Below are 56233 nucleotides of genomic sequence, written 5' to 3'. Positions count from 1 at the left end.
TGATCGGCGCGCGTGCCTTCGACTTCGTGACCTTCACCGGCTCCGTGGGCGGCGGGCAGGCGATGGAGCGCGCGGCGGCGGGCACCTTCGTGCCCGTGGCGACGGAACTCGGGGGCAAGGATCCGGGCTATGTCGCGGCCGATGCCGATCTCGACGCGGCGGTGAACGGGCTCATGGACGGCGCGATGTTCAACGCGGGGCAATGCTGCTGCGGGATCGAGCGCGTCTACGTCCACCGCGACCATTACGACGCCTTCGTGGAGAAGGCCGTGGACTGGGCGCGCGCGCTCCGGCTCGGGAACCCGCTCGACTCCGAGACGACGCTCGGGCCCATGGCAAACGTGCGTTTCGCCAGGGTCGTGCGGGACCAGGTCGCGGCGGCTTTGGCGGACGGCGCCGTCGCCCACCTCGATCCCGCGCCCGCGGACGATGGCGGCGCCTACCTCTCGCCGCAGGTCCTGACCAACGTCACGCACGAGATGGAGGTCATGCGCGAGGAAAGCTTCGGTCCCGTCGTGGGGATCATGCCCGTGGCGGACGATGCGGAGGCGATCGCCCGGATGAACGACAGCCGGTTCGGGCTGACCGCCAGCGTCTGGACCTCGGACGTGGAGCGGGCCGCGCGGATCGGCGACGCGCTCGAGACGGGAACGGTGTTCATGAACCGCGCCGACTACCTCGACCCGGCGCTCTGCTGGACCGGCTGCAAGGACACCGGGCGGGGTGCGGGCCTCTCTGTCCTCGGCTATCACGCGCTCACGCGTCCCAAATCCTACCATCTGAAGAAGGTGACCACATGAGCCCGACCGCGACCTGGTCCTATCCCACCGCGATCCGCTTCGGCGCCGGCCGCATCGCCGAGCTGCCGGCGGCCTGCGCGCAGGCCGGCATCACCCGGCCGCTCCTCGTCACCGACCGCGGCCTGGCGGGGATGGAGATCACGGGCCGCGCCCTCGACATCCTCGAGGCGGCGGGGCTCGGCCGCGCCGTCTTCGCCGAGGTCGACCCGAATCCCAACGAGGTCAACCTCGCCGCCGGCGTCGAGGCCTACCGCGCGGGCGGTCATGACGGCGTCGTGGCCTTCGGCGGCGGCTCGGGACTCGACCTCGGCAAGATGGTCGCCTTCATGTGCGGCCAGACGCGGCCGGTCTGGGATTTCGAGGATATCGGCGATTGGTGGAGCCGCGCGGACGCCGCCGCCATCGCGCCCATCGTCGCGGTGCCGACGACCGCCGGCACCGGGTCCGAGGTGGGACGCGCCAGCGTCATCACCAACTCCGTGAGCCACGTGAAGAAGATCATCTTCCACCCGAAGGTGCTGCCCGCCGTGGTGATCGCCGATCCCGAGCTGACCGTGGGCATGCCGCCGCACATCACCGCCGGCACCGGGCTCGACGCGTTCGCGCATTGCGTCGAGGCGTTCTCGTCCCCGCACTACCACCCGATGAGCCAGGGCATTGCGCTCGAGGGGATGCGGCTCGTGATCGAGAACCTGCCGCGTGCCTACGCGGACGGCGCCGACCTCGAGGCGCGCGCGAACATGATGTCGGCCGCATCCATGGGCGCCGTCGCCTTCCAGAAGGGCCTGGGCGCCATCCACGCCATGAGCCACCCGGTAGGCGCGGTGTTCAACACCCACCATGGCACCACCAACGCGGTCTGCATGCCGGCGGTGCTCGACTTCAACGAGGGGGCGATCCGCGACCGGTTCGACCGCGCGGCGGGCTATCTCGGGATCGAGGGCGGCTACGACGGCTTCCGCGGCTTCGTGGAGCGGTTCAACGCGGAACTCGGCATGCCCCGGCGGCTGTCCGAACTGGGCGTGACCGCCGACCGGATCGACGACCTCGTCGCCATGGCGCTCGAGGACCCGTCCTGCGGCGGCAATCCGGTGACGCTCGACGCGCCCGGCCTCCGGGGGCTCTTCGAGGCGGCGATCTGACCTCGGGGCGGGCCGGCGCATGTGCTAGGCTCGCCCTGCCGCAAGGGCAGCAACGGAGCGCCACGCCGTGACACGACCGGACAAGCCGCGCGGCCTGCGCCGCCCGTACCGCGTCGCGGAGGAGATCAAGCGCTGGGTGGTCGAGGAGGGGCTCGTCGAGGGCGCCCGACTGCCCGGCGAGGCCGCGCTCATGGACCGCTTCGGGATGTCCAAGGGCACGATCCGCGAGGCCATGCGCGTGCTCGAGGCGCAGGGGCTCGTGACCACGCGCACCGGGCCCGGCGGCGGCACCTTCGTCGGCGCGGTGTCGGAGGAACGCGCGCGCGCGCTTCTCGGCAACTACTTCTACTTCAAGTCGCTGTCGATCGCCGACATCTACCAGCTGCGCCGCCAGCTCGAGCCCGAGCTCGCCGCCGACTTGGCCGGCCGGCTGAGCGAGGCGCAGCTGGGCGAGCTCGAGGCGCTCATCACCCGCTATGACCGGCCCGCGGGCACGGTCGCCGAGGAGCGCGACCAGCACGTGGCCTCGCTCGCCTTCCACGAACGGCTGGCGCAGTTCAGCGCCAACCCCCTGCTCGGGTTCCTGGTCGGCTTCACCTCGCGGATGCTGTCGGACCTGACGGTGTGGCGCAGGCTCTACGCGCCGCCGAACCACGAGCTGTGGCGCCGGGGCCGAGCACACCAGATCGAGCTCGTCGGCGCGCTGCGCGCGGGCGACGCGGAGGCGGCGCGCGCGATCATGGCCGCGCACATGGCCTCGGCCCAGGCGCTGATGGAGGAGCAGGAGGCGCAGGTCCTGCGCCGCTTCATCGGCGAGTGAGGCTCAGTCCGCCGGCGCGCGATGCGGCGCGTCGAGGGTCGGCACCACGTCCAGCATGGACATGTACCCCTGCGCGGTGGCGCGGGCGTGCAGCGCGCGCAGCGCCGCGAGCGGCGCCGCGTCGTGGTCGATGCGGAGGCTCATGGGCGGGGCGTCCCGCGCCACGACGAGCAGCGCCGCCGACATGAGGCCGCGGGCATCGCCGCCAGCCGCCGCTGCCGCGTCGAGCGCGGCGAGGAGCCGCGCGTCGAGCGGCCCGTCCGCGGCGAGGAACCCCTCGATGCAGGCATCGAGGACTGCCTCGCCCGAGAGCATGTTGCCCGCGACGACCACGCCCGGCGCCTCACGGGCGCCCGCGACCGCGATGCTCGATGCGCCGGTGAAGTGCCCCGTGCCGCCCGCGAGGTCGAGCGCGGTCAGCTGCCGGTGCGCCCGGCCGGGATCGGCTGCCGTCACCGCATCGACCGCGGCCACCGCATCCCGGCCCGCGCGCATGCCCGCGAGCACCTCCTCGCCCCAGATCGTGCTGGGTGCGGTGCCCTGCGACGCCGACATGCCCGATTCGGCCGATCCGCGCAGGACCCAGCCGCCGACGCAGAGGTTGCCGGTGGCCGCGGCGCCGCCCCACCTGCCCGTTTGCGCATCATGTGCGAGGATCGAGAAGGTCATGGGCAGTCTCCGTGCGGCGGGAACGGGAAAGTCGGTGACAAAACGGCTGTCGTGAATTTATCATGATAAATATAGAACCGCGACCGCAGGAGAGGAAGAATGTCGAAGACGAACCCCCCGATGCGCAGAGGATGGGGCCGCGGCGCGGCTTTGGCCGGCGCGCTTGCCGCCCTGACATGGGCCCTGCCGGCCACAGCGCCGGCGCAGACGCCGCCCGGTGTCCTGGTCGTGGGCCAGATCGCCGAGCCCAAGGCGCTCGACCCCGCCGCGGTCACCGCGGTGAACGATTTCCGCATCCTGATGAACGTCTACGACGGTCTCGTGCGCTATGCCGACGGCACGCTCGAGGTCGAGCCGGCGCTGGCGACCGACTGGGAGATCAGCGAGGACGGCACCGAGTACACCTTTTCCCTGCGCGAGGGCGTGAGCTTTCATGACGGCAGCCCGTTCGATGCCGAGGCGGTCGTCTTCAACTTCGAGCGCATGCTGAACGAGGACCATCCGTTCCACGACACCGGGCCGTTCCCGCTGGCCTTCTTCTTCTCGGCTGTCGAGACCGTCGAGGCGGTCGACGACATGACCGTGCGCTTCACCCTGTCCGAGCCCTACGCGCCGTTCCTGTCGAACCTCGCCTACCCGACCGGGCTCATCGTGTCGCCCGCGGCGGTCGAGGAACACGGCGCGGACTTCGCGCGCAACCCGTCGGGCACCGGGCCCTTCCGGTTCGTGGAGTGGCGGTCGAACGAGGCGGTCGTGGTCGAGGCCAACGCCGGGTACTGGGACGGCGCGCCGGCGCTGCAGGCGGTCGTGTTCCGGCCCATCACCGACGCCAACACGCGTACCGCCGAGATGCTCGCAGGCGGCATCGACCTCATGGTCGAGGTGCCGCCGGTCGCGCTGTCCGAGTTCGAGGGCGACAGCTACACGGTGCACGAGCAGGCAGGCCCGCACCTGTGGTTCCTGATCCTGAACACGAAGGAAGGGCCCTTCGCCGAGAAGGCGGTGCGCCAGGCCGCGAACTACGCCATCGACAAGACCGCGCTGGTCGAGGACGTGCTTGAAGGGACCGCCGAGGTCGCCGCGGGCCCGACACCGCCGGCCTTCGCCTGGGCGCACAACGAGGCGCTCGAGCCCTATCCGCACGACCCCGAGCGCGCGCGCGCGCTTCTCGCCGAGGCGGGCCTCGAGAACCCAGAGGTGACCTTCTTCGTGACCGAGGGCGGGTCGGGCATGCTCGATCCGGTCGCCATGGGCACAGCGATCCAGGCCGATCTCGAGGCGGTGGGCTTCGACGTCGCGATCGAGACCTACGAGTGGAACACCTTCCTCGGGGAGGTGAACCCGGGGCTCGAGGGCAAGGCCGACATGGCCGAGATGGCCTGGATGACGAACGACCCCGACACGCTGCCCTATCTCGCGCTGCGCACCGAGGCGATGCCCGACCAGGGCGGGTTCAATTCCGGCTACTACTCGAACGCGGAGGTGGACACGCTTCTCGAGGAGGCGCGCCGCGCCACCGACCAGGACACCCGCGCCGAGCTCTACAAGCGGATGCAGGAGATCGTGCACGAGGACGCGCCGTGGGTCTTCGTCGCGAACTGGAAGCAGAACGCTGTGACGAACGACCGGGTCGAGGGTTTCACGCTCCAGCCCTCGTTCTTCCTGCTGCTCGACGACGTGGCGAAGAACTGAAGATGGCGGCGTGCCGGGGCCCCGGGGTCCCGGCACCTGCCGGCGAGCGGAACGATGAGGGGGGCGCGCCGCCGGGCGACGCCCCCGCGGAACAGGGAGGCGGCGCATGGGACGCTACATCCTCGGGCGGCTCGTCTCGGCCGTGCCGGTGCTCTTCGGGATCACGGTCATCGTGTTCCTGATCATGGCGCTCATTCCGGGCGATCCCGCCACGGCCATCCTCGGTGCCTACGCGACGCCCGAGAACGTGGCCAAGATCAACCGCGACCTCGGGCTCGATGCGCCGCTGGTCCTGCGGTACTTCAACTGGCTCGGCAACATGCTGACCGGGGATTTCGGCACGTCGTTCTCGCTGAACCGGCCGGTGCTCGACGAGGTGCTGGAACGGTTCGGCGCGACGCTGATCCTGGCCGGCTCGGCCTTCGTGCTCTGCGCGGTCTTCGGCATCGCCGCGGGCGTCGTGTCGGCGGCGAACCAGTACGGCGCGGCGGACAAGGCGATCACCTTCGCGGTCCTGCTCGGCATCTCGATCCCGTCCTTCTTCCTCGGGATGATGATGATCCTCGGCTTCGCCGTGACCCTGCGCTGGTTCCCGGTCTCGGGCATGTGGCCGATCTACGGTGACCGTGACCTCTGGGCGCTGCTCGACCATCTCGCCATGCCGGCGGTGGCGCTTGCGGTCGTGGCGACGGGCGTGGTGGCGCGGCTGTCCCGGTCGGCCATGCTCGAGGTGCTGCGCCAGGACTTCATCCGCACCGCGCGGGCCAAAGGCGTGCACGAGCGCGGCGTGATCTGGCGCCACGCGCTGCGCGCGGCGATGGTGTCGATCATTCCGGTCCTCGGCATCCAGGCCGGCTTCGTCCTGTCGGGCGCGGTCTACATCGAGATCGTGTTCCAGTGGCCCGGCATCGGCCGGATGCTGGTGAACGCGATCCTGACCCGCGACATCCTGCTGGTGCAGGGCGGCGTGGTGTTCGTCGCGGCCTGCTACGTCCTGTTCAACATCGCCGTCGACGTGGCGCAGAGCCTGCTCGATCCGAGGATCCGCACATGACGTTCCTCAGGCTCCTCGCCCGCAACCGGCTGGCCCTCGCGGGCCTCGTGGTCATGGCGGCGGTGGTGGCGCTGGCGCTGGTGACGCCGCTCCTGCCGCTCGCCCCGCCCAACGTGACAGATACCGGCAACCGCTTCCTGCCGCCCTTCTCGGAGGGCGCGCCGCTCGGGACCGACCATCTTGGTCGCGACCTGCTGAGCCGGCTGCTCTGGGGCACCCGGCTGTCGCTGGCGGTGGGCTTTGCCGCAGCGCTGATCGCGGCGGTCCTCGGTGCGGCGATCGGCATCGTCGCGGGCTATTACCGCGGGCGGATCGACAACGTCGTGATGCGCGGCGTCGACATGCTGATGGCGTTTCCCTACATCCTGCTCGCGCTCGCCATCGTGGCGGCGCTGGGGCCCGGGCTGATGAACGCGCTGATCGCCGTGGCCGCGGTCAACGTGCCGTTCTTCGCCCGCAACATCCGCGGCATCACGGTCGGCATCGCCAACAAGGAATTCGTCGACGCGGCCCGGCTGTCGGGGCTCTCTGACGCCCGGATCATCCTGACCGAGGTGCTGCCGAACGTGGTGCCGGTCATCGTGATCGCCATGTCGACGACCGTGGGCTGGATGATCCTCGAGACGGCGGGGTTGTCGTTCCTCGGGCTCGGGTCGCAGCCGCCGGTCGCGGATCTGGGCTCGATGCTGGGCGAGGCGCGGTCGGCGCTCATCACGAACCCGCACACCTCGGTCGTGCCGGGCCTCATGATCCTGGTGATCGTGATGGCCATCAACCTCCTCGGCGACGGCGTGCGCGACGCGCTCGACCCGCGCCTGCGGTCGGGTGCGCTGTCGCGGCCCATGGCGGCCACGCGGGTCGACCGGGGCGACCGCGTCCCGCCGCCGGCCGATCCGGAGGCGGTGCTGGCACTCGAGGGCCTCGAGACGCAGTTCCACGTGGGCAAGCGGGTCTTTCGCGCCGTGGGGGGCGTCGATCTTTCGGTGAAGCCCGGCGAGTGCCTCGGCATCATCGGCGAAAGCGGGTCGGGCAAGTCCGTCACCGCGCTGTCGGTCATGGGCCTCGTGCCGTCGCCGCCAGGGGTCATCACCGCGGGCGCCGCGCGTTTCCGCGGCGAGGATCTCGTCGGCATGCCCTACGGGCGCCTGCGGGAAAAGCGCGGCCGCTCGGTCGCCTACATCTTCCAGGACCCGCTCGCGACGCTGCATCCGCTCTACCGGGTCGGCGACCAGCTGGTGGAGGCGATCCGCGCGCACCGGCCCATCGGTCGGGCCGAGGGCCGCGCGCGGGCGGTGGAGCTGCTTCGGGCGGTGCGCATCCCGAACCCCGAGGACCGGGTGTCGAACTACCCGCACGAGATGTCGGGCGGCATGCGCCAGCGGGTCGGCATCGCCATGGCGCTCGCCAACGATCCCGACGTCATCATCGCCGACGAGCCCACCACCGCGCTCGACGTCACGGTCCAGGCGCAGATCCTGTCGCTGCTCGACGACCTGCGGCGCTCGCGCGGGCTCGCCATCGTGTTCATCACCCACGATTTCGGGGTCGTCGGCCAGCTCTGCGACCGGGTCGCGGTCATGTATGCGGGCCGGATCGTCGAGGAGGGGCCGACCCGCGCCATCCTCGAGACCCCCCGCCATCCCTACACCGCGCGGCTGATCGACTGCGTGCCGGAACTGGGGCAGGGGCGACGGCGGCTCGAGGCGATCCCGGGATTGCCGCCCGCGGTCGACCGCCTGCCAGAGGGCTGCGCCTTTGCCGAGCGCTGCCGCAACGCGCGCCCCGACTGCCGTGCGGGGGACATCCCGCTCGAACGCGAGGGCACGCGCGCGGTGCGCTGCCTTCACCCCGAGACCCATCCCGAACGGGAGGCCGCGGAATGACCGTCGCGCTGAAGCTCACGAACCTGTCCAAGACCTTTCCCGTGCAGACCGGCCTCTTCGGGCGGGCCCGGGAGGGCGTGCGCGCGGTGCATCCGACCGATCTCAGTGTCGCGCAGGGCGAGACGCTGGGCATCGTCGGGGAATCGGGCTGCGGCAAGTCCACCCTCGCGCGGATGCTCGTGGGCCTCCTCGACCCGACCACCGGCAGCATCGAGATCGAGGGCGCGGCGCTCGACCGGGCGGATCCGGCGGAATTCGGGCGGCGCATCCAGTACGTCTTCCAGGACCCGATCTCGTCGCTCAACCCGCGCAAGACCATCCGGCAGATCATGGAGGCGCCGCTCAGGCGCCTGCACGGGATGAAGCGGGCCGAGCGCGAGGCCCGCATCGCGGAGATCTTCGCCTCCGTGAACCTGCGCGAGGAATTCCTCGACCGCTTCCCGCACGAATTCTCGGGCGGGCAGGCGCAGCGCATCGGCATCGCGCGCGCGCTCGCCGCCGAGGCGCGGATCCTCATCCTCGACGAGCCGGTGTCGGCGCTCGACGTGTCGGTGCAGGCGCAGGTGCTGAACCTGCTCGCGGACCTCAAGCGCACGTTCGGGCTCACGTACCTCTTCATCACGCACGACCTGTCGGTGGTCGAGGCGGTGAGCGACCGCATCGCGGTGCTCTATTTCGGCTCGGTGGTCGAGATCGGGCGCGCCGAGGACATCTTTCGCGCGCCCGCGCATCCCTACACGCGCCTTCTAGCCGACAGTGCGCCGGCGGTCGGCAGGCCCCTGACCGCGCCCGAGGGGCAGGACACGGAACTGCCCGACCCGCTGAACCCGCCCAAGGGCTGTGCCTTCGCCGCGCGCTGCCCCCGGGCGCAGGAGGATTGCCGCGCTGCACCGCCCCCGCTCCGGACGCTGCCCGACGGACGCGAGGCCGCCTGCCTGCATCCGCTCGACATCGCCGGCTGACGGGCCGGGGCATTGCGGGGGCGCGCGGCGCTTCTATATCGGTCGGGAGCGCCGCGACGGGCGCCCCTCACCGGAGGTCACGACATGGGATATGCCAGAACCGCGCTCCTGATGGCGGCGATGACGGCGCTCTTCCTCGGGCTCGGCTATCTGCTCGGGGGGACCGGCGGGATGGTGATCGCGCTCGTCTTCGCGGCGGGCATGAACGCCTTCAGCTGGTGGAATTCCGACAAGATGGTGCTGCGGATGCACAACGCGCGGCCCGTGGCGCGCGGCGATCGCACCGGCCTTCTCGAGCTGACGGAACAGCTGGCGCGGAACGCGGGCCTGCCGATGCCTGCCGTCTACCTGATCGACACCCCCCAGCCCAATGCCTTCGCTACCGGCCGAAACCCCAAGAATGCCGCGGTGGCGGTGACCTCGGGCCTCATGCGCACCCTCAGCCGCGAGGAGCTGGCGGGCGTCATCGCGCACGAACTCGCCCACATCCGCAACCGCGACACGGCGATCATGACGGTGACGGCGACCTTCGCCGGCGCGATCTCGATGCTCGCGAACTTCGCGCTGTTCTTCGGGGGGCGGCGCGAGGGCGGGCTCGGCATCGTCGGCGCCATCCTGATGATGATCCTCGCGCCGCTCGCCGCGGCGCTCGTTCAGATGGCGATCAGCCGGACGCGCGAATACGCCGCCGACCGCGCGGGAGCCGAAATCTGCGGCGATCCGCTCTGGCTCGCCTCGGCGCTCGAGCGGATCAGCGCGGGCGCCGCGCGGATCGACAACGACGCCGCTGAACGCAACCCGGCGACGGCGCACATGTTCATCGTGAACCCGCTGCACGCCCATCGGCACGACAACCTCTTCGCCACGCACCCGGCGACCGAGAACCGCGTCGCCGCGCTGCGCGAGATGGCACGCGGGGGCGGCCCGGCAGTCGCGCCGGCGCCGCGCCGGCCGGCGGCCCCGCGTCGCGGCACCGGCGCCGGCCCCTGGGGCTGAGGCGCGTGCCTCAGACGAAGTCGATCGCCTTGCGGAACGGCATCTCGCGCAGGCGCGTGCCGGTCGCGGCAAAGATCGCGGCGGCGAGGGCGGGCGCCGCAGGTGGCACCGGCGGCTCGCCGATCCCGCGGATGCGGCGGTTGGCCGTGAGCGCCGCCACGTGGACGCGCGGGGCCTGCGACAGGCGCAGGCCTTCGCCGTCGGGAAAGTTGCGCTGCTCGGCCATGCCATCCGAATAGGTGTGCTCGGCCGTGATCGCGTGGCCGAGGCCCCAGATCACCCCGCCCTGCACCTGGTTCTCGAAGTTCACGGGGTCGACCACGGGACCGGCATCGGCGGCGACCCAGACATCGTCGATGCGGATCCCGCGCTCCGTGGCGGTCACTTCGACGATCTCGGCCACCGGCACGCCGAAGCTCTCGACGAGGGCGACGCCCCGTCCGCGGCCCGGCCCCGACACGGGACCCTGCCAGTCCGCCATCTCGGCCACGCGTTCGAGCACGCCGCGCGCCACCGGGTCCGAGACGAGGCGCAGGCGTTCGGCGACCGGATCGGCGCCTGCGGCGTGGATGAGTTCGTCGAGGAGCCCCTCGAGGAAGAACCCGCCATAGGAGGCGCCGACCGACCGCCAGGACGACACCGGTGCCAGCCCCTCGGCGAGATAGCCGCGCACGCGGAAAGCCTGCGGCGCATACGGCGCGTTGAAGATGCCCGCCGCCGTCTGCGTGTCGGGACCGCCGAGCGGGATGCCGAGGCGCGTCGACTGCGACAGCGTGACGGGCGCCGCCGCCACGTCGATGTCGAGCGCGGTGACCCGGCCCTCCGCGACGCGGCCCGCGCAGCGCGCGAGCGCGATGTGGCGGGGGAAATCCTGCGCGAAATCCTCCTCGCGCGAGTAGGTCAGCTTGACCGGCGTGCCGCGCACGGCGTCGGCGATCTCGGCCGCGAGCCGCAGGTGCGCAACCTCGAGCCGGTGGCCGAAGCTGCCGCCGGCAAAGCGGTTGTGGAGCCGGACATCCTCGGGGGCGTGCCCCGTCGTCTCGGCCACGATGCGGGCCGCATCGGCGGGGACCTGCGTCCCCGTCCACACCTCGACCGCATCCTCGGTGACCCGCACGGTGGCGTTCAGCGGCTCGAGCGGCTGGTGCGCCACGTAGGGTGCGCGGTACGTCGCCTCGACGACCTCGCCCGGCGCGGCGTCCACGTCGCCGTCCTCGCGCCACGTGGCGTTCAGGGCGTCGGGACTGCCGAGGCTCTCGGCCAGCGCCTGCCAGTGCTGCTCCTGTTCGGGCCGGTAGGGCGCCTCGCCCCAGACGACATCGACCGCCTCCACCGCGGCGAAGGCGCGCCAGGTGTTGTCGGCGATGACCGCGACGCCGTTCGTCACCGGGACCACCTTCCGCACGCCGCGCATCGCCTCTGCCGGTGCCGCGTCGAAGCCGAGCATCGGACCGCGCCGGGGATTGGTCCGCACCGCCGCGTGCAGCATGCCCTCGAGCGCCATGTCGATGCCGAATTCCTGCCTGCCCGTGGATTTCGCGATCACGTCCGGCCGCGGCACCGCGCGGCCGATCAGCCGCCAGTCCGAGGCGGGGCGCAGCGGCACGTCCGTGACCGGATCGAGCGTCGCCGCCCGCCCCGCGAGCGCGGTGTAGGGCAGGGCGGTGCCGTCGGGCAGCAGCACTTGGCCGTCCGCGGTCCCGAGGTCGGAGACAGCGATGCCGGTCTCGGCCGCGGCGGCGGCCTTCAGCGTCTCGCGCGCCACCGCGCCGGCGCGGCGCAGCTTGTCGAAGCTGTCGGGCACGGAGGACGACCCGCCGGTCATCTGCAGCCCGATCACCTTCGTCGCGGCGCCGACCGCCGTCTCGAGGAACGCCGCCGGGATCGGCACGAGCGCGGCCAGGGCATCCGCCGCCTCGGCCGCCAGCGCAGTGTTGTAGTAGGCGGCGTCGGGCTCGGGGAAAACGGTGCGGTAGCCGCCGGGCGCGAGGTCCATCTCCTCGGCGATCAGCAGCGCCTGCATGTGGGCGGCGCCCTGCCCGATATCCGCATGGGGCGTCAGGAGGGTGACGCCTTCCGCATCCACCACGACCCACGGATTGAAGGTCGCCGCGCCCTCCGCCACCCGCCCCGCAAGCGGGTTGTCGTGCGGGCGGCGCACGGTCCAGATGCCGAAGGAGACGCCGCCGGCCAGCGCGGCCGAGCCCACGAGAAAGGTGCGCCGGGCAATCGTGCGGATCCGCGCCACGCTCTTCAGGCCCCCTGCGCCGCCCGGGCCGCGGCCCGGATCGCCGCGCGGATGCGCGGGTAGGTGCCGCAGCGGCAGAGATTGCCCGCCATGGCCGCGTCGATGTCGGCATCCGTCGGATCGGGTGTTCCGGCCAGCAGCGCCGCGGCCTGCATGATCTGGCCCGACTGGCAGTAGCCGCACTGCGCGACCTGACCCGCGATCCAGGCCGCCTGCACCGGGTGCGGAGCGTCGGGGGTGCCGAGGCCCTCGATGGTCCGGATGCGGGCCCCCGCGACATCGCCCGCCCGGACCTGGCACGAGCGCCGCGCGACGCCGTCCACGTGCACGGTGCAGGCGCCGCACTGCGCGACGCCGCAGCCATATTTCGTGCCGGTGAGCCCGATCACGTCGCGCAGCACCCAGAGGAGCGGCATCTCGGGCTCCACGTCGACCTCGTGGCCCACGTCGTTCACGATCAGGTACATGGTGCGTCGTGCCTTTCCGTCCGGTCCGGTCTCGTGGGCGCGAGGATACGCCCGCCCGGACGCACGGCAAGCGGGCATGGCGCCGCGCCGGCCCGCGACGTGGCGGCAGCGCGACCTCGCACCCCGGCCTTGATCCCGCCCTGCCGGATGGTGTTCTAAGGGGCCGAACGCGACACCGGCCACCATCGCGAGGCGCGGCCCATGCTCTTTCGAACGCTCGGACCCGTCGCGGCGCTGCTGCTGGGGTCGGCCTTCCTGCTGTTCGCGGGCGGCATGAACGGCCTGCTCCTGCCCATCCGCGGCGAGATCGAGGGTTTCACCGCCGCCTCGCTCGGGATGCTGGGCACGGGCTGGGCGATCGGCTACGTGGCGGGCTGCCTTGGCACGCCGGTGCTGGTGGCGCGGGTCGGCCACGTGCGCGCCTTCGGCGTGATGTGCGCGCTTGCGGCCATCACGGTGCTCGCCTCGCTCCTTTTCCTCACGCCCTGGGTCTGGACGCCCATGCGCGCGATCTCGGGCTTCTGCTTTGCGGGCGCGGCGATGATCGTGGAAAGCTGGCTCAGCGAACGGGCGGGCCGGGAATCGCGCGGCCGCATCTTCGGCATCTACACGATGGTGAACCTCGGGGCGACGACGCTCGGGCAACTCGCGCTGACGCTCGGCGATCCGTCGGGGCACGTCTTCTTCGTGGTGGCCGCCATGATCTACTGCCTCGCCCTCGTGCCGACGGCGGTCTCTGCCTCGCAGTTGCCCGCGCCGCTGACGAGCGTGGCGCTCGACCTGCCGGCGCTCTGGCGCAACTCGCCCATCGCGGTGTTCTCGGTGCTGATGGTCGGCATCTCGAACGGCGCGTTCGGGGCGCTTTCCGCGGTCTACGCGGCGCGGCAGGGGCTGACGCTGGCCGACGTCGCGCTCTTCGCCAGCGTGCCGCTCCTTGCGGGGGCGCTCGCGCAGGCGCCGGTCGGCATCCTGTCCGACCGCCTCGACCGGCGGCTCGTGCTGATCGGCACCGCGCTGCTCTGCGCCTGCGCCGACCTGCTCTTCGTGATCGGCCTCGTCGACGGGACGCTCGCGATCCTGCTTGCGGCGGGCGTCTTCGGCGCGACCGCTTTCTCGATGTATCCCCTCATCGCCGCGCATGCGAACGATCACGCCTCGGAAGGCACCGCGCTCCAGGTCAGCGGCGGGCTGCTGCTCGTCTTCGGGATCGGGTCGATCTTCGGGCCGTCCGCCGCGGGCTTCGCCATGACGGCCTACGGCGCGCAGAGCCTGTTCGTCGTGACCGGCGCCGCGCACGTGCTCCTCGTGCTCTTCGCGCTCTTCCGCCTCCGCGCCCGCGCCGCCGTCGCACATGACGACAAGACGGCGTTCCGCCCGATCCCGCTGCCGCGGGCCGCCACGCCGCAAACCGCGGCCTTTGCCGCGGGCGAGGCCGATGCCCCGCAAGGGCAGGGCGGCTGAGGCCCGTCCGTCCTCGGGCCGCCACCGGACCACGGTTATGAAGGATCACCATCATCCTTGATCGGAGCCGGCCGGCTCACTAGGCTCGCCCTCGCGGCACCGGGGGCGTCCGGTGCCGCACGTGCTATGCGTACCGCGCTTTTCCTGGCATCGCGATGAAGGTCGACCCGGGTCACGAGATCGAACGGCTGTACGGGCTCGAGTACAGCGAGAAACACGAACTGACCGTCCGCTTCACCGGGATCCTGCTCGGGAATCTCCTGCTCGTCGCGTATTTCGAGGAGCCCGGCCTCTGGGCCTGGTCGGTGGCCTACCTCACCGTGCACTTCTCGTATTTCATGTTCCTCAGGCGCGCGCGCCGGGCGGCGCGGACGGCGCACCTGCATGTCGGCACGGTGCTCTTCCTGTGCATCATGGTCGCCTATCTCTGGGTGCCGGTCTTCCTCGTGGCGCAGGCGACCATCGCGACCGTCGCCATGGGGCTGAGCCTCGTCGGCGCGCTGCTCGTCTACCTCGTGCGCCGGGCGGACACGATGCCGCTCATGGTCCTGGGGCAGGTCACCGTGGTGGGAATCATGGGTGCGGTCGCCATGTACGAGGTGCTGCGGGCGGTGGACCGCCCGCTCGAGAAGCTCGGGATCGTGGTCGCGGGCACCGCCTTCATGGGGTATTTCGCGCTCGCGCTCTACGTCTCGCGACAGCGGCGCTTCGAGGCGCACGAGGCGGCGGTCCGCGGCCTGCAGGCGCAGAAGCTGTCGGCCGTCGGGCAGCTTGCCGGCGGGGTCGCCCACGACTTCAACAACAACCTGACCGCCATCATGGGCAATATCGAACTCGCGCTCGTGGTCAGCGACGCGGCGGAGCGGGACAACTGCCTGCACGAGGCGCTCCTCGCCTCGCGGCAGGCCGCGCACACGGTGCGCCAGCTTCTGCTCTATGCCCGCAAGGAACATCCCGACCTGCAGGTGGTGGCGGTGACCGACCTCGTCGGCCAGCTCGGCGCCCTGACCCGGCGGCTCATTCCGGCTTCGGTCGACACGACCTTCTGCCCTGGAGCGCCGGGCGTGCGCGTGCGCTGCGACAAGTCGCAGGTGCTGACCGCGCTCATCAACCTGGTGACGAACTCCATCGACGCCATGGAAAGCGGCGGCCGCATCGCCGTCGGCACCGAGGTGATCGAGGTGACGAAGCCCGCGGGCCTCTGCGACGGGGGCCAGATCGGCACGGGCCCCTTCGTCGCGATCTCGGTCAGCGACACCGGCCCAGGCATCCCCCGCGACATCCTCGACCGTATCTTCGAGCCGTTCTTCACGACGAAGCCCGTGGGCAAGGGCACGGGCCTCGGCCTTTCCATGGTCTCGGGCGTCGCGCGCAGCCTCGGCGGCGGCGTCGACGTCACGACCTCGCCGGAGGGCACCAGCGTCGCGATCTTCCTCCCGGTGCACGTCCCCCCGCCGGGCCCCGCCGCACCCGAGACGCCCTCCGGCGACAGGCCGTGAGCCCGGCCGCGGCCGCGGCGTCGCCGTTCGGCGCGTGCGGGCCGGTCACTCTGACGCGGCTCTCTCGCCAGGGGTGCGCGCGCCGCCGTGGCGGCCCTGTCCGGCGAGGAAGGTCCCGTAGCCGTCCGCGATCCCTGGATGACCGACGAGCCGCGCGCATTTCCACGCGCCGGCCACGGCCGAGGAGATGACGGGCAGGCCGCCTCGGTCTTCGATCGGCGCAGTCACGTCGAGCGTCTGCAGGCCGCCGCACGAGATGAACAGCGCATCTGCGTCGGGGGCGTGCGCCGCCGTCCGCACGCCGAGTTCGACGATGTCCTGCGGCGTGACGCGCAGGACATCGTCCACGTCGGTGATGTCGAGGCAGTCGAGCGCGGCGATCTCGAGGCCGGACGCCCGCAGATAGGCCGACAGCCGCGCGTTCACCTCGGCGCCGTATGCCGTGGCAACCGCGATGCGTCGCGCGGACAGCTGTCCGAGAGCCTCGATCACCGCCGTCGTCATGGTGCTGGCCGGAAGCCCGGTCGCCGTTCCCATCGCCGCGACAAGCCGGTCGTTGAACTCGGACCCGCGGTAGAAGCTCAGCGACGTGCCCATGAGGACGACAGCGTCGGCCCCGCGCTCCGCGAGCGTGACCGCAGCGCTTTCGACACGTTCGATGACCCCGTCGTAGCCCTGCGGCGTCATGCGATCGAGCCCGAGACCGATCGCGTCGAACGCGATCTCCGGGTAGAGTTGCGGCGGCTCGGGCGGGACGTCGCCGCGCGCGGGGGGAACGATCAGGCCCACCTTCCTGGTGCCCTCTGTCGCCTTGGTCATCGCCGTCATCCCTTTCCCCGGCCGCGGGCCGATGGGCGCGCCGCGCAGTCCCGCACCGCGTCTTGATCGAGGTCGAACCCCAGACCGGGCGTGTCCGGCAATCGAAGGCGCCCCGCCTCCGGCTCGGGAAGGCCGCGGAACAGCGTCCGGCACAGCGCGACCGCAGGCAGGTGCCATTCCACGAGCGTTCCGTTGGTGACCCCGGCCTGCAGGTGCATGTTGTGGAACGGCCACGCACCGCCATTCGCGATCGGCACCCCGAAACCATGCGCGAGCCCGGCGATCTTGAGACATTGCGTGATCCCGCCGGTGATGGCCACGTTGGGCTGCACGAGATCCACCGCGCCGGCGCTCAGCAGGTCGCGGAAGCGGAACGCCTGACCCTCGTTCTGGCCGGCCGACAGGCTCAGGCCGGTGCGGCGGCGCAGGTCGGCCATGGCGGCCGCGTCGTTGCCCGCTATCGGCTCCTCGAAGAGGTCGACGCGGGCCTCGGCGACCATCTCGGCCAGCTTCGCGGCATGGAACGGGTCGAGATTGCAGTTCGCGTCGATGAACAGCATGACGTCCGGCCCCACCGCCTCGCGCACGGCGCGGACCCGCGCCGCGTCCTCGCGCAGGAGCGCCATGATGTCGCGCGGCGCATCCCGCCGTGCGAGCGCCTCGGCCGCGACCGTCATCTTCACCCGCTCGAAGCCCTGCGCGACGCAGGACCGCGCCGAGGCGACGAGCTGATCGCGGTCGAGGAACGGAAAGCCGCAGGTCGCGTAGAGCGGCACGCTGTCGCGCGCGCCGCCCAGGAGACGCCAGACCGGCAGCCCGAGCGCCCGCCCCCTGATGTCCCACAGCGCGAGGTCGACGGCGGCGATGGCGTGGCTGGCATAGCCCGATTGGCCGCGCGGGGTCAGCAGCCAGTAGAGCCTGTCCCAGATCGCCTCTGTCGCGAGCGCGTCCGCGCCGACGATGGCCGGCGCGATCAGTTCGGTCACGATCGGGGCGACCGCCTCCTCCTCGGTGATCGCGGTGAAGCCGTGTCCCACGAGCCCGTCCTCGGTCTCGACCTCGACGATCACGGCGGAGAGGCCCGTCTCGCGTACCGCGCCCGCGATCTCGAGCCGGACAGGGACGTTGACGGGCGTCGCGCTGACGCGGGCGATGGCAGTGGTCTTTGGCGAAAGGTCTCGGGGCATGGAATCTCCGGATCACATCATCGAATGCGGGATCAGCAGCGCGATCCCGGGAAACAGCACGAGCAGGAGCGAGGACAGGGCGAGGATGGCGATGAAGGGCACGGAGCCCTTCATGATCTGTCCCATCGGCACCTCCGGCGCGATGGACTTCACCACGAACAGGTTGATGCCAAGCGGCGGCGTGATGCAGCCGATCTCCATGTTGAGGGTGATGAAGACGCCGAACCAGACCGGGTCGAACCCCGCTTCCAGCGCGAAGGGCAGGAACATCGGCGCGGTGATGACGACGATGGCGAAGGGCGGCAGGAAGCAGCCGAGGATCAGCATCACCACCCAGAGGGCGAACAGCGTCACCCACTTGTTGCCGAAGGCGCCGAGCAGGGTTTCCGTCACGTCCGACACGACCCCGTGGAACGACAGGAACTGGGCGAAATAGTACGAGAAGGTCGCGATCAGCAGGATCATCGAGGTGTCGCGCACGGTCTTGAGCAGAAGCCGGGACCAGGTGCGGCGATCGGTGATGCGGTAGACGACGAGGACCAGCAGGATCGACGCGGTGGCGCCCACCGCCGCGATCTCGGACGGGGTGGCCCATCCGCCGTAGAGCGCGATCATGATCAGCGCCATCATCGCGAAGAACGGAAGAACCCTCCAGCGCGCGGCGCGATCGCTCATGATCTCCTCGGCGGTGGGGGCGATCGCGGGATTGTGCCGCACCTCTCGGGACATGCGCCAGATCGTGTAGGCGGCGAAGAGCCCCGCGACCATGAGCCCGGGCAGGAGCCCCGCCAGGAAGAGCTGCCCGATCGAGGTCTTGGTGACGATCCCGTAGAGCAGCAACACGATCGACGGTGGGATGAGGATGCCGAGCGTGCCGCCGCCGACGACGATGCCGCAGGCCAGCGCCGGCGGATAGCGCCGCGCGAGCATTTCCGGCACCCCGGAGGACCCGATGGCTGCCACCGTGGCGGGGGACGACCCCGACAGGGCCGAGAACAGGGCCGAGCCGCCGATCGTCGACACGCCGAGGCCGCCGGGCACCGGCAGGATGCGGTTCAGCGTGCGATAGATGTCCGCTCCCGCGGGGCTGACCGCGACGATCGCGCCCATGAAGATGAACATGGGCAGGGCCACGAGTTCGATGGAGTTGAGCGAGGAAAACGCCGCGTCGGCGATGTAGATCGCCTGGCCGAGCTCGCCCGTGAACGTCATCAGGATCAGGACCGTCGCGGCCAGCGCGTAGGCGATTGGCAGGCCGGCGAAGATCAGCAGCAGGAGCAGGCCGAAGGCCAGCAGGCCGAAGAGGGCGGGGGTCATGTCAATGCGCCTCCTGCAGCACGTGGTCCTGCGGAACCGGCACGCCGGCCAGCCGCAGCGCGATGTCGACCGCCAGGCAGAACGAGATCAGGACGCTGCCCAGCGGGACCGCGAGATAGGGAAGCCAGAGCGGCGGCCCCCACAGCGTCTCGGACCGCCAGCCGGTTTCCCACGCGCCGGCGGTCATGTGCCAGCCAGACACCGCCAGCAGGACGAAGAGCGCCAGCGCCACCGCGTCGAGCAGCCCGCGATGCACGATGCGGGCACGCCCCGTGAGCCGCTCGCGCAGCATGTCGACGGCGATCTGCCCGCCGTCGCGATGGGCAAAGCCTGCCGACAGGAAGGCCGCGTAGATCAGCAGGTAGACGCCTGCCTCGAGTTCCCAGATCGTGTTCATGCCGACGATCCCGCGGGCGAGGACTGCCCAGGAGATGGCGATGCAGGCGAAGAGGATCGCGCCTGCGGAGATCACGGCGCCGGTGCGGGCGGCGATGTCGGTCACGCGGCGAAGCGTCAGAAGAAGGCCGGTCATCCGGATAGGTCCGTCCTGTTCGGGAAGTTGGGCGTCCGGGCGGCGCGGATCAGGCACCGCCCGGTGCGCCTGTCGCTCAGTTCGACAGCGGTGTGGTCAACGCCTCGAGCGCCGCGTCGCCGTTCGGCACGTTCTCGCGGAAATAGCTCCAGGCGTTGTCCTCGGCGTCGGCCTGCCAGGCCGCGGCCTGGTCGTCGTCGAGCCGATGGACGGTCACGCCGGCCGCCTCGAACGCGGCGGCGATGTCGGCCTGCTCGGCCGCGGCGGCCTCGACGAACCAGGCCTCGGACTCCTCGACCGCCGACAGCACGGCCTCGTAGTGCTCCGTCCCGATCTTGTCCTCGAGGCCGGGCGCGGCCAGAAGTCCGTGCATCGCGCCGACGAAACCCTTGCCGATCAGCATGTGGTCGACGACTTCCTGAAGGTTGTAGCCCTCGAACGAGCTGTAGATGGTCAGCACGCCCGACAGGACGCCGGTCTGCAGCGCCTGATAGATTTCGGATGCCGGAAGCGACGTGATCGTGGCGCCGTTTGCCATCATCATCGCCTCTGTCGCCCGGCCGAGGCCGCGCATCTTGTGGCCGTCCATGTCCTCGGGCAGGAGGATCGGCTCTCCGGTATTCCCGATCGTGCCCATCGCGAAGCCGCCGCCCGCCAGCGTCACGCCGGTTTCCGCCACCGCCTCCTGCAGCATCGGCCAGATCTCGCGGCTGCGCCATTCGAGACCGTCGGCCGGTTCCGAGACGACGCCGGGCAAGGCGCCGATCTCGGCCAGCGGTGCGCGTCCCGACAGCCAGGGCAGCGGATAGATGGCCAGGTCGATGCGGTTCTGAACCAGGCCGTTGTACTGCTCGCGCGCCTTGAAGAGCTGCTGGTTGGGAAAGATCTCGACCGTCACCGCGCCGTCGGTCTTCTCGTCCACGAGCTCGGCGATCTTCTCGGCCCAGCGATGGCGGGTGTCGTCCTCGGTGTAGGAGTGGCTCAGCCGCAATGTCTCGGCGGAGACGGCGGTGCCGACGCAGAGCGCCGCCACGGTGATGAAGAATCGTCTCATGGTCATTCCCCGTTGGTCAGGAGCTTCGGATTTCTTGTTGTTGATGTACCGAGGCTAGGCTTTGGTATACCCAAGAGTCAATCTGGCATTTCCCGCTGGCGTGTCCTATTCTGGCGCGGGTGAACGAGCTGGCGAGTGACGATGACCGACACCAAGACGATGGCCGACCGCCTGCGCGCCGCGCTCGAGGAGGAAATCCTCGCGGGCCGGTTGCAGCCGGGGGATGAACTCGACGAGCGCAAGATCGCGGCACGGTTCGAGGTGTCGCGCACGCCGGTCCGCCAGGCGCTGACACAGCTTGCCTCGGTCGGGCTGGTCGCCATGCGGCCGCGGCAGACCTCGGTCGTCTCGGCACTCGACATCAAGCAGCTGGCACAGATGTTCGAGGTGCTTGCCAGCCTCGAGGCCATCGCTTGCGACCTCGCCGCGCGGCGCATGGGCGATGCCGACCTCTCCGCGTTGGAAGCCCTGCACGAGAAGATCGCCAGGACGGTCGAGGATGGCGATCCCGACGCCTATGCCGTGCTGAACCTGGAATTCCACCAGGCGATCTGGGCCGGGGCCCACAACACCTACCTCGAAGCCCAGCTTTCGACGCTGCGTCTGCGCCTCGCCCCCTACAGGCGCTGGCTCATCGAGAAGATGGACCGCCTGCGCCGATCCCATCGCGAACACGCGGACATCCTCGCGGCGCTCCGCGACGGCGATGGCGCCGCCGCGTCGGCGCTGATGGCGCGGCACGTCCAGGACGGCGACAGGTTCATCGATTTCCTGATGTCCGAAGGCGCCCGCACCTGAGTACCGCCAGCGGCGCGTCCCGACCCGGTAGCGGCACGTTCGCGCCCCTCAGACCCTCGACTGAAGAGGTGTTGGGCGGTGATGGCGCGCCACCGAATGGCGCAGGCGGTTCACGTGGCGTATCACGCGCCATTCGGCTTGGCCGATCCTGCGATGGGCCATCTTGAACAGCCGGCGTTCGTGCAGGAGACGGCCCATGGCCGTGCGGCCGATCCCGGGAAAGCCGGCAAAGCCGAGGTGGCGCGCCATCCGGTCCTGCACCTCGAGTCCGAGGGACAGTTTCCACCCGCCGGAGGTCGCGCGGATCCAGTCCCAGTCGAGGTCACCGGCCCCATCGCGGGCGAGGTCGATGAGCTCGAGCAGGTACCGCAGGTCGACGAAGCCGCTGACCAGGGCCTCGTCATGCGCCATCTCGTGGCCGAGATTGATGACGAATTGCAGGCTTGCATCCGGCACGGTCAGGACGCGCGATCCGGCGCGGATCGCTGTCGTCCGTCGCGCCATCTCCCCGGGCGGGACGAGCCGCGCGACGAGGGGCGGCAGGGACACGTGCATGTCGACCGCGCCGACATCAGACGGACGGAAATAGCACCCCATGGAATGCGGGCCCGGATCCTCGGCGAACCGGTCGTAGCCGCAGGCGCGCAGGACGCGCGCGGCATCCTCGCCCTGGTCTGCACGGATCAGGAGGTCGAGGTCCCGCATCATCCGCGACGGGAGCGTGTCGCGGCCAAGGCACCGCGCCAGGTGGGCACCGCCCTTGAGGATCGTCGGCACGATGCCGCGGGACTGCAGGGCATCCACCAGCTCGCCGAGCTGCGCCGACAGGCGGCGGTTGCGTGCGCCGTTCAGCGCGTCGAGGGTCTCGAGGTAGTCCAAAGCCTCGCGGTCCTGACCCTGCGCCTGTCCGCCCTGCGCGAGCGCACGATGGAGGCGGGGGCCGAGGAAATGCGCATCCGCAAGGGCGACGAGCCGGGGCCAGTCGATGCCCGGCAGCGGCGCGCCCCTGAGGCAGCCGCCAAGATGCCGGAGCGTCGTGTCGAGTCGTCGCCCCTCCATGCGCATGGCGGTCATCCCGTCGCGGCGAGCCGGTCGCGGGGCATCAGTGGCCAGGCCGTGTCGATCATGGCCATGGCGTCGTCGAGCGTGCGATAGGTCATCCGGTAGAACCGGGCCCCCGCGACGCAGGCCATGAGCGCATCAAAGGCGTGCGGCGACAGCTTGCGGTCGGTGGACCAGGCGCCGTTCAGCAGGGTCGCTATCGCGTCCGCGACCCCGAGCGGCGTCATCCGCGGGGGGCACCGGTCGGTCCTGTCGAGGCAGAGCACGGTCCGGACCCGCCGCGCCTCCGGCGTGCCACGGGTGAGCGCGAGATAGCGCACGCGCTGGCCGTCGGGCCGCGTGAACGCGGGACAGCCGGCCACGTCCGGACGGTGCGGTGCGAGAATGGCCCACGCGCCCTGCTTGACCGTGGCGGGAAAGGGCAGCGCCCTGACCCGTCCGTCCGTCTGCAGGGAACAGACGTCGTCTCCGTCCAGCCGGAAGCCGGCGGCGCCGAGGGCGACCGCAAGCGTGGACTTGCCCGCGCCCGGTGCGCCCGCCAGCAGCAAGGCCTCGTCCCGTCGTGACAGCGTCGCGGCATGCAGCGCGACGGTGTCGACCGCCGCGAGCGCCATGTCCGTCAGCGCCATCTTCAGCGCGGGCGCGGCCTCTTTCCAGGTGACCCAGTCGGTCTCGCCGCCATTGCGCGCGATCCCCACCCGATGCGGCGCGCCGATCACAAGGAGCTGCCTGCCCGGCCGGGGGTCGGGGGCTTCGAGGGGGGCGAGCATGTCCCGGAGCGGCCGGAAGTGGCCGGTGCCAAGGAAGTTGACGCAGACGCGGATGACGCCGAGGTCGACCTGCATGCGGAACGCCACGTCGCGGGGGCCGTCCCGCGGCGCGATGTACTCGACGATGCCTGCCCGCAGAAGGTCGTCGAGCATTTGTGACGCGTCCTCCCCGGACGCCCGCGCGGCCGCGGCGACGTCACCAAGCGGGATGCCGGCCTGCAGCCGATCCCAGAGGTCGGCCACGAGGGGCGAGGCCGCGAACAGGCTCTCGCGCCCCGGCACGAAAAGCAGCGCCGTGCCTCCGACGCATGCGAGACGCGTTCCCTCGCACGCGACCAGGACGTGGTTCCGGTCGCTTGGTTCAAATGTCATGTGCATCGCATCCGGCCGTCGCGGTCCGGCGTCGCTCTCGGGCCGGGGGCCCGTCAGGCGATGCCGAGCACTTTCTTCACGGCCGTGATGACCTTGCCCAGTGCGCGGCCGTTGGACTTCTTGCCGCCCCGGGTCGCGCCGCCGCCGGACCGCGCCACGGCCTCGGACGCGAGCGTGGTCGACAGGAGGAAGGCGACGGCGGGAGCGGCGGCAAAACGGCCGCTCTTCTTGATGAAATCGCGTCTCTCGAGTGAGGACGGCTCGTCGTCGTCAGGCTGTTTGTCAGTGGGAGTTGGTTCCATCTCGAAAACCCCAAAACAGCGCGACCTCTTCGCGCTGTCCCCAGTTGTCGACCGTTCCGCGCGCAAGGCAATCGGCAGTTCGGGCAGAGCGCATACGCCTTAAGATGATGGTGCGCGCGACCTGCCTCCTTGCGCCTGCGGTGCCGGGTGCGCGCCGTGTCCGGCCGAGGCCGCGCGGCGCGCCTTGCGCCCTTCCCGCGGCCCAGTTTCGGACCCCTCCGGCTTCAGGTTTCCCGGGCCGCGGCCAGGAGGTGCCGGAGCTGGTCGACGTGGCGTGCGGACATGTCTTGGCCGGACTTGTCCTCGATGAAGTCCCGGGCGGCCCTCAGGATCCCCGCCAGGCGTTCGTTCTCGGCCTCGGCCTGGTAGAGCTGCTCCCGGAAGAACTCGAGATCCTCGTCGCGTTCGCTCATGAACGGCTCCTTCTGTGTCCGTGTGCGTGGGGTGCGGCCGGCGGGGCAGCGTCGCGCTCAGTTCGCCCGGCAGAGCGTGTGGATCACCCTGATGTCGTCTCCGAACTCCGGGTTCTCGGGCAGGTAGGCCCTGGGCTCGGTGATCTCGATAACCGTCCAGGCGCCATCCCGCGCCATCCTCTCGATCACGGTGCCGAAGCCGAGCGCCTCCCAGCGATCCGTCCGCTGGGTGAAGCTCACCACGCCCTCCGGCCTCACGATCCGGCAGAGGTCGCGCAGGAGCGCCTCGGCATCCTCGATATAGGTCAGGACGCCGACGGAGGCCGCGGCATCCATGGCGTTGTCCGAAATCGGCAGCGGCAGCTTCTGGAGATCGACCGCCATGAGGCGGTCGTAGCTGCCGGTCTGCTCGGCGATCTTCAGGGATTCCTCCGAGATGTCGGCGCCGATGATCGTGAAGGTCCCGCGCCGCTGCAGGGCGGACCCGAAGAACCCCGTGCCGCAGCCGACGTCGAGGACCGCGCAGCCGTCCTCAAGGAGCGGGGCCAGCAGCGCGGCCGCGTCCGCCGGGGCCCTGTAGTTCCAGCTCCTGAGCGTCGTGTCGTAGGTCGGGGCCCAGTCGTCGTAGTAGCCGGACACGGCGTCCGACTCGGTCGTTCCGGTTTTCAGGTCGAACTGTTCCCTGTCGCCTCTCGAAGCCGATGACATCTGGCGCGTTCCTCGCTGATCCGTTCGGGGCAGGGTACCCTGAACAGGGCCGAGGGCAACCGCTGCGGGCCGCACGATGTTGCCTGGCGGGCGGAGGGGAGCCCTTGCCGACGTGCGACCGGGCGCCGAACGGCCGGTACCCGGTCGCGTCGCAGCCGGTTACTTGCCCTTGTCCACCATGGCGGACACGGTCTTTCCCTTGGCGGAGTCGGCCGCCGCGAGGACCTTCTCCTTCGCCTTCTTCGGTTTCTTGTCTTCTCGACCGCGTTTCGATTTACCTTTGGCCATCTCGAACTCCATTGTCAGGTCATGAAGCAGTGACGCCCGGTCCGGTCGTCTCCGGACCCCGGGCACGGCGTCCGGGTCCTCGATCAACGTCGGACCCAAGGTCGCCTCGGCAGTGCTTTTCAGCTCAGCTGCGGCATGAGATGCGTGCCGGCGGGTCCTCCTCACCCGCACGGAAGAAGTGGGAAGCCGCGCGCCGACCGGCAAGATGACCGCCGAAATATGGCCTGCCCGCGGCCTGGGACGGAGCCCATCCGTTACACGGGCGCTGTTTCGTTCGGGTTTCCGAAATGGCGCGCGAAATCCAGCAAGGCGGCATCGCGCCCGGGTTTCGCGATCATCTGGACGCCCATCGGAAGATGCGCCAACGCGCCTCCGTAGGTCCCGAGGGGGAGGCTGACCGCTGGCCAGCCGAGGAGCGTCCAGAGCCGTTGCGGGGCCCGTGACCCGGTCCCCCGCCCGAGGACCGGCGGGACATCGACGACGGACGGCACGATGATGACCGTGTCATCCGCGACGGCCGCGTACATGATGGTCTGGAGGTGGCGCTGCGCCCGCCTGAGGGCGCGGTGATCCGGCCCGGAAATGCGCGCGCCTGCCTTTGCCATCTCCACGAGGTCGCTCGGCAGGCGGGAGGCATGGGATTCGATGAGCGCGCGATGGTTGTCGACGATGCCCTTGCACAGCAGGCCCTGAAGGATGTCCGCCTCCTCGACCCGGATGTTTTCGGGCAACGGGTCGTCCCGCAGCGCCATGCCCTGCTGCCGGACCCTCGATGCCGCGTCCTCGAGCACGCGCCGGACCGACGGATGGACGTGGCCGGAAAACCAGATCGGAGGCATCCAGGCCGCCGCGAACGCGCCCCGGCGACCTGCCGATCCCGACAGGAGGTCGAACACGCGCGCGACCACGCCGGCGTCGCGCCCGATCAGGCCCACATGGTCGAGCTCGGCAGCCAGACGCATGACGCCGAGGGTCGGCAGGGCGTCGAATGTCGGCTTGAAGCCGACGACACCGCAATAGGACGCAGGCCGGATGATCGAGCCCACCGTCTGCGTTCCGAGGGCGAAGTCAATGAAGCCCGCGGCCACGGCCGCGGCCGACCCGGCGGACGAACCGCCCGGTGTCCTGCAGAGATCATGCGGGTTTCGTGTGCCGCTGTCGCCTGCGATGGCGAGCATCGTGGATCGCGTGGTCCCGACCCGTGCCGCGCCCGTCGACTGGACTCGATCGACGATGGCCGCATTCTTGCGACCGAGCCGGGCCCGCAGGAAAGGCATTCCCGGCGGCGTGGCCAGCCCTTCCTGCTCGATGACTTCCTTGACCCCGAACCTGAGGTACGAAAGGGCGCCCGACCGCAGGCGGGGGACCGAAAGCACCTCCACGAACGCGTTGATCTTGCCGTCCCGGGCCTTGAGGCGCTCGGTCGAGGGATCCTGCGGCTCAGCCGCGCCGCGCGACAGCTCAGTCCGCGTAGCCATCTGATGCCTCAAGGGTGAAGGTTTTCGCGAGCTCCTCGTCCAAGGCCTCGAAGATGCGGGCCTCGCTGCTTTCGCTGATCGCGCTCGGGGGTCACGTCATCGGGGGGACCGTCGACAGGGCTTCCCTGCAGCACGCGCTCTGCATGGTTCCGGGAACGCTTCTGGGCGACATTCTGGGGCAGCGTTTCAGGTGGTCTCAGAACAGGCTCCTGGTCGACCGTCTGAGCATGGGCATCGTGGCCCTCTCCAGCGCCATGTTGTTTGCAGGCGCCGTAGGCGGTTAAGGATCCCATCGTGCCGACTTGCGGAGGGAGGCCGATGAGCGGGCTAAGCGGAGGATGCCTCTGCGGCGACGTGAGGGTCACCGTCGCGGGGCATCCGCGTCGGGTGGGCATCTGTCACTGCATGGAGTGCCGGAAACACCACGGGGCCCCGTTCTTTGCCGCGGCCGTCTTTCCGGCGCATGCGGTGACCGTCACGGGCCACCCGAGCGCCTACCGGGGACGGTATTTCTGCCCGACATGCGGCTCATCGATCTTTGCCCGCAGCGACGACGAGATCGAGGTGCATCTGGGTGCGTTCGACGAACCGGACCGGTTCGTGCCGACCTACGAGCTGTGGACCTGTCGGCGAGAGGCGTGGCTGCCTCGTTTCGAGGGTATGGTGCAGTTCACGCAGGATCGGCCCGGTCCCGACGCGTGACCGGACCGGACAGGCGCGGCACCCGATGCCGTGCAACGAGGCGTGGCACCCGCGCCTGCGCCGGGCAGATGCCTCCGGTGCGTTCCGGATTTCTGCAATGACGCCAGCATTTTCGCTGACCTTCAAAATTTCCAGAACAGTTTCTTTTGAAACCAAGAATAGAATTCTGGCTCAGATCGCACCTAACATTTTAGATCGACAGGGACGAGACCCGGGACGGTCCGCGACCGGGCGCCGGCAGAGGGAGGACCACGCCATGACCGACCAGATTACCGACGTCGACGACGAGGCCGGGGGCGGCTTCCGCATGCCCCACATCTACGTCATTCTCTTCGTGTTCACGGCGATCGCGGCGGCGCTGACGCATGTGATCCCTGCGGGGGTCTACGACCGCGTGACGCTGCCGAACGGGCGCAGCGCCATCGATCCCGACAGCTACCGGAGCGTGGCGCCCACCCCGGTCGGTCTCGAGGAGTTCATGCTCGCGGTGCCGAGCGGGCTGGTCGATGCCGCGGTCGTGGTGTTCTTCACGTTCATCATCGGCGGCATGTTCACGGTGATCCGGCGCACCGGCCTGATCGACGTGGCGGTCGACAAGCTCAGCCGCAGGTTTGCCGCGCGCAGCCTGCTGATGCTGCCGGTGCTGATGACCACCTTCGCCGTCGTAGCCTCCCTGATCGGGACCCAGGAACTTGCTCTGGTCTACGTCCCGGTGATCCTGCCGTTGATGATCGCGCTCGGTTTCGACTCGATCACCGCCGCGGCGACGGCGCTGCTGGCGACGACGGCGGGGTTCACCGCCGGCGTGCTCAACCCGATCAATACCGGGCTCGCCCAGTCCATCGCCGAGCTGCCTCTCTATTCCGGGGCCGGGTTGCGGGCCGTGCTCCTCGTTGCGCTGCTCGCGGCCGCGATCCTGCACCTCACGCGCTACGCGCGCCGCGTCCGGACAAACCCGCACCTGAGCCTGATGGCGGGTGACGCGCGCGAGGAGGAGAAGCGCAGGTCGTACTGCCACGATCTGTCGGGCGCGCCGATGCGGTTCACCACGCGGCAGGCCTGGGCCGGGATCGTCGCGCTTGCCTTCTTCGCGGTCATGGTCTGGGGCGTGCTCAGCCGCGGGTGGTTCATGCTCGAGATGGCCGGCCTCTTCGTCCTGATGGGCGTCGGCGTGGGGCTCGTCGCGGGGATGAGCACGGCGCGGATCTGCGAGGCCTTCAACGAGGGCTTCCGTGATGTCCTCATGGGCGCGATCATCGTGGGACTCGCGCGCGCCGTGGCCGTGATGCTCGAGCAGGGCCAGGTGATGGACACGCTCGTCCACGGCCTCGGCGACCTCGTGGGAAGCTTTCCGGACACGCTTGCGGCGGTCGGCATGTTCCTGTCGCAGCTGGGCTTCAATTTCGTCATCCCCTCGGGCAGCGGGCAGGCCCTGGTCACGATGCCGATCATGGCGCCGCTGTCCGACCTGATCGGCGTGACCCGGCAGAACGCCGTGCTGGCCTACCAGCTGGGGGACGGTCTCTCGAACATCTTCTACCCGACCTCGGGCTACTTCATGGCGACGCTCGCGCTCGCGGGGGTGGGGTGGGACCGCTGGATCCGGTTCTTCCTTCCCCTGTTCCTGACATGGATCTGCATCGCCCTCGCGTTCCTGATCTTCGCTCAGACGACGAACTGGATCGGCTGATGGACACCGGCGGGGGCTTCCGTGAACTCCCCCTTAGCCGTCCGCGGGAGTGTTACTTCCGACATCGACCGGAAATGGGCTCCGGCTGAGGGCCGCTCCAATTCGGGTCAGGGCCATCAGCAAGTCCTGTTGCCATCCCCCAAACACGCGCAGCCTGCCGTCTTAGACCAAGTCATCCGGCTCTCGGGGTGACGGTCATGAGAATTTCGCGCGGCCCCGTGTAACGCTGCCTGGCCGATGATCTGATGGGTCGGCCGGGCGTCCGTGAGTACATCAGGTCTGCGCCAAACGGTGGCGGTCGATGATTTCGACAATGTCGCGGTCGCCCGAGAGCCCGAGGTGCTGTGCCGTGGTAACGTCGAAGCTGCTTGGCCAGCTGCCGACGATGGCTTCGATCTTCGGGTCGCGGTGGTGCGCCACCCGCGCAGCGGCTTCGGTGCCGCAGACTTTTCCGAGGGCTTCGAGCATCTGACGAGGCGTGACGGTGATGCCCGGCAGATTGACCGGCGCCTCCCCTGCGCGGCCTGCGGCCACGTGTCCCAGCAGCGCCACGATGTTGCGCACGACCGCGTCGGGCGAGCTGACCCAGAGCGGCATGTCAGGGGCGACCGGCAGGACCGCCGCGGCCCCTGCAATCGGTTCGCGCAGGATCGAGCTGACGAAGGAGGAGGCGGCAGCATTGGGCCTGCCCGGTCGAATGGTGACCGTGGGCAGCCGCGCCGACACGCCCCGGACAAACCCTTTGCGGGTGTAGTCCGTCACCAGCATTTCGCCGATGGCCTTCTGCGTGCCGTAGCTCGATTGCGGCCGGAGCACCTGGTCTTCGCGGACGATGTCTGGGCAGCCGGCCCCGAACACCGCGAGCGAGCTGGAAAAGAAGAAGAGCGGAGCCGTGCCGATGGCGCGCGCCGCATCGAGAAGCGCGCGTGTGCCGTCGAGGTTCACCGACATGCCGAGGTCGAATTCCGCCTCGGCCTGGCTCGACACCACGGCGGCGAGATGGATAACGGCAGCTGTCTCTGGAGTGACAAGGCGTGCCAGCGCGCCCGTGTCGGTGACGTTGCCGGTCTCGGACAGGACACGGTGGTCCTTGACTGCGCAGGGTGCGAGATCGAACGAGATGATCCGCTCGAGCCCCGGAAGGCCTGCCTGTTCGGCGCCCGAGGGATCGAGCAGGGCGGAAATCAGGCGCGCGCCGAGAAAGCCCGCGCCGCCTGTCACGACGACTTGCATGGTCAGTCCTCCTTGCCGCTGCGAAAGCGGTTTTCGTGCGCCAGCCCCATGGGTTCCCGACGGAACAGGCGGTCGGACATGAGGCGTGGCGCCTCGGGCATGTCGGGGGCAAAATCCATATGGGCCAGCACGTCTTTTTCAAGGTCGATGCCCGGCGCGATCTCCTCGAGAACCAGCCGGCCGCCGGTCAGGCGGAACACGGCGCGTTCGGTTACGAACAGGGCACGCCGACCCTCCCGCGCCGCGAAGGCGCCGCTGTAGGAGACCTGCTCGATCGTTTCGCGGAACTTGCGGTGGCGCCCCTCCGTCACGATGCGCAGGGCGCCGTCCTCGCACGTGATCTCGAGCCCGCCGGCAGTGAAGGTTCCACTGAAGACGGTCTCGCGGGCGTTCTGGCTGATGTTCACGAAGCCGCCGATGCCGACGATGGTGCCGTTGAAGCGGCTGATGTTGACGTCTCCGGTGCTGTTGACCTCGACAAAGGACAGGAAGGCCCGGTCGATGCCGCCCCCGTCGTAGAAGTCGAACTGGTAAGGCTGATCGACCATGGCAGCCCAGTTCTGCGCGGCTCCTGAATCCGGTCCTGTCAGGGGAGCTCCGCCGATGAAGCCCTGTTCGTTCGTCAGCACGATGCGGTCGAGCACCGCTTCCTCGGCGGCGACCGAGGAAATGCCCGTCGAGATGCCTGCTCCGATGTTGCAGACGGCACCGGGGACGAGCTCCATGGCGGCGCGGCGCGCGACGATCTTTCTTGCGCCGAAGGGCAAGGGTCTGATCGATCCCAGCGGAACGCGCAGTTCGCCCGCATAGGACGCCTCGTAGGATGTGGCGTATGTCTGGCTCTGTTCGGGCACGACCACCACGTGGTCGACGAGGATGCCCGGAAGCTTCACGTCACGCTGGCGCAGGGCGCCCGACTTTGCCACGCGCTTCACCTGCACGATGACCTTGCCCCCCATGCGCCGGACAGCCTGCGCGGTCGACAGCATCTCGCCCGGAACGGCTTCCTGCTCCATCGAGATGTTCCCGTCCTCGTCGGCGGTTGTCCCCCTCAGGAACGCCACGTCGATCTGCCATGGCAGAAAGCGCAGCCATTCCTCGCCGTCGATCTCCATCAGCGCCACCCGTGGCTCGGTCATTGTGCCACCTTGGAGCCCGCCCCTTTGACGCGGATCGACGAAGGTATGCAGGCCTGTGCGGGTGATCAGTCCCGGCCGACCTGCGGCCATGTCCCGCATGATCTGCGCTAGGACGCCCTGCGGCAGCGTGTAAGCCTCGATCTCGTCGTTCAGGGCCATCGGGATGAACGCCGGCGAGTCGATGAGCGCGCTGGTGATCACGCGCGACACCAGCCCGGGCTGGGCGAGATGCGCGGCGCCGCGCTCCTTGCGGTCCCCTATGCCGACGACGTGAGCAAAGGTCAGATCGCGCGGAGCCCCGGTGTCGCGGAACCGCTCGCCGAGCGCTGCGAGCAGCGCCTCGGGCACGGCGTGTCCGCCGCCGGAGCCGCTGGCGATGAGGGAAGCATGGTCTGCCACCATCGAGGCGGCCTCCTGCGCGGTGATAAAATTCACGTCTTAGCCTTTCCGATCGTTGCCCGTTGACTGTTGCAGGCGTCAGTTGTAACCGGTTACATAGTGATTAGCAGCGGCATCTAACCGGCGCAAGCCCGTTCAAGTCGCGCATCGGGACGAGGGAAGGACGCCAGCATGGGACAATCTGGGCTCGACTACGTGAAGGTCGGAGAAGTATTCAAATTTTCCAAGACGGTGGGGGAGGCGGACGTGACGCTCTTCGCTGGTCTGACGGGTGATTTCAGTGACACCCACATCAACGAACAGTACATGCAGGAGAAGTCGTCGCTGGGCACGCGGATCGCGCATGGGGCATTGCTTGTCGGTTACATGTCGACCGTCTCGACCCACAGCATTGCGCACATCATCCACCGCGAGGGATTGAGCGACTTCCCCGTCTCCGGCGGTTACGACCGGATCCGGTTCCTCCGGCCGACCTTCCTCGGCGACACGGTGACGGTCAGCTACGAGGTGACGGAGGTCGACCGCGAGGCGGGGCGCAGCTACGCCAAGCAGGAGGTCGTCAACCAGCGCGGCGAGCTCCTGGCCGTCGGGACTCACGTCATGCGGTGGGCAGGGAAGCTGCACACCACGGGCGCGGCATGAGCGGACCCCTCAGGGGGTCGGGTGTGCTCGCGATCTGGAACGGCATTGCGCCGGACCACGAGGCCGAGTTCCTGCGCTGGCACGTGCGCGAGCATATTCCCGAGAGGCTGTCGGTGCCGGGCTTCCTGCGGGCCCGTCGATATGCGGCGCACGGGGCGCATCCCGCCTATTTCAACTTCTACGAGGTGGAGTCACCCGGGGTTCTGGCGTCTGAGCCCTACCGTGCGCGGCTCGATGATCCGACCGAGTGGACCCGGCAGGTGGTCCCGCATTTCACCGACACCTCGCGCACGTTCTGCGTTGTCGCGGACAGCCGTGGCCATGGCGTCGCAGGGTTCCTGCTGGCGCTGAGGCTCCAGGCGAGCACGGGGCTCTGCTCCATCGTGGACGCCCTTGCGGCGGCGGAGGATGTCTCTGCAGTGCATCTGCTCGAACGCACCGAGGCTGCGACGGCGGGTACCGCTGAATCCGCGATGCGATCATCGCCCGACGGATCATCGGCGGCGATCCTCCTGATCGAGGGTGTCGCTGCAACCCCGCTGCTCGCGGCGGCCGAACGGTATGCTTCCGATGGCGCCATCCGGTCGGCAACCGGTTCCGCACTCGCGGCGCGCGGCCTTTACCAGCTGGATTTCCTTATGGACCGCGGTGCTGCCTGACCTTTAAGAACGAGGACAAGACGATGAAACTCGCACGTTACGGAGAGCCTGGGCAGGAGCGCCCGGCGCTCGTCACAGAGGACGGAGGTCTGCGCGACCTCACTGAACATGTCGACGACATCACCGGGCGCGCCTTCGAGGCAGGCCTGATGGACCGCCTGCGCAACGTCGACGCGGCGACCCTGCCGCGTGTCGAAGGCAATCCGCGCCTGGGGCCCTGTGTTGGCGATGTCCGCAGTTTCTGGGCGATCGGGCTCAACTACACGGATCATGCCGAGGAGACAAACGCCCCGATCCCGGCCGAGCCGATCCTGTTCAACAAGGCGCCTTCATGCATCGTCGGGCCCTATGATGATGTGGTGCTGCCCGAGGGTTCGACCGAATCCGATTGGGAGGTGGAGCTGGCGCTGCTGATCGGCAAGCGGCTCTACCGTGCTTCGGAGGAAGAAGCCGCCGCCGCGATCTCTGGTTACTTCGTCTGCAACGACATCTCGGAACGCGAATTCCAGCTCAAACGCGAAGGTCTCTGGACCAAGGGCAAGTGCTGCCCAACCTTCGGTCCGATCGGCCCGTGGCTAGTCACGCCCGACGAGTTCGGCGATCCGCAAGACAAGGGTCTGTGGCTCGACCTCAACGGCAAGCGCACCCAGACCGGCCACACCTCCAAGATGATCTTCGATGTCGTGCATATCGTTTCGTATCTCTCGCGCTTCCTCATTCTTGAGGCGGGCGACATTGTCACCACGGGCACGCCCCCCGGAGTGGGACTGGGAATGACGCCCAACGTCTTCCTCAAGCCGGGCGACGTCATGGAGCTCGGCATCGATGGGCTCGGATCGCAGCGGCAGGACGTCGTGGCGTTCCCGGGCTGACGGTCTCGTCATCCTGCCGGCGGCAGATTATGCTTCCGCCGGCAGGCAAGAACGGTCGGGCATGGGCAGGCAGGGCAGCAGAAGCAGGGAGCAGGGTGCGACGGCCGATAAGGCGCGGGTGGGTCTGCGGCGTGTGGCTGCCGTGGCCGGCGTGTCGACCGCCACCGTGTCGCGCGTGGTCAACCGTCCGGAAAGCGTCTCGGAAGAACTTCGCACCCGCGTGAACCTCGTGATCGAGCAGCTGGGCTGGGTCCCGAATGCGGCAGCACGGGCGCTGTCGTCGAATCGAACCGGGGCCATCGGCGCGATCTTCCCCGCGCTTGCCCTCGGCGATTTCGCCCGCGCCATCGACGCCATGCAGGACGCGCTCGCCGCCCGGAACCACCTCCTGCTGTTGGCGCGGTCGCAATATGATCCAGACCTCGAGTTCAGCCAGGCCCGCAAGCTGGTGGAGCGGGGTGTCGACGGGCTGGTTCTGGTCGGCAGCACCCGCAGCGCGGCTTTCGAATCCTTCCTGTCCAGGATCGAGATCCCCTATCTCAATTCCTTCGTTTTCGACGCCGAGAGCCCGGTGCCCTGCGTCGGGCCCGACAATGCGGTGTCCATGTCAGAGATGGTGGACCATCTGGTGTCCCTCGGACACCGGCGCTTCGGGATGATCGCGCAGACCACGCGCAACAATGACCGCGCCGCAGCCCGGCGCGATGGCGTGCGCAACGCGCTCGCGCGGGTGGGCCTTGCGATTCCTCCACAGGGACTGGTCGAGGGCGAGTGGGACATCGCCGAAGGGCGCAAGCTCTTCAGGCGGATCCTTGATGCCACGCCGCGACCCACGGCGATCATCTGCGGCAATTCGATGCTTGCCGTCGGTGCGGTTCTCGAAGCGGCTGCTGCTGGTGTCGACGTTCCCGGCGAGATGTCCATCGTCGGCTACGACGACATTGAGCTCATGTCCGAACTTCCGATCCCGATCACCACCGTGCGCGTCGCGTCGGACGACGTCGGCCGTGTCGCCGCCGACACCGTGCTCGACATGATTGAGGGCCGTGCTGTCGGGTCTCAGCGCATCCGCAGCCAGATCGTGGTCCGTGCCTCGAGTGGGCCGGTCCCGTCCGATTAAGGCGGCCGCGCGCGGTCTGACTCTCGCAATTTGCCCTCAGGGAACTTGACTCGCGCCATGACTTGGATCATCAGTTGTAACCGGTTACATTCACGGCTCGGCATGAGCCGAAAGGGAGGATATGCCAATGCTTAGAAGGAAATTCATCGCGAGCGCTGCCGCGGCTCTTTCAGCCTCAACGCTCGTGCCGCAAGCGGTTACAGCCCAAGACGCCTGGCCATCAGAGCCGATCCAGATCGTCGTCCCATGGTCGGCCGGCGGCGCGACTGATTCGGTCATGCGCATCCTGGCCGGGGAGGTGCAGGAGGCCCTCGAGGTTCCAGTGACCGTGGTCAACCAAACCGGCGCGCGTGGCACGGTCGGAACGAAGGCAGTGATTGATGCGCCGCATGACGGCACGACCTGGGCGTCGGGCGGCGTGCAGGACCTTGGCACGTACGAGGTGCAGGGCCTGCTCGACACGTCCCTCGAGGACTGGCACCTCTTCCTCGTGGTGATGAACGCTCCGGTGCTCAGCGTCGGTGTCGACACCGAATTCCAAACCCCGCAGGACGTGGCGGAGGTCATGAATGCTGAACCCGGAAAGCTGACCGTCGGCACCTCGGGCATCCCCTCCACCGCCTATTCGGCGATGCAAGCATTCCAGAGCCATGTCGGCGGTGATTTCCGCGCCGTCGCCTATGACGGCGATGCTCCGACCATGGTGGCCGTCGTTTCCGGCGAGGTGATGGCGACGACGCAGTCGGGACCCGGGCAGGCGGCGATGATTAAGGGCGAGCGCGTGCGGCCGCTGGCGGTCCTTTCCGATCGCGAGCTGACCATCGAAGGTTCTGATCCGATTCCGCCGGTCACCGAGTTCTATCCCGACTTCAACGCGCCCGGTGCGACCATCCTCGTGGGCATCTTCCTGCCCTCCGACGTCCCGCAGGAGGTGGTCGACCGCATGGGTGCGCTCTGGGAGAACGAAATCGCAAATTCCGAGGCGCTCCAGTCTTACGCGAGCGAGAACGGGTCGATCTTCAACCCGATCCACGGTGAGGAGGCGATGGACCTTGCGCAGGCTGCAGTGGCGGAAACGGCGTGGCGCCTCTACGACGACGGCGCGACCGAGGTCTCGCCGGAAGAGGTCGGCATCCCGCGTCCCTGATCGCTGCATGGACGCGCTGCGGCCGGTCCCCCGGGAAAGGGGGCCGGCCAGACGACAAGGCAGGAGATGTACGTGACCCCCGATGTATCCATGATGCGCGCCCGCGCGCGCGACCTGTGGGCGGGATTGGGCTGGATGACGTTCGGCGCGGCCATCGCGGCGCACGCGACCAGCATGCCGATCCCGCGCCATCTTGGCGCGACGACCATCACCGGCCCTGGGCTCCTGCCGTTCATGCTCGGCACGGGTCTCGCACTCCTGGGTGCCATCCTCGTCCTGCGTTCGGTCCGCGGTCAGGCGGTTCCGGGGCCCGACGACGAGGCCGATCCCGCCACCGTGTCAAACCGGCGTTCCTTCGCCGCGCTCGTCCTGATGTTTGGCTATGCTGCGGCGTTCGCGCTCCGCCAGCCCTTCGTGCTCTGCACGGTGATCTTCATCTGGGCCTTCGTCATCCTGTTCAATTGGCGCGAGGCTTGGGGCGCTGCGCGCCTGCGGCTCGTCGCCGGCGCGCTGGTGCTCGCGCTCGCGGTCGGGTTCTCAGTCGAGTTCGTGTTCGAGAACCTGTTCTACGTCCGTTTGCCCTGAAAGCCGCCATGTTGGAATTCCTTCCCTACCTCACGACTGCCTTCAGCAAGCTCTTTGACCTGCAGTCGCTGCTGCTGGCCGCGGCGGCCTGTTTCGGAGGGCTGGTGATCGGTGCGCTGCCGGGCCTTACGGCGACCATGGGCCTCGCACTTCTGACCACCATGACCATCCACATGGAGAGCAGCGACGCCATCCTCGTGCTGATCTGCACCTACGTCCTCGCCATCTACGGCGGCAGCCGCAGCGCCATCCTACTCAACATTCCCGGAACGCCCTCCTCGGCAGCAACGGCGCTCGACGGCTTCGTGCTGGCGCGCCAGGGCCGGGCGGGTGAGGCCATGGGCATGGCGACCATGGGATCGGTGTTTGGCACGCTGCTCGGCATCATGCTCCTCGCTATCATCACGCCGCCGCTTGGCGAGTTCGCGCTGTCCTTCGGCGCCTACGAGTTCTTCTGGCTGGCGCTGGCCGGTGTGATGCTGTCCGGCGGCCTTTCGGGCAACGACCCGGTCAAGGGATGGGTGTCGGGGCTCATCGGACTTCTCGTGGCCACCATCGGGCGCGAGTCCTCCTACGGCTACGAACGCTTCGTTTTCGGCATGACCGAACTTTCGGCGGGGATTGCCCTCCTGCCGGCGATGGTCGGCGCCTTCGGCTTCGCCGAGGTGCTCTACGTCATGCGTCGCAAGATGAACGCCTCGATCTCGGACGCATCCGACAGGGTAATCCCGCGCATCGCCGATATCCTGAAGCTGCGCTGGACGATCGTGCGGTCGGGAATCCTCGGGACGATCACCGGGCTTCTCCCGGGTGTCGGCGAGGACATCGGCGCTTGGACATCCTACGCGTTGGCCAAGCGGTTCAGCCGTACGCCGGAGGAGTTCGGGAAGGGGTCCATCGATGGCCTGACGGCGGCAGAGACCGGCAACAACGCCTCCGTCCCGGGTGCCATCATCCCGGTCCTGACCCTCGGTATCCCCGGCTCTGGAGTCGCGGCGGTGCTGATGGCGGCGCTGATCATCCACGGCGCGCAGCCTGGCCCGCTGATGATGACCACGGATCCGCAGATGATCTACGACATCATCGCCATGCTGACGCTCGCGGTCCTCGGAATTCTCGTCCTGGGGCTCGGGCTTACGCGGGTCATGGTGCTGGTGCTCAAGGTCAAGGACACCTGGCTCATGCCGGTGATCGCGGTCCTGTGCCTCGTCGGGCCGTATGCCATCCAGTCGCGGTTCTTCGACATCTGGGTGGTGGTCGCGTTCGGCATCCTTGGTTTCGGCTTGCGGCTGATGAACTATCCGGTGGCACCGCTGGTGCTGGGCATCGTTCTGGGACCGATCCTCGACCAGAACCTGCGCCGCTCCTTCACGCTTGCCGACGGCGACTATTCTCCGTTCTTCACCCGCCCGATCTCGGCGGTTCTCTGCGCGGTAGTTGTGCTGATGATCCTCGCGCAGGTCGGGCCGACCCGACGGCTCGGCCAGAACATCGCGCAGCGCGGTCTGCGGGCGATCGGGCGCCGAACATGAGCGGGAAGGCGATCTCGGGCAGGACAGCCTTCGTCGCCATGCTGGGCGATCCGGTCGTGCAGGTGAAGTCGCCTGCGGCGTTCGCTGCTTGGGCGGCCGAGGCGGACCGCGATGCGGTGATGATTCCGGTCCACGTCGCTCCGCAGGATCTGCCGGCGACGCTGCAAGCGCTGCGGGGCTGGCAAAACTGTGCCGGCGCGGTGATCACTTACCCCCACAAGCTTGCCGCGGCCGACGCCCTCGACAGCTGGACCGAGGCGGTCATGCTGACCGGCGCGTGCAATGTGGTGAAACGGCTTTCGGACGGGCGCCTCGAGGGTCACATGACCGACGGGCAGGGTTTCGCAAGCGCGCTCGCATCGAAGGGTCACGTCCTCACTGGCCGCGATGCGCTGTTGGTGGGGGCAGGCGGTGCAGGATCGGCCATCGCGCTCGCGCTTCTCGACGCGGGTGTCGGCCGGCTCGTGATCCGCGACCGGACGGCTGCGCGCGCGGTGGAGTTGATCGCGCGCCTGACCCGGGCACGACCCGAGTCGGCGGTCACGGCCACACCGCCGGGCGATTTCGCCTGTGCGCTTGCCTGCAACGCGACGCCTGTCGGCATGGGCGGCGATCCGGCCCATCCGTGGCCCCTGGAGGATCTGCCCCCGGGCTGCATCGTCGCCGACATCGTGCCGGAGCCGGCCGAGACGCCATGGATCACCGCGGCGCGGGCGCGTGGTCATCCCATCCAGACCGGGCCTGAAATGGTGGCGGGCCAGATGCCCGCGATCACGTCGTTTCTCTTTCCCAACGGCGCTGCAACCGCGCAGGAGTGTCCCGCATGAAACTCGGATGCATCGCCGACGACTTCACCGGCGCATCTGACCTCGGCAACATGCTGGCGCGGGCGGGCATGCCTACGACGCTGTGCATCGGCGTGCCACCGGGCGGCCGAGTGCCCGACACGGACGCGGCCGTGCTTGCACTCAAGACGCGGTCGCTTCCTGTCGCTGACGCGGTTGCGCAATCCCTTGCCGCGCTCGACTGGCTGCGCGCGCAGGGCTGCACGCAGATATACTTCAAGTACTGCTCGACCTTCGATTCGACCCCCAAGGGCAATATCGGCCCGGTACTCGATGCCCTCGCCGACCGACTAGGCGCCCGTCGCGCCGTGGTCGTGCCCGCCTTCCCCGGTACCGGGCGGCGGGTGTTCATGGGTCATTTGTTCGTCAACGACACGCTGCTGAGCCGTTCCGGGATGGAGGATCACCCGCTTACGCCCATGACCGAGCCCGACATCCGCTTCTGGCTCGGTCTCCAGACCGAAGCACGCATCGGCCATGTGAGTGCGGAGATCGTCCGGGGCGGAAGCGCGGCAATCCGTGCGGCGCTCGACGCGGCCGAGGCGGAGGGCCTGCGCTACTTGGTCGTCGACACCGTCGACGACCGGGACCTCGAAGCCATCGGTGCGGCGGTCGCGGACGATGCCCTGGTGAGCGGCGGCTCGGGCCTGGGTCTCGGGCTGCCTGCGAACTTTGCCGCGAAGCCGGGACAGGGCGTGCCGTGGCAGGGACGGCGTGGCCGCGCTGCGGCCCTCGCAGGGTCCTGTTCGCGCATGACGCAGCAACAGGTCGCGCGCCATGCCATGCACGCGCCGGTGGTGCGGCTCGATCCCGTGGCGGTCGCGGACGGGCGGCAGACCGTGGCAGAGGTGGTCGAGTGGGTGATGGCACAGCGTGAGGACGACGTCCCGCTCATCAGCTCGACCATGCCCGCCGACGCGCTCGCTGCCGTGCAGGAGAGGCTCGGGCGCGCGCGAAGCGCCGAAGTGCTCGAGGTCTTTTTCGGCGCACTCGCCTCAGCACTCGTGGCGCGCGGAATCGACCGGTTGGTCGTCGGCGGCGGCGAGACGTCCGGCGCCGTCGTCTCCGCGCTCGGCATTTCCACGGCCCGCATCGGGCCGCAGATCGCGCCCGGCGTGCCGGCGCTTGCTCCCGAAGACGGGCATTTCGTCTGCACGCTCAAGTCGGGCAATTTCGGCGGACCGGACTTCTTCGGGGATGCCGCGCGCGTTCTGGCAGGAGGAGCACCATGAGCGAAGAAATGGACATACGCGAGGACATCTGCCGGTTGGCGCGCTCGCTTTTCGAGCGTGGGCTGACCAACGGCAGTTCGGGCAACATCTCGGCCCGGATCGACGACGGCTACCTCGTCACGCCGACGGGGTCCTCCTTCGGCGCTCTCGATCCGGCGCGCCTCACGCGTCTCGACGCGGAGGGGCGGCACGTTTCGGGGGATGCGCCGACCAAGGAACTGCCGCTTCATGCCGCGTTCTACGACACGCGTGGGCCCGCGACGGGCGCAGTGGTGCACCTGCATTCAACGCATTCGGTCGCGGTCTCGATGCTGCCGGGAATCGACCCCGACTGTGTCTTTCACCCGCTCACCGCATATTCCGTCATGCGCCTCGGGCAGGTGAAACTCCTGCCGTATTTCCGTCCGGGCGATCCGGCCATGGGCGGGGCAGTGCGCGACCTCGCGGGACGGCGTTCGGCGGTGCTGCTCGCCAACCACGGCCCCGTCGTCGCAGCCCGCGACCTCGAGGCTGCGGTCCATGCCGCCGAAGAGCTCGAGGAGGTTGCCAAGCTCACGCTCCTGACGCAGGGCCTGAACCCCACGCCGTTGTCGTCGGCGGACGTGGCCGACCTCTGCCGTCATTTCTCCATCGACTGGGACGCGTGATGCGCATTTCCGCAAACCTGGGATTTCTCTACACCGACCTGCCGCTGCCCGGGGCGATCGCTGCCGCGGCCCGGGACGGTTTCGACGCGGTGGAGTTCCACTGGCCCTACGACGTCCCGGCCGCCGAGATCGCGGCGGCGCTTGCAGCGGCGGGCATTCCAGGTCTCAGCCTCAACACGAGCCGGGGCGACCTCGGGGCGGGGGAGTTCGGGCTGGGCGCGCTTCCGGGGCGCGAGGACGACGCGGATCGCGCTCTGGATGCGGCGCTTGCGCATGCGGCGAAGGCGGGTCTCGGCGCGGTACATGTCATGGCCGGCCGGACTGACGCGTCCGCGGCCGAGGCGGTCTTCGTCGATCACCTGCGGCGGGGCGCCGTGCGCGCCGAGGCGCAGGGTCTCATGCTCCTGATCGAGCCCCTGAACCTGCGCGACGTGCCGGGCTACTTCCTGACCGGCACCGATCACGCCCGCCGCATCGTCGAGGCCGTGAACCATCCCGCGCTCCGGATCATGTACGACCTCTACCACATGCAGATCATGCAGGGAGACCACGTGGCCCGCATGCGCGCCCTCGGGCCGCTCATCGGTCATGTGCAGGTGGCCGGCGCGCCGGACCGCACCGAGCCGGAATTCGGCGAGCTGGCCGTCGACCGCGTGATCGCCGCGAGCGGCTATTGCGGCGCCGTCGGCGCCGAATTCCGTCCGACCATGCCACCCGGCGACTGGCTCGCGGCGTTCAGGCGGACACAGCGCCCGGACGGAGACGTCATCCCCGGCGCGCTCGGACCGGGTTCCTGACGCTGTCGGCGCCCGCGCCGGTCATGCCGGATTTCTTTGCGGCTGTCGCAATTTCCGGCTGACTTCCGCCGTGCGCGACCTTAGCGTGGGGGGCAGTCGAATTCAGAGTTCGGCGTTTCTGGAGGTCTCGATTGAAGCCGCTCGTCAACGCGCCCAGCCGGACGGAACAGGTCTACCACGCGATCCGCGAAAGCATCTGCGATTGCAGCCTCGAACCTGGCATGCACCTCGTGCAGGAGGACCTGGCCGGCACGCTCGGCGTGTCGCGGCAGCCGGTGCAGCAGGCCATGCTCCTGTTAAAGAACGACGGGCTTGTGGTCGAGAGCGGCGGACGCGGGCTTTTCGTCGCGCCGATCGACCGCGAGAGCATGGAGCATCACTACCAGATTCGGCTCGTGCTGGACCAGCTGGCCGTGCGGCTGGTGGCGGAACGGTCGCGGCAGGACGCGGCGTTCAAGGCGCGTCTGCGGCGGGAGGGCGATGCCATCCTCGCCATCGGCAAGGGCGCTGAACAGGCCGGAAGCGCCGCCGAGGCGGTGCGCCATGACGTGCAGTTCCATTCCTTCATCTACGACATGGCCGGCAACCCGCTCATCCGTCCGACAGCCGAATCGCACTGGCTTTTCCTGCGGCGCATCATGATCGGCGTGCTGCTGCATGCCGCGCGCGGCCCGCTGGTCTGGGCACAGCACGAGCATATCCTCGACCTGCTGGTCGCGGGCGAGGTGGACCGCGCCGTGACACTCGCGACCGATCACGTTCTCGGGGCGCAGCAGGCGCTGATCGAGGCGATGGAAGCGGGCAAGGCCGATCATCTCTTCGGCGCGGCGACACTGTCCTGACCGGACCGGCGTTTAGCCTCCGACGGGAGGGTTGCCGGCTGCGGGTTGCATGGGCCGTTGCCCGGATCGCGCCCCGTCCGTGACACCTTAGTTTGAATGCAGGGTTCCGAATCCGGCTTGATCCTGCGGAGTCGCCCGCGCGGGTCGGAGACCGCGTGCCCGTGCCGTTTCGGGTGGCGAAATTCCAAGGTTTTCTAGGTGTCAGCAGATTTTCATCTGTCTCGAACGAGACGATTGACAGACGGGCAATTGATCGATCACAGTGACTTCTGAATTCAGAACCCCAAAGTTCTGAAGGGAGGAAGCACATGCCAACGATCTTCAAAGCGCTGCTTGCAGCGCCCCTGACCGCTATTGCCTTCGGGCTGGGCGCGCTGTCGGACGCCTCGGCTGGCGCCGATACCGATGCCGCGGAAACACCGGTGTCGTCATCGGTGATGGAACAGGGCGAGGCCCTCTACCTGAAGAACTGCCGCCTCTGCCACGGCTCCAAGGGAACGTCGGGCAAGCCCCTGGCGGGCAACGAGATGCTGGAGGACGCGGACTACGTGGCCAGCGTCATCCTCGTCGGCCCCGGATACATGGCGTCCTTCGCCGAACACCTGAGCGACGACGAGATCGCGATGATCGTCACCTATGTGCGCAACAGCTGGGGCCACGCCCACGGGCCCATGGCGGCCAGCGACGTGGCAGAGCTGCGCTGACGCTTTCCGGGCGCGCCGCGCGCCGGACATTTTCCACCGGGAGGACAGACATGACACGCAGACCCTGGCTTCTGGCCACGAGCTTGGCGGCGCTGACCGTCGCGTTGCCGCTGCAAGCGGGCGAGATCGCCGATTACGCGCCGATCACGGCCGAGCGGCTCGAGGCGCCCGAGGACGGCAACTGGCTGCTGACGCGCCGCACCTATGACGGGCACGGGCACAGCCCGCTGACCGAGATCAGCACCGACAACGTCTCGGGTCTCAAGGTGGCCTGGAGCCTGCCGACCGGCCCCTATGCGGAGCTTTCGGATTTCGCCGCGCTGCCTGCGCGCCCTGCGCACCAGTCGCCGGCGCTGGTCAATGACGGCGTGATGTTCGTGACCACGCCCGACCAGCAGATCATCGCCGTCGACGCTGCCACGGGCGAGGAGCATTGGCGCTTCCGGCACGAGCTTCCGTCCGACATCATCCCCGTGCACCCGACGAACCGCGGTGTGGCGCTCTGGGAAGACAAGCTCTTCATGGCGACGCTCGACGCCAAGCTGATCGCGGTCAGCGCGGCGACCGGCGAAAAGCTCTGGGAAGCCACGATGGAGGAATGGCAGAACGGCTACTACAGCACGCTGGCGCCGCTCGTCGTCGACGGCATCGTGATGGCCGGCGTCTCGGGCGGCGAGTTCGGCATCCGCGGTTTCGTGCAGGGATTCGACGCCAATTCGGGCGAGAGCCTGTGGAAGACCTACACCATTCCCGCCCCGGGCGAGCCGGGCTCGGAGACCTGGCCGGGCGACACTTGGAAGACTGGCGGCGGCCCGATCTGGATCACGGGCAACTACGACGTGAAGAACGGACTCGCCATGTGGGGCGTGGGCAACGCCGCGCCCTGGATCGGCGACATGCGGCCGGGCGACAACCTCTACACGACCTCGACCATCGGCGTCGATCCGAAGACCGGCGAGATCAAGACGCACTTCCAGTATCACTGGAACGACAGCTGGGACTGGGACGAGGTGGTCCCGCCGACGCTGATGACGCTCGACGGGCAGGACCTCGCGGTGCGCTTCGCGCGCAACGGCTGGATCTACAAGATGGACCGCGCCGGGGGCGAGCTGAAGTTCATCGAGGGCAAGCCCTATGTCTACCAGAACGTGTTCACCGGCCTCGACGAGAACGGGCGCCCCAGCTACGACCCGGAGCGCGTCGCGGGCACCGGAAAGCGCGCCGATTTCTGCCCCTCAGCGTGGGGCGGGCGCGACTGGCCGGCCGATGCCTACAATCCGAACACCGGCATGCTCTACATCTCGGTGAACGAGAACCATTGCGGATCGGCCGAAGGCGCGCCGGTGGAATACGAACCGGGCGTGCTCTTCCTCGGATCGGGGCTCGAGATGGCGCCGACCGAAGCGGCCGCGGACCACATCGGCGCGCTGCAGGCCTGGGACATCCGCACGCTCGAAAAGAAGTGGCAGGTCAACTTCAAGATGCCGAACTGGGGCCCGGTCCTGTCCACCGAGGGCGGGCTGGTTTTCGTCGGCGGCACGGGTGACGCCATGTTCCGCGCCTTCGACGCCGCGTCGGGCGAGGTTCTCTGGGAGCACCAGATGGACGGGGGAATCGTCGCCCCGCCCACCAGTTTCGAGGTCGACGGCAAGCAATACGTCGCCGTGACCACCGGGTGGGGCGTGGACGGCGACCGCTTCCAGGGCTTCATCGATGCCGGGATGGGCACCGAGACGAAGATCCCGCAGGGCGGCACCATCTGGGTCTTCGCCCTCTGATCCGAAACCGGGGGCGCGGGTGCCCGCGCCCGTCGCCACCTTCCTGCCATGCCCCGCGGAGAGAGGCCATGCGATCCCTGTTGTCCCTTCTGCTGATCAGCGCGCTCGCCGCACCCGCATCCGCCTGGGACCTCGCGGTCTGTGCCGATCCTGCGGGGCCTCCCTATTCCAGCCGCGACGAGAGCGGTTTCGACAACCGCATCGTGCATCTCTTGGCCGAGGAGCTGGGCGCAGAGGCGCGCTTCGTCTGGATGCCGAACCGGCGCGGCAGGACCGCCCGCGGTTTCCTGCACGACGGCACCTGCGACGTGCTGATGGGCGTGATCGACGGCCAGCCCGGCACCATGACGAGCCACGCCTATTACCGCAGCGGCTTCGTCTTCGTCTTCCGCGAGGACGGGCCGCAGGTCGGCTCGCTCGATGATCCGGCGCTCGAGGGTCTGCGCGTCGGCCTGCCCGGCGGCGCGCGCCGCACCACGCCGCCGGCGCTCGGCCTGACGCGGCGCGGGCACATGGACAGCCTCGTGCATTTCGCCGCAAGCGGCACCGCCGGCGAGACCGAGACGCGCATCCTCGCCGCGCTCGACTCGGGCGAGATCGACCTTGCCGTGCTCTGGGGACCGAGCGCCGTGCCGCATGTCGACGACGGCCACGAGGTGCGCGCGGTGACGCCCGAGATCGACATGCCGTTCCTGCCGATGTTCGCGTCCTTCTCCATCGGCGTCCGGCCCGAGGACGAAGCGCTGCGCGACGCGCTCGACCGCGCCCTGGCCAACCGATGGGACGACATCCAGGCGGTGCTCGCCGAGACCGGCCTGCCGCTCTGGCCGCTGCCGAAACCGCGTCTGCCAGAGGCGGGACAATGACCGCCCGCCTGACCCGCCGCGCGCTGCTGGCCGCGGCCCTCGCCGCCCCTGCGCTGGCGCGCGCCACGACGGGCTTCGCCCTGCGCGTGGGCATCGTGCTGCCGCTCGGCGGGCCGTCCCGCGCCGACGGGCCGGAAAACCTTTCCCATCCTGCCGAGATGGCCCGCCGCGGCGCGGTCTTCGGCGAGGAGGAGATGGGCCGCAACGGCGCCCTGTTCGGCCATTCCGTCACGCTTTTCACCGCCAATGCGCCGGGGGCCGAGGCCGTCGCCCGCGCGGCGCGCCGGCTCGTGGCGGTGGACGGCGTGCAGGTGCTGGTGGGCGGCTTCTCCGAGGCCGAGGCGCGCGTCCTCTCCGAGGTCGCCGAAGAGACCGGCACCCTGTTCCTCAACATCGCTGCGAGTGCCGACACGCTGCGGGCGGCCTGCACGCCCATGACCTTCCACGTCGAGGCGAGCGCGGCCATGTATCTCGACGCGATGGCGGGCTGGTTCCTGCGCGCGGGCCACCGCCGCTGGGTGATCCTGCACGGCCCGGATCCCGAGGGCCGCGCGCGGCTCGAACGGGCGCGGACGGCCCTCGGGCAGCGCCACTGGGGTGCTCGGATCACGGCCGAGGTGCCGGTGGCGTCGCGGGATTTCACCGAGGCGCTTGCCGCCGTGGCCGATGAGCGGCCCGAGGCCGTGCTGGTGCTGACGGACTGGCACACGCAGCTCGCCTTCCTCGCCCGCTACGAGGCCGAGGGGCTGACCGCGCCGGTCGCCGCCTTCCCCGAGGCCGCGACCCAGACGCGACGGTTCTACGAGGACGCGATGCTGGCCGCGCCGAACGCCGGGGCGGGGCACCGCGCCGCGCTCTGGGAGCCCACGCTTGACGCCTACGGCGCGCGCGAGCTGAACGCGCGGGCCGCCGCGCGCTGGGGCCGCCCGATGGATTCCGCAGGCTGGGCCGCCTACCAGGCCATGAAGATCGCCTTCGACGCGGCGCAGTTCGGCGGCGGTGCCGAGGGCCGCGCCATGGCCGCGCATCTCGCCCGCGAAGATACCGTCATGGACCTGCACAAGGGCATCGGCGTCAGCTTCCGGCCCTGGGACCACCAGTTGCGGCAGTCGCTCTACCTCGTCCGGCTCGACCCGGCGGCCGGCACCGGCAGCGACCTTGCCACGCTCGAGGCGCGGGCGCGGCTCGTGGGCGAATTGCCCGCCATCTACATGCCGGGCACCGACCCGGTGGAACGGCTGGACCAGTTGGGCGACATCGCCCCGCGTCAAGCGTGCGGATCCTAGGGAGGAAAAAGAATGTTTCGCAATTCGTTGATACTGTTTGCCCTGATGGGCAGTACAGCCATGGCGTCAGAGAATTACCGGCTGTATGTGTCGAACGAATACGGTGCCAACCTCTCCGTCGTCGCACCCGAGACCGGGCCGGAGGGCGAGATCGAGATCTCGGGCCGTCCGGGTGACGTGCGTCCGCGCGGCATGGCGATCAGCCCCGACGGCAAGACGGTCTACGTCGCCGTCTCCGACTTCCTGCCGCTGACGGAAAAGCCCGAGGACGCCATCGTTGCCATCGACGTGGCCACGAACACGGTCCTGCGGAGCTATCGTGCCGGTGGCAATCCCGAGCGCATCGCCATCAGCCCCGACGGCAAGCAGGTCTGGGCCGCGCTGGAGGCGATCGCGCAGGGCGTGGGCATCGACCTCGAGACCGGCGAGGAACTTGGCCGCTTTCCGACGGGCGTGGAACCCGAGGGCGTCGACGTGAGCCCGGACGGACGCTGGGCCTATGTCACCGGCGAGACGAGCCACACCGTCACCGTGATCGACACCGAGGCCCTCGAGGTCGTGACCCACCTGCTCGTGGGGAACCGCCCGCGCGACGTGGTGTTCTCGCCCGACAGCACGCGGGCCTATGCCTCGGCCGAGATCGGCGGCACCATCTCGGTGATCGACGTGACGCAGAACCGGGTGATCGAGACCGTCTCGCTGGGGCTCGATTCCCGCCCGGTGGAGGTGGACCTCAGCCCGGACGGCAAGTTGCTCTACGTGGCCGGGGGCGGCACGAGCGCGGTCTACGTGGTCGATACCGAAACGCTGGAGGTGGCTCATGTCATCAAGGAGCGCATGGGCCGGCGGCCCTGGGGCGTGACGGTCAGCCCGGACGGCAGCACGGTCTATACCGCCAACGGGCTCTCGGACAGCGTCAGCGTGATCGACACCGCCTGCATGTGCGTGACGGACGAAATCGCGGCGGGCCGCGGTGCCCATTCGATCGAGGTGGGCCATGTGGAGTGATCGTCTCGTTCTCGGCGCCGCGCTGACGGCGCTGGCCGGCCCGGCACTTGCCGATTATGCGCATGCCCCGTTCCACGACCGGCCATTCGAGGTCGCCGACCTCGCTCTGCGCGTGCTCGACGGCGAGGCGGTGCCGGTGCCGCAGGACGACGTCCCGCTCGCGGCGGCGGTGGCGGCCTTCCTGCTCGTCTCCGAGCTCGGCGTCGCAGAAGCCTACGAGGAGGCCGTCGAGGGCGAGGAAGAGGAGGAGGGAGAAGACGAGGGCGAGGCGGAGGGCGACCCCTATGGCGCGGCCCATGCTCTGCTCCAGACCGTCAAGCCCTGGATCGCGGCGGTCCCGCAGGATGCCGAGCTTGCCGATCTGGTGGCGCGGCTCGATGCCCTGATGCCGACGCCGGAGCGTCCCGATGTCATGGACGCCGACCCCGAGGCGGGCGAGGTCGTGGCACAGGCGCTGGTGGGGCAGCTCGAACGCGCCGCGGATGCCGATCTCTATCTCGGGCGCGATCTCGGGCGGGCGCTCGACACGGTGTCGCGCCTGGCGACCGATGGCTGCGCCACCGACGAGGCCGCGCGCCCGCGCTGGTTCGAGATCACCGCGCTCTACTACGAGGACGCGCTCGAGGCGCCGGTCTCGGTCATGGCGGCGGAACCCGCCGAACGGATCGAGGCGGATCTCGACGCGCTCCTGTCCGGTGACCTTTCGGGCTGCGACAGCATCGGCGACGCCTTCACCACCGCCAGGGAGTCGCTTTTCCCATGAGTTCCGCGCCCATCCTCGACGCCCGTGGCCTCGGCCGCCGCTTCGGCGGGCGCGAGGTTGTGGCAGGACTGAGCCTGTCCCTGCAGGAGGGGCAGTCGCTGGCGCTGATCGGCCCGAACGGCGCCGGCAAGTCGACGACGCTTGCCATGCTGACCACGGCGCTCCGCCCCGATGCGGGAACGGCGCAGGTGGGAGGCTTCGACGTGGTGCGACAGGCGCGACAGGTGCGGGGTCTGCTGGGCGTGCTGTTCCAGGAGCCCGCGCTCGACGAGCGCATGACCCCGCGCGAGACGCTGCGCCTGCACGCGGCCTTGCACCGGGTGCCGCGTCGGGACGTGGCCGCATCGGTCGCCGATGCGCTGGAGGCGGCCGGCCTGGTCGAGGCCGCGGACAGGCCCATCCGTGGTTTTTCCGGCGGGATGAAGCGGCGGCTCGAACTGGCGCGCGCCCTGATGCACGCGCCGCGCCTGCTGGTGCTGGACGAACCGACGCTCGGTCTCGATCCGCAGGGGCGGCTCGACCTCTGGGGCCGGATCGGCGCGCTGCGGGCGCGCGGCATGGCGGTGCTGATGGCGACCCACGTGCTGACGGAGGCGGAAAGCTTCGACCGGGTGGCGATCCTCGACCGCGGTCGCCTCGTGGCGCTCGACACGCCGGAGGCGCTGAAGCGCGCCCACGCGGGCGATCCGGCCGCGAGCCTCGAGGACGTGTTCCTCGCGCTCACCGGGCGGGCGCTGCGCGACGAGGCGCACCCCCTGCGCCCCGCCCTGGTGCGGAGGCGCGCATGATCTGGGCGGCGGTGAACCCCGACGCGATCGACCCGCGCGTGATCGCGGCGATCTGGCGGCGCGAGGTGACGGGCTACCTGCGCGACCGCGCGCAGATCTTCGGGGGTGTCTCCCGCACCGTGCTCTGGCTGGTGATCCTGGGCTTCGGCCTCGGCGCCACCCTGCGCGAGATCGAGGGATACACCTATTCGCAATACATCCTGCCCGGCGTGATGGTGCTGAACGTCCTCTTCGCGTCGATGCAGTCGGCCTTCGCGCTGGTCTACGACCGCCGCCACGGGCTGTTGCGACAGGTGCTGGTGTCGCCTGCGCCGCTGGCCTCGGTGACGCTCGGCAAGCTCGCCGGCGGCGCGAGCGTGGGCGTGATCCAGGGCTCGATCCCGCTGCTCTTCGCGCCGCTGGTCGGCGTACCGCTGAGCCTGCCCGGCGTGCTGGCGGCCTGGGCGGTGATGTTCTCCATGGGCTTCGCCCTGACCGGGGTGGGCGTGGTGATCGCGCTGCGGCTCAAGGGGCTCCAGGGCTTCGGCAGCCTGTCGAACGGGGTGATCCAGCCGCTCTATTTCCTGTCGGGCTCGATCTTCCCGCTCAAGGGGATCGTCGGCGGGATCGGCTTTCTCGACATCCCGCAATCCCTGCGCGACCAGCTGCGCGACCACGGCATCTACGCCATCGGTGGCGGCTGGGTGGTGGAGCTTCCGCTCTGGCTCGAGGCGATCGTGCGGGTCAACCCGATCAGCTACCAGCTCGACCTCATGCGGTCGGCGCTTCTCGGCTTTCACCAGCTGCCGCAGGGGCTGGCGCTCGCCGTCGCCGCCGGCGTCCCGCTGGTCTCGCTCGCCGCCGCGACCTGGAGCCTCGGCCGCATCGGCAAGGACTGAAAAAATGCTCGAAATGAACTCGGAATTCAAAAGGAGTGTCGCGTGACCCGATCCCTGCTGACTCTCGGGCAAATGCTGGACGGTTTCGCCCGGCTCAGGCCCGACGCCCTCGGTGCGCGGGACCTCGAGCGGTCGCTCAGCTTCGCGCAATGGAACGACCGCGCCCGGCGCCTCGGAAACGCGTTCGCGGGCCTCGGCCTGGGGAAGGGCGACCGCGTCGCGGTGCTGGCCCACAACCGGCTGGAATGGGCCGAGATCTACGCCGCCTGTGCCAAGTCCGGCGTGATCGCCGTGCCGCTCAACTTCCGGCTCAGTGCGCTCGAGATGCGCTACATCATCGAGGATTGCGCGGCCGCCGCCATCCTTTGCGAACACGGACTGCACCCCTTGATCGAGGAAGTGAGGGACGATCTCGACATCGGGGACGCGCGCTACGTGCTCTTCGGAGGAACGGCCGCGGGCTGGCATGACTACGAGGACCTCCTGCTGCGGGCGGCCTCGTCCGCGCCGCAGGGGACCGTCGCCGATACCGATCCGTGGGCGCTCATGTATACGTCGGGTACGACGGGCAAGCCCAAGGGCGTCATCCGCAGCCACCGCAGCCAGGCCTTGGTCGCCCTCACGACCGAGATCGAGCTGGCCATCGGCGCCCGCGACGACGCGCTGCTGGTCATGCCCATGTGCCATGCCAACTCGCTGAACTTCTTCTGTTCGTTCAGCTATCGCGGCGGCGTCACGTCGATCTACTCGCGCGCGAGCTTCGACGCGGAAGAGGCGCTCGACGTCATGGAGCGGTCGGGCGCGACCTTCACCTCGCTGGTGCCCACGCATTACATCATGATGCTGGACCAGGCGCGTTCCGACCGGCGCGCGCGCGCGCTCGGCCGCATGACCAAGCTCATGATCTCGTCTGCGCCCGCGCGGGCGGACACGAAGCGCGCGGTGATGGAGATGTTCCCCAATTCCGGCCTCTTCGAGCTCTACGGCTCTTCCGAGGGCGGGTGGGTCACGATGCTGCATCCCGACGAGCAGTTCACCCATCTCGGCACGGTCGGTCGCGAATGCGTCGGCACGGCGCCGATCCGGCTGCTCGACGATGACGGCAACGAGGTGCCGGACGGCCAGCCGGGCGAGCTGTTCCATTGCACACCCTACACGTTCGACGGCTACTGGAACCTGCCCGAGAAGACCGCAGAGGCGTTCCGCGGCGACTATTGCACGGTGGGCGACATGGCGCTGCGGGACGAGCAGGGCTTCATCAAGCTCATCGACCGCAAGAAGAACATGATCATCTCGGGCGGCGAGAACATCTATCCGACCGAGGTGGAGGCGGTGCTGGGGACCGCGCCGCTGGTGCGCGACGTCGCGGTGATCGGCGTGCCGGACGAGAAGTGGGGCGAACGGGTCCACGCGGTCGTGGTGCTGGCAGACGGCGCCCGCGCCACCGAGGCCGAGGTCATCGGCTGGTGCGGCGACCAGATCGCGCGCTTCAAGCGGCCGCGCGGCGTCACCTTCGTGGGTGCGCAGGACATCCCGCGGACGGCCACGGGCAAGATCCAGCACGGGCTTCTCAAGGAACGGCTCCTGAGCGGGGCATTCGAGACCGCACAGATGGCAGGGGCAGCGGAATGACACAGGACCTCAACAGCGACGGGCTGTCCGTCGCGGCGTGGATCGCGAAATTCCTCGAGGCGCGCGGGGTCGACCGGGTCTTCGGCTTGCAGGGCGGGCATGTCCAGCCGATCTGGGACTTTGCCGCGCAGCGCGGCATCCGCATCGTCGACGTGCGGCACGAATGCGCGGCTGTGCACATGGCCCATGCCCATGCCGAGCTGACGCGCGGACTTGGCGTCGCCATGGTAACGGCGGGACCGGGTGTGACGAACACCGTGACCGCCATCGCCAATGCCGCGCTCGCCCGCATTCCGGTGCTCGTGATCGGCGGCTGCACCTCGCGCCCGCAGGCGAACATGGGACCCTTGCAGGACATCCCGCATGTCGAGATCATCCGCCCGGTGGCGCGGCTGTCGCGCACCGCGCGGGTCGCGGAACAGGTGATCCGCGAACTGGACGAGGCCGTGGCCCGCGCCATGGGCGACGGCGGCGAGCCGGGCCCGGTCTACCTGGAGATCCCGACCGACGTGTTGCGCCAGCATGTGCCCGAGCACCTCGTGCTCGACGACTGGATGGCGCCCAAGGCGCCGCGCGTGCTGCCGCCCGATCCAGGCGCCATCGCCGAGGCCGCGCAGGCGCTCTGGGGCGCGGCGCGTCCGGTGGTGGTTGCGGGCCGCGGCGCCAACGGCGCGCGGGACGCGCTGAACCGGCTGCTCGACGCCTCGGGCGCACTCTACCTCGACACGCAGGAGGCGCGCGGGCTCGTGTCAGGCGCGCATCCCTCCTTCGTCGGCGCCATGCGCGGGCAGGTGATGCAGGAGGCCGATCTCGTGATCACGGTGGGCCGCCGGCTCGACTACCAGCTCGGCTACGGCTCCCCAGCGGTCTTTCCGCATGCCCGCTTCGTCCGCATCTCGGACACGGCGTCGGAACTGATCGACAACCGCCGCGGCACGCCAGAACTCCTGGCGACGCCGGCCCTCGCGCTCGACGCTCTGGCCGAGGCTGGGACGGCGCTCGGCACGCCCGCGCTCGACCGGGAGTGGGCCGGGGCGACGCGCGCCAGGCATGTCGCGCGCGCCGGCGGCGGCACCCGGGAAACGGCGCAGACGGGCAGGGACGGCAAGATCCACCCCATGGCGATCTTCGACGCGCTGAAGGAGGTGGTCGCGGCCGATTACATCGCCGTGGCCGATGGCGGCGATTTCCTCAGCTTCGCGCGCGTCGGGCTCGAGGCTGGGACCTATCTCGACGCCGGCGCCTTCGGCTGCCTCGGCGTGGGCGTCCCCTACGCCAATGCCGCGAGCCTCACCTTTCCCGACCGGCAGGTGGTCTGCGTCACCGGCGACGGGGCCTACGGGCTCAATGCGATGGAGATCGACACGGCGGTGCGCCATGGCGCCAAGCCCGTCATCATCGTCTCGAACAACGCCGCATGGAACATCGAACGGTTCGACCAGTCGGACAATTACGGCGGGCGCGTGGTCGGCACGCTGCTGCGCCATTCGGATTATGCGGGCATGGCGCGTGCGATGGGGCTGCACGGCGAGCGTGTGGAGCATCCCGAGGCGCTGAGGGATGCCATTGCCCGCGCGCTGGAAAACGCGCCGGCGGTGGTGGACGTGGTCACGTCGCAGGACGCGGTGTCGTCGGACGCCAGGAAGGGCCTGGGTTTCGTGCCCGACTACCAGCCGCTCACGGTCTGGGACGAGGCCGAACGCTTGCGGCGGGGGCTGGCATGACCGAGCAGCTCCGCGCCATGCCGGCCGTCGCCGCGCGCTTCTCGCTCGACGGACGCCGCGCGCTCGTCACGGGGGCCTCGGGGACGCTCGGCGCGCGCTTTGCCGAGGTGCTGGCCGATGCGGGCGCGGCGGTCACGCTCGCCGCGCGGCGCAGCGGCCCGATGGAGGCCCTGGCCGCGCGGATCACGGAACGGGGCGGCCGCGCGTCAGTCGCGATGCTCGACCTCGCCGACCCGGCGAGTGTCCCGCAGGCCTTCGACGCGTCCGAGGCGGCCATGGGCGGCCCGGTCGACATCGTGGTGAACAATTCGGGCATCGCCACGCCGGGTCTGCTGCTCGAGCAGCATGACGCGGACTGGGCGCGGCTCATGGCCGTCAACCTCGACGGCGCGCGCCGCGTGGCGGCCGAGGCCGCGCGGCGGCTGGTCGCCGGGGGCGCGTCGGGCGCCATCGTCAACGTGGCCTCGATCCTCGGCCTGCGGCAGGGCGCGGGTGTCGCGGCCTACGCCACCTCCAAGGCGGCGCTGGTGCAACTGACGAAACAGCAGGCGCTGGAATGGGCCCGCCACGGCATCCGGGTGAACGCGCTCTGCCCCGGATATATCGAGACCGACCTCAACCGCGACTTCTTCGCTTCCGAGGCCGGGCGCGCCCAGGTCAGGCGCATCCCGATGCGCCGGCTCGGGCAGCCTGCGGACCTCGACGGCGCGCTGCTCCTGCTCGCCTCGGATGCGGGCAGCTTCATCACCGGCACGGCGCTGGTGGCCGATGGCGGCCACCTCGTCAGCCCGCTCTGAGGGAGGCAGGCCATGCAGGACTACGCCATCATCGCGCGCGAACCCGGGGGACCCGAGGTGCTGGAACGGCGCGCGATCGCCACGCCCGCGCCGGGCCCGGGCGAGGCGCTGGTGCGCCACGAGGCGGTGGGCCTCAACTTCCTCGACATCTACCACCGCACCGGGCTCTATCCGTGGGAGACACCGCGTGACCTGGTCCTCGGATCGGAGGCCGCAGGTGTGGTGGAGGCCGTGGGTGCCGGCGTCACCGGCCTTGAGCCCGGCGACCGGGTCGCCTACGCGCACCCTCTGGGCGCATATGTCTCGGCTCGCGCGATCGCCGCCGACCGGCTGCTGAAACTGCCCGAAGGCGTGTCGACCGAGACGGCGGCGGGCGTGATCCTCAAGGGGCTGACCGCGGAGTACCTGATCCACGACAGCTACCCCGTCCGCGCGGGCGACGTCGTGCTGGTCCACGCGGCGGCCGGGGGCGTGGGCCTGCTGCTCGGCCAGTGGCTCGCGGCGAAGGGCGTGCGCGCCATCGGCACGGCGGGCGGGGCGGAGAAGGTCGCGCTTGCGCAGGCGCATGGCTACGACACGGTGATCGATTACGGCACGGGGGATTTCGTGGACCCGGTCATGGACCTGACCGGCGGCCACGGTGTCGCGGCGGTCTATGACAGCGTCGGCGCCGAGACTTGGCGCGGCTCGCTCGCCTGCCTGCGTGTGCACGGCACTTTCGTGAACTTCGGCCAGTCCTCCGGCGCGATCGAAGGTTTCACGTTCTCCGATCTCGCGCGGAAATCGCTGCATGCGACGCGGCCCACGCTCTTTCACTTCATCGCCGATCCGGGCGAGCTGCAACGCCGGGGCGCCGCGCTGGCGGCCGTGCTCGCGGATGGCACGGTGCGGGCAGAGGCGCGCAACCGGTTCGCGCTGTCCGACGCGGCCCGGGCGCACCGCGCCCTCGAAACCCGTGCCACGACCGGCACCAGCATTCTCGTTCCCTGAAGGACCACGCACATGCCCACGTTCCACGCCACCGCCCGCCCCCCCGCCCGCAGACCCCGCACCGGCGCCGCGCGGCCCGCGGACGGCCGCGTCCCGCTGGCGGCAGGGGAGGGCTGAGCGATGGATTTCACGCTTTCCCCCGA

54 protein-coding genes (1 of these 54 cut by a window edge) are annotated in these 56233 nt (G+C 69.6%); 37 read left to right on the top strand and 17 right to left on the bottom strand.

All coding sequences use genetic code 11. The annotated features are described in order from the left end of the window. The 3 genes from RISW2_RS16050 to RISW2_RS16040 form a co-directional block, all read left to right on the top strand. Window positions 1-800, top strand: partial view of an aldehyde dehydrogenase family protein gene (locus tag RISW2_RS16050; RefSeq protein ID WP_043773122.1) — the 3' portion only. The gene continues 580 nt to the left of window position 1, outside the view; 800 of the gene's 1380 nt are visible here — the last part of the coding sequence; the start codon falls outside the window, past its left edge; the stop codon is at window positions 798-800. Next, a complete protein-coding gene (locus RISW2_RS16045) occupies window positions 797-1942 on the top strand; it encodes an iron-containing alcohol dehydrogenase (protein WP_043773121.1) in 1146 nt (381 codons plus the stop codon). The genes RISW2_RS16050 and RISW2_RS16045 overlap by 4 nt, the downstream gene beginning before the upstream one ends. A gap of 67 nt (window positions 1943-2009) precedes the next feature. Beyond that, window positions 2010-2762 (top strand): FadR/GntR family transcriptional regulator, encoded by a 753-nt coding sequence (locus tag RISW2_RS16040; protein WP_043773120.1) that lies wholly within the window; start codon window positions 2010-2012, stop codon window positions 2760-2762. Window positions 2763-2765: 3 nt separating this feature from the next. Here RISW2_RS16040 and RISW2_RS16035 read toward each other — a convergent pair whose 3' ends face one another. Then, a complete protein-coding gene (locus RISW2_RS16035) occupies window positions 2766-3431 on the bottom strand; it encodes a DUF1028 domain-containing protein (RefSeq protein ID WP_043773119.1) in 666 nt (221 codons plus the stop codon). A 99-nt stretch (window positions 3432-3530) separates the two neighbouring features. On the opposite strand from RISW2_RS16035, the gene RISW2_RS16030 reads away from it, so the two are divergent. The 5 genes from RISW2_RS16030 (at window position 3531) to htpX (ending at window position 10018) form a co-directional block, all read left to right on the top strand. Next, entirely contained in the window at window positions 3531-5123 is a 1593-nt protein-coding gene (locus tag RISW2_RS16030) for an ABC transporter substrate-binding protein (RefSeq protein ID WP_425277794.1), read from the top strand. A 106-nt stretch (window positions 5124-5229) separates the two neighbouring features. Further along, a complete protein-coding gene (locus RISW2_RS16025; protein WP_043773118.1) occupies window positions 5230-6177 on the top strand; it encodes an ABC transporter permease in 948 nt (315 codons plus the stop codon). Then, on the top strand, window positions 6174-8060 hold the full coding sequence (locus tag RISW2_RS16020; RefSeq protein WP_043773117.1) for a dipeptide/oligopeptide/nickel ABC transporter permease/ATP-binding protein: 1887 nt from the start codon (window positions 6174-6176) through the stop codon (window positions 8058-8060). The genes RISW2_RS16025 and RISW2_RS16020 overlap by 4 nt, the downstream gene beginning before the upstream one ends. Further along, on the top strand, window positions 8057-9022 hold the full coding sequence (locus tag RISW2_RS16015; RefSeq protein ID WP_043773116.1) for an ABC transporter ATP-binding protein: 966 nt from the start codon (window positions 8057-8059) through the stop codon (window positions 9020-9022). The genes RISW2_RS16020 and RISW2_RS16015 overlap by 4 nt, the downstream gene beginning before the upstream one ends. Window positions 9023-9106: 84 nt before the next feature. Further along, complete coding sequence (htpX, locus tag RISW2_RS16010; protein ID WP_043773115.1) at window positions 9107-10018, top strand: zinc metalloprotease HtpX; 912 nt, start codon at window positions 9107-9109, stop codon at window positions 10016-10018. 10 nt (window positions 10019-10028) lie between these two features. Here the strand turns inward: htpX and RISW2_RS16005 are convergent, their stop codons facing one another. Together RISW2_RS16005 and RISW2_RS16000 are read right to left on the bottom strand one after the other, a co-directional pair. After that, a complete protein-coding gene (locus RISW2_RS16005) occupies window positions 10029-12266 on the bottom strand; it encodes a xanthine dehydrogenase family protein molybdopterin-binding subunit (RefSeq protein WP_043773114.1) in 2238 nt (745 codons plus the stop codon). Window positions 12267-12271: 5 nt separating this feature from the next. Then, complete coding sequence (locus tag RISW2_RS16000; RefSeq protein WP_043773113.1) at window positions 12272-12733, bottom strand: (2Fe-2S)-binding protein; 462 nt, start codon at window positions 12731-12733, stop codon at window positions 12272-12274. Between the two features lie 201 nt (window positions 12734-12934). Between RISW2_RS16000 and RISW2_RS15995 the strand changes: the two genes are divergently transcribed. Together RISW2_RS15995 and RISW2_RS23595 are read left to right on the top strand one after the other, a co-directional pair. Further along, window positions 12935-14194, top strand: a complete 1260-nt coding sequence (locus RISW2_RS15995; protein ID WP_051492102.1) for an MFS transporter — start codon at window positions 12935-12937, stop codon at window positions 14192-14194. 155 nt (window positions 14195-14349) lie between these two features. Beyond that, on the top strand, window positions 14350-15693 hold the full coding sequence (locus RISW2_RS23595) for a sensor histidine kinase (RefSeq protein WP_051492101.1): 1344 nt from the start codon (window positions 14350-14352) through the stop codon (window positions 15691-15693). 45 nt (window positions 15694-15738) lie between these two features. Here RISW2_RS23595 and RISW2_RS15985 read toward each other — a convergent pair whose 3' ends face one another. The 5 genes from RISW2_RS15985 to RISW2_RS15965 form a co-directional block, all read right to left on the bottom strand. After that, on the bottom strand, window positions 15739-16512 hold the full coding sequence (locus tag RISW2_RS15985) for an arylmalonate decarboxylase (protein ID WP_162164336.1): 774 nt from the start codon (window positions 16510-16512) through the stop codon (window positions 15739-15741). A gap of 5 nt (window positions 16513-16517) precedes the next feature. Then, window positions 16518-17699, bottom strand: coding sequence for a mandelate racemase/muconate lactonizing enzyme family protein (locus tag RISW2_RS15980; protein ID WP_043773112.1), 1182 nt, complete (start codon window positions 17697-17699; stop codon window positions 16518-16520). Window positions 17700-17711: 12 nt separating this feature from the next. Next, on the bottom strand, window positions 17712-19016 hold the full coding sequence (locus RISW2_RS15975) for a TRAP transporter large permease (RefSeq protein WP_043773111.1): 1305 nt from the start codon (window positions 19014-19016) through the stop codon (window positions 17712-17714). 1 nt (window position 19017) lies between these two features. After that, the gene (locus RISW2_RS15970; protein ID WP_043773110.1) at window positions 19018-19548 is read right to left on the bottom strand and encodes a TRAP transporter small permease; all 531 of its coding nucleotides are present in this window, start codon (window positions 19546-19548) and stop codon (window positions 19018-19020) included. Between the two features lie 76 nt (window positions 19549-19624). After that, window positions 19625-20602: a TRAP transporter substrate-binding protein gene (locus RISW2_RS15965; protein WP_162164335.1), complete on the bottom strand. Its 978-nt coding sequence runs from the start codon at window positions 20600-20602 to the stop codon at window positions 19625-19627. A gap of 141 nt (window positions 20603-20743) precedes the next feature. On the opposite strand from RISW2_RS15965, the gene RISW2_RS15960 reads away from it, so the two are divergent. Beyond that, window positions 20744-21400: a GntR family transcriptional regulator gene (locus RISW2_RS15960; RefSeq protein WP_043773142.1), complete on the top strand. Its 657-nt coding sequence runs from the start codon at window positions 20744-20746 to the stop codon at window positions 21398-21400. 48 nt (window positions 21401-21448) lie between these two features. Here the strand turns inward: RISW2_RS15960 and RISW2_RS15955 are convergent, their stop codons facing one another. The 7 genes from RISW2_RS15955 to RISW2_RS15930 all read right to left on the bottom strand — a co-directional run bounded on the left by RISW2_RS15955 (window position 21449) and on the right by RISW2_RS15930 (window position 26805). Continuing rightward, a complete protein-coding gene (locus RISW2_RS15955) occupies window positions 21449-22459 on the bottom strand; it encodes a nucleotidyltransferase family protein (protein WP_162164334.1) in 1011 nt (336 codons plus the stop codon). Window positions 22460-22470: 11 nt separating this feature from the next. Further along, entirely contained in the window at window positions 22471-23604 is a 1134-nt protein-coding gene (locus tag RISW2_RS24615; RefSeq protein WP_156943876.1) for a hypothetical protein, read from the bottom strand. A 53-nt stretch (window positions 23605-23657) separates the two neighbouring features. Further along, entirely contained in the window at window positions 23658-23906 is a 249-nt protein-coding gene (locus RISW2_RS15945; protein ID WP_051492099.1) for a twin-arginine translocation signal domain-containing protein, read from the bottom strand. Between the two features lie 224 nt (window positions 23907-24130). Further along, a complete protein-coding gene (locus RISW2_RS15940) occupies window positions 24131-24319 on the bottom strand; it encodes a hypothetical protein (RefSeq protein ID WP_043773106.1) in 189 nt (62 codons plus the stop codon). A gap of 57 nt (window positions 24320-24376) precedes the next feature. Next, complete coding sequence (locus RISW2_RS15935; protein WP_043773105.1) at window positions 24377-25027, bottom strand: class I SAM-dependent DNA methyltransferase; 651 nt, start codon at window positions 25025-25027, stop codon at window positions 24377-24379. 159 nt (window positions 25028-25186) lie between these two features. Then, complete coding sequence (locus RISW2_RS24610; RefSeq protein ID WP_156943875.1) at window positions 25187-25327, bottom strand: hypothetical protein; 141 nt, start codon at window positions 25325-25327, stop codon at window positions 25187-25189. A 242-nt stretch (window positions 25328-25569) separates the two neighbouring features. Then, the gene (locus RISW2_RS15930) at window positions 25570-26805 is read right to left on the bottom strand and encodes an amidase family protein (protein WP_156943874.1); all 1236 of its coding nucleotides are present in this window, start codon (window positions 26803-26805) and stop codon (window positions 25570-25572) included. Window positions 26806-27111: 306 nt separating this feature from the next. On the opposite strand from RISW2_RS15930, the gene RISW2_RS15920 reads away from it, so the two are divergent. Together RISW2_RS15920 and RISW2_RS15915 are read left to right on the top strand one after the other, a co-directional pair. Next, complete coding sequence (locus tag RISW2_RS15920) at window positions 27112-27495, top strand: GFA family protein (protein WP_043773102.1); 384 nt, start codon at window positions 27112-27114, stop codon at window positions 27493-27495. Between the two features lie 256 nt (window positions 27496-27751). Further along, window positions 27752-29185, top strand: a complete 1434-nt coding sequence (locus RISW2_RS15915) for a YfcC family protein (protein ID WP_051492098.1) — start codon at window positions 27752-27754, stop codon at window positions 29183-29185. A gap of 273 nt (window positions 29186-29458) precedes the next feature. Here RISW2_RS15915 and denD read toward each other — a convergent pair whose 3' ends face one another. Both denD and RISW2_RS15905 read right to left on the bottom strand, forming a co-directional pair. Then, window positions 29459-30418, bottom strand: a complete 960-nt coding sequence (gene denD, locus RISW2_RS15910) for a D-erythronate dehydrogenase (RefSeq protein WP_043773101.1) — start codon at window positions 30416-30418, stop codon at window positions 29459-29461. Window positions 30419-30420: 2 nt separating this feature from the next. Further along, window positions 30421-31992: an acyl CoA:acetate/3-ketoacid CoA transferase gene (locus RISW2_RS15905; RefSeq protein ID WP_084615440.1), complete on the bottom strand. Its 1572-nt coding sequence runs from the start codon at window positions 31990-31992 to the stop codon at window positions 30421-30423. A 135-nt stretch (window positions 31993-32127) separates the two neighbouring features. Here RISW2_RS15905 and RISW2_RS15900 point away from each other — a divergent pair, with 135 nt between their 5' ends. From RISW2_RS15900 to RISW2_RS15785, 24 genes are all read left to right on the top strand, one after another. Beyond that, window positions 32128-32598, top strand: coding sequence for a MaoC family dehydratase (locus RISW2_RS15900; RefSeq protein ID WP_043773100.1), 471 nt, complete (start codon window positions 32128-32130; stop codon window positions 32596-32598). Continuing rightward, window positions 32595-33257 carry a DUF4286 family protein gene (locus RISW2_RS15895; RefSeq protein WP_211238714.1) on the top strand — a complete coding sequence of 221 codons (663 nt, stop codon included), beginning with the start codon at window positions 32595-32597 and terminating at the stop codon, window positions 33255-33257. Before RISW2_RS15900 ends, RISW2_RS15895 begins: the two co-directional genes overlap by 4 nt. A 23-nt stretch (window positions 33258-33280) precedes the next feature. Then, window positions 33281-34129: a fumarylacetoacetate hydrolase family protein gene (locus RISW2_RS15890; protein ID WP_043773099.1), complete on the top strand. Its 849-nt coding sequence runs from the start codon at window positions 33281-33283 to the stop codon at window positions 34127-34129. A 61-nt stretch (window positions 34130-34190) separates the two neighbouring features. Further along, on the top strand, window positions 34191-35249 hold the full coding sequence (locus RISW2_RS15885; protein WP_084615439.1) for a LacI family DNA-binding transcriptional regulator: 1059 nt from the start codon (window positions 34191-34193) through the stop codon (window positions 35247-35249). 127 nt (window positions 35250-35376) lie between these two features. Further along, on the top strand, window positions 35377-36396 hold the full coding sequence (locus tag RISW2_RS15880) for a Bug family tripartite tricarboxylate transporter substrate binding protein (protein ID WP_043773097.1): 1020 nt from the start codon (window positions 35377-35379) through the stop codon (window positions 36394-36396). Window positions 36397-36468: 72 nt separating this feature from the next. After that, a complete protein-coding gene (locus RISW2_RS15875) occupies window positions 36469-36981 on the top strand; it encodes a tripartite tricarboxylate transporter TctB family protein (protein WP_162164333.1) in 513 nt (170 codons plus the stop codon). Window positions 36982-36989: 8 nt separating this feature from the next. Then, the gene (locus RISW2_RS15870; protein WP_051492095.1) at window positions 36990-38513 is read left to right on the top strand and encodes a tripartite tricarboxylate transporter permease; all 1524 of its coding nucleotides are present in this window, start codon (window positions 36990-36992) and stop codon (window positions 38511-38513) included. Further along, entirely contained in the window at window positions 38510-39340 is an 831-nt protein-coding gene (locus RISW2_RS15865; protein WP_043773095.1) for a shikimate dehydrogenase family protein, read from the top strand. The genes RISW2_RS15870 and RISW2_RS15865 overlap by 4 nt, the downstream gene beginning before the upstream one ends. Next, a complete protein-coding gene (gene otnK / locus RISW2_RS15860; protein ID WP_043773094.1) occupies window positions 39337-40590 on the top strand; it encodes a 3-oxo-tetronate kinase in 1254 nt (417 codons plus the stop codon). The genes RISW2_RS15865 and otnK overlap by 4 nt, the downstream gene beginning before the upstream one ends. Continuing rightward, entirely contained in the window at window positions 40587-41237 is a 651-nt protein-coding gene (gene otnC, locus RISW2_RS15855; protein ID WP_043773093.1) for a 3-oxo-tetronate 4-phosphate decarboxylase, read from the top strand. Before otnK ends, otnC begins: the two co-directional genes overlap by 4 nt. Next, a complete protein-coding gene (locus RISW2_RS15850) occupies window positions 41237-42034 on the top strand; it encodes a hydroxypyruvate isomerase family protein (protein WP_084615437.1) in 798 nt (265 codons plus the stop codon). The genes otnC and RISW2_RS15850 overlap by 1 nt, the downstream gene beginning before the upstream one ends. Window positions 42035-42165: 131 nt before the next feature. Beyond that, window positions 42166-42876: a GntR family transcriptional regulator gene (locus tag RISW2_RS15845; RefSeq protein ID WP_043773092.1), complete on the top strand. Its 711-nt coding sequence runs from the start codon at window positions 42166-42168 to the stop codon at window positions 42874-42876. A 308-nt stretch (window positions 42877-43184) separates the two neighbouring features. Next, window positions 43185-43580: a c-type cytochrome gene (locus RISW2_RS15840; protein ID WP_051492093.1), complete on the top strand. Its 396-nt coding sequence runs from the start codon at window positions 43185-43187 to the stop codon at window positions 43578-43580. Between the two features lie 50 nt (window positions 43581-43630). Continuing rightward, a complete protein-coding gene (locus RISW2_RS15835; RefSeq protein WP_043773091.1) occupies window positions 43631-45358 on the top strand; it encodes a PQQ-dependent dehydrogenase, methanol/ethanol family in 1728 nt (575 codons plus the stop codon). Window positions 45359-45426: 68 nt separating this feature from the next. Then, window positions 45427-46224 carry a transporter substrate-binding domain-containing protein gene (locus RISW2_RS15830; RefSeq protein ID WP_051492091.1) on the top strand — a complete coding sequence of 266 codons (798 nt, stop codon included), beginning with the start codon at window positions 45427-45429 and terminating at the stop codon, window positions 46222-46224. Next, window positions 46221-47510, top strand: a complete 1290-nt coding sequence (locus tag RISW2_RS15825) for an ABC transporter substrate-binding protein (RefSeq protein ID WP_043773090.1) — start codon at window positions 46221-46223, stop codon at window positions 47508-47510. Before RISW2_RS15830 ends, RISW2_RS15825 begins: the two co-directional genes overlap by 4 nt. A gap of 60 nt (window positions 47511-47570) precedes the next feature. Beyond that, on the top strand, window positions 47571-48518 hold the full coding sequence (locus RISW2_RS15820) for a beta-propeller fold lactonase family protein (RefSeq protein ID WP_211238713.1): 948 nt from the start codon (window positions 47571-47573) through the stop codon (window positions 48516-48518). Next, window positions 48508-49281 (top strand): hypothetical protein, encoded by a 774-nt coding sequence (locus tag RISW2_RS15815; RefSeq protein WP_043773088.1) that lies wholly within the window; start codon window positions 48508-48510, stop codon window positions 49279-49281. The genes RISW2_RS15820 and RISW2_RS15815 overlap by 11 nt, the downstream gene beginning before the upstream one ends. Next, window positions 49278-50069, top strand: a complete 792-nt coding sequence (locus RISW2_RS15810) for an ABC transporter ATP-binding protein (RefSeq protein WP_043773087.1) — start codon at window positions 49278-49280, stop codon at window positions 50067-50069. The genes RISW2_RS15815 and RISW2_RS15810 overlap by 4 nt, the downstream gene beginning before the upstream one ends. Continuing rightward, window positions 50066-50947, top strand: a complete 882-nt coding sequence (locus tag RISW2_RS15805; protein ID WP_051492090.1) for an ABC transporter permease — start codon at window positions 50066-50068, stop codon at window positions 50945-50947. The genes RISW2_RS15810 and RISW2_RS15805 overlap by 4 nt, the downstream gene beginning before the upstream one ends. A 42-nt stretch (window positions 50948-50989) precedes the next feature. Then, the gene (locus RISW2_RS15800; RefSeq protein WP_211238712.1) at window positions 50990-52579 is read left to right on the top strand and encodes a class I adenylate-forming enzyme family protein; all 1590 of its coding nucleotides are present in this window, start codon (window positions 50990-50992) and stop codon (window positions 52577-52579) included. Beyond that, complete coding sequence (locus RISW2_RS15795; RefSeq protein ID WP_043773085.1) at window positions 52576-54303, top strand: thiamine pyrophosphate-binding protein; 1728 nt, start codon at window positions 52576-52578, stop codon at window positions 54301-54303. The genes RISW2_RS15800 and RISW2_RS15795 overlap by 4 nt, the downstream gene beginning before the upstream one ends. Further along, entirely contained in the window at window positions 54300-55100 is an 801-nt protein-coding gene (locus RISW2_RS15790) for an SDR family NAD(P)-dependent oxidoreductase (RefSeq protein WP_244437596.1), read from the top strand. Before RISW2_RS15795 ends, RISW2_RS15790 begins: the two co-directional genes overlap by 4 nt. A 12-nt stretch (window positions 55101-55112) precedes the next feature. Next, window positions 55113-56090, top strand: coding sequence for a quinone oxidoreductase family protein (locus RISW2_RS15785; protein ID WP_043773084.1), 978 nt, complete (start codon window positions 55113-55115; stop codon window positions 56088-56090). The last annotated feature ends 143 nt before the right edge of the window (window positions 56091-56233 follow it).

This window comes from Roseivivax isoporae LMG 25204, assembly GCF_000521865.1.
Lineage (GTDB): Bacteria > Pseudomonadota > Alphaproteobacteria > Rhodobacterales > Rhodobacteraceae > Roseivivax > Roseivivax isoporae.
Note: the sequence above shows the minus strand (reverse complement) of the source record. Positions and strands in the feature narration are given on the sequence as shown.

What these genes read in the sequence shown, in the direction of transcription:
- RISW2_RS16045 (WP_043773121.1), top strand. Translation starts at nt 797, where the DNA reads ATGAGCCCGACCGCGACCTGGTCCTATCCCACCGCGATCCGCTTCGGC.
- RISW2_RS16035 (WP_043773119.1), bottom strand. Translation starts at nt 3,431, where the DNA reads ATGACCTTCTCGATCCTCGCACATGATGCGCAAACGGGCAGGTGGGGC.
- RISW2_RS16030 (WP_425277794.1), top strand. Translation starts at nt 3,531, where the DNA reads ATGTCGAAGACGAACCCCCCGATGCGCAGAGGATGGGGCCGCGGCGCG.
- RISW2_RS16025 (WP_043773118.1), top strand. Translation starts at nt 5,230, where the DNA reads ATGGGACGCTACATCCTCGGGCGGCTCGTCTCGGCCGTGCCGGTGCTC.
- RISW2_RS16020 (WP_043773117.1), top strand. Translation starts at nt 6,174, where the DNA reads ATGACGTTCCTCAGGCTCCTCGCCCGCAACCGGCTGGCCCTCGCGGGC.
- RISW2_RS16015 (WP_043773116.1), top strand. Translation starts at nt 8,057, where the DNA reads ATGACCGTCGCGCTGAAGCTCACGAACCTGTCCAAGACCTTTCCCGTG.
- htpX (WP_043773115.1), top strand. Translation starts at nt 9,107, where the DNA reads ATGGGATATGCCAGAACCGCGCTCCTGATGGCGGCGATGACGGCGCTC.
- RISW2_RS16000 (WP_043773113.1), bottom strand. Translation starts at nt 12,733, where the DNA reads ATGTACCTGATCGTGAACGACGTGGGCCACGAGGTCGACGTGGAGCCC.
- RISW2_RS15995 (WP_051492102.1), top strand. Translation starts at nt 12,935, where the DNA reads ATGCTCTTTCGAACGCTCGGACCCGTCGCGGCGCTGCTGCTGGGGTCG.
- RISW2_RS23595 (WP_051492101.1), top strand. Translation starts at nt 14,350, where the DNA reads ATGAAGGTCGACCCGGGTCACGAGATCGAACGGCTGTACGGGCTCGAG.
- RISW2_RS15985 (WP_162164336.1), bottom strand. Translation starts at nt 16,512, where the DNA reads ATGACCAAGGCGACAGAGGGCACCAGGAAGGTGGGCCTGATCGTTCCC.
- RISW2_RS15980 (WP_043773112.1), bottom strand. Translation starts at nt 17,699, where the DNA reads ATGCCCCGAGACCTTTCGCCAAAGACCACTGCCATCGCCCGCGTCAGC.
- RISW2_RS15975 (WP_043773111.1), bottom strand. Translation starts at nt 19,016, where the DNA reads ATGACCCCCGCCCTCTTCGGCCTGCTGGCCTTCGGCCTGCTCCTGCTG.
- RISW2_RS15970 (WP_043773110.1), bottom strand. Translation starts at nt 19,548, where the DNA reads ATGACCGGCCTTCTTCTGACGCTTCGCCGCGTGACCGACATCGCCGCC.
- RISW2_RS15965 (WP_162164335.1), bottom strand. Translation starts at nt 20,602, where the DNA reads ATGAGACGATTCTTCATCACCGTGGCGGCGCTCTGCGTCGGCACCGCC.
- RISW2_RS15960 (WP_043773142.1), top strand. Translation starts at nt 20,744, where the DNA reads ATGACCGACACCAAGACGATGGCCGACCGCCTGCGCGCCGCGCTCGAG.
- RISW2_RS15955 (WP_162164334.1), bottom strand. Translation starts at nt 22,459, where the DNA reads ATGGAGGGGCGACGACTCGACACGACGCTCCGGCATCTTGGCGGCTGC.
- RISW2_RS24615 (WP_156943876.1), bottom strand. Translation starts at nt 23,604, where the DNA reads ATGACATTTGAACCAAGCGACCGGAACCACGTCCTGGTCGCGTGCGAG.
- RISW2_RS15945 (WP_051492099.1), bottom strand. Translation starts at nt 23,906, where the DNA reads ATGGAACCAACTCCCACTGACAAACAGCCTGACGACGACGAGCCGTCC.
- RISW2_RS15940 (WP_043773106.1), bottom strand. Translation starts at nt 24,319, where the DNA reads ATGAGCGAACGCGACGAGGATCTCGAGTTCTTCCGGGAGCAGCTCTAC.
- RISW2_RS15935 (WP_043773105.1), bottom strand. Translation starts at nt 25,027, where the DNA reads ATGTCATCGGCTTCGAGAGGCGACAGGGAACAGTTCGACCTGAAAACC.
- RISW2_RS24610 (WP_156943875.1), bottom strand. Translation starts at nt 25,327, where the DNA reads ATGGAGTTCGAGATGGCCAAAGGTAAATCGAAACGCGGTCGAGAAGAC.
- RISW2_RS15920 (WP_043773102.1), top strand. Translation starts at nt 27,112, where the DNA reads ATGAGCGGGCTAAGCGGAGGATGCCTCTGCGGCGACGTGAGGGTCACC.
- RISW2_RS15915 (WP_051492098.1), top strand. Translation starts at nt 27,752, where the DNA reads ATGACCGACCAGATTACCGACGTCGACGACGAGGCCGGGGGCGGCTTC.
- denD (WP_043773101.1), bottom strand. Translation starts at nt 30,418, where the DNA reads ATGCAAGTCGTCGTGACAGGCGGCGCGGGCTTTCTCGGCGCGCGCCTG.
- RISW2_RS15900 (WP_043773100.1), top strand. Translation starts at nt 32,128, where the DNA reads ATGGGACAATCTGGGCTCGACTACGTGAAGGTCGGAGAAGTATTCAAA.
- RISW2_RS15895 (WP_211238714.1), top strand. Translation starts at nt 32,595, where the DNA reads ATGAGCGGACCCCTCAGGGGGTCGGGTGTGCTCGCGATCTGGAACGGC.
- RISW2_RS15890 (WP_043773099.1), top strand. Translation starts at nt 33,281, where the DNA reads ATGAAACTCGCACGTTACGGAGAGCCTGGGCAGGAGCGCCCGGCGCTC.
- RISW2_RS15885 (WP_084615439.1), top strand. Translation starts at nt 34,191, where the DNA reads ATGGGCAGGCAGGGCAGCAGAAGCAGGGAGCAGGGTGCGACGGCCGAT.
- RISW2_RS15880 (WP_043773097.1), top strand. Translation starts at nt 35,377, where the DNA reads ATGCTTAGAAGGAAATTCATCGCGAGCGCTGCCGCGGCTCTTTCAGCC.
- RISW2_RS15870 (WP_051492095.1), top strand. Translation starts at nt 36,990, where the DNA reads ATGTTGGAATTCCTTCCCTACCTCACGACTGCCTTCAGCAAGCTCTTT.
- RISW2_RS15865 (WP_043773095.1), top strand. Translation starts at nt 38,510, where the DNA reads ATGAGCGGGAAGGCGATCTCGGGCAGGACAGCCTTCGTCGCCATGCTG.
- otnK (WP_043773094.1), top strand. Translation starts at nt 39,337, where the DNA reads ATGAAACTCGGATGCATCGCCGACGACTTCACCGGCGCATCTGACCTC.
- otnC (WP_043773093.1), top strand. Translation starts at nt 40,587, where the DNA reads ATGAGCGAAGAAATGGACATACGCGAGGACATCTGCCGGTTGGCGCGC.
- RISW2_RS15850 (WP_084615437.1), top strand. Translation starts at nt 41,237, where the DNA reads ATGCGCATTTCCGCAAACCTGGGATTTCTCTACACCGACCTGCCGCTG.
- RISW2_RS15840 (WP_051492093.1), top strand. Translation starts at nt 43,185, where the DNA reads ATGCCAACGATCTTCAAAGCGCTGCTTGCAGCGCCCCTGACCGCTATT.
- RISW2_RS15835 (WP_043773091.1), top strand. Translation starts at nt 43,631, where the DNA reads ATGACACGCAGACCCTGGCTTCTGGCCACGAGCTTGGCGGCGCTGACC.
- RISW2_RS15830 (WP_051492091.1), top strand. Translation starts at nt 45,427, where the DNA reads ATGCGATCCCTGTTGTCCCTTCTGCTGATCAGCGCGCTCGCCGCACCC.
- RISW2_RS15825 (WP_043773090.1), top strand. Translation starts at nt 46,221, where the DNA reads ATGACCGCCCGCCTGACCCGCCGCGCGCTGCTGGCCGCGGCCCTCGCC.
- RISW2_RS15820 (WP_211238713.1), top strand. Translation starts at nt 47,571, where the DNA reads ATGGCGTCAGAGAATTACCGGCTGTATGTGTCGAACGAATACGGTGCC.
- RISW2_RS15815 (WP_043773088.1), top strand. Translation starts at nt 48,508, where the DNA reads ATGTGGAGTGATCGTCTCGTTCTCGGCGCCGCGCTGACGGCGCTGGCC.
- RISW2_RS15810 (WP_043773087.1), top strand. Translation starts at nt 49,278, where the DNA reads ATGAGTTCCGCGCCCATCCTCGACGCCCGTGGCCTCGGCCGCCGCTTC.
- RISW2_RS15805 (WP_051492090.1), top strand. Translation starts at nt 50,066, where the DNA reads ATGATCTGGGCGGCGGTGAACCCCGACGCGATCGACCCGCGCGTGATC.
- RISW2_RS15795 (WP_043773085.1), top strand. Translation starts at nt 52,576, where the DNA reads ATGACACAGGACCTCAACAGCGACGGGCTGTCCGTCGCGGCGTGGATC.
- RISW2_RS15790 (WP_244437596.1), top strand. Translation starts at nt 54,300, where the DNA reads ATGACCGAGCAGCTCCGCGCCATGCCGGCCGTCGCCGCGCGCTTCTCG.
- RISW2_RS15785 (WP_043773084.1), top strand. Translation starts at nt 55,113, where the DNA reads ATGCAGGACTACGCCATCATCGCGCGCGAACCCGGGGGACCCGAGGTG.